General features: G+C 53.7%; 50 protein-coding genes, 4 pseudogenes and 1 other annotated feature (2 of these 55 cut by a window edge). Of the genes and pseudogenes, 26 read left to right on the top strand and 28 right to left on the bottom strand.

Features of this window, described 5'->3' with window-relative positions; genetic code table 11:
• Together DCH402_RS22725 and DCH402_RS09280 are read left to right on the top strand one after the other, a co-directional pair.
• Positions 1–36, top strand: the final stretch of a protein-coding gene (locus DCH402_RS22725; RefSeq protein WP_162531368.1) for a hypothetical protein. Its footprint begins 132 nt before the window's first position; 36 of the gene's 168 nt are visible here — the last part of the coding sequence; the start codon falls outside the window, past its left edge; it ends in the stop codon at positions 34–36.
• A gap of 206 nt (positions 37–242) precedes the next feature.
• Positions 243–434 (top strand): hypothetical protein, encoded by a 192-nt coding sequence (locus tag DCH402_RS09280; protein ID WP_226052254.1) that lies wholly within the window; start codon positions 243–245, stop codon positions 432–434.
• 68 nt (positions 435–502) lie between these two features.
• On the opposite strand, the gene DCH402_RS09275 is transcribed toward DCH402_RS09280, so the two are convergent.
• Positions 503–841, bottom strand: coding sequence for a DUF496 family protein (locus DCH402_RS09275; RefSeq protein ID WP_013317748.1), 339 nt, complete (start codon positions 839–841; stop codon positions 503–505).
• Between the two features lie 404 nt (positions 842–1,245).
• On the opposite strand from DCH402_RS09275, the gene sbcB reads away from it, so the two are divergent.
• The gene (sbcB, locus tag DCH402_RS09270) at positions 1,246–2,676 is read left to right on the top strand and encodes an exodeoxyribonuclease I (RefSeq protein ID WP_040000826.1); all 1,431 of its coding nucleotides are present in this window, start codon (positions 1,246–1,248) and stop codon (positions 2,674–2,676) included.
• A gap of 148 nt (positions 2,677–2,824) precedes the next feature.
• Here sbcB and DCH402_RS09265 read toward each other — a convergent pair whose 3' ends face one another.
• The 11 genes from DCH402_RS09265 to DCH402_RS09215 all read right to left on the bottom strand — a co-directional run bounded on the left by DCH402_RS09265 (position 2,825) and on the right by DCH402_RS09215 (position 13,347).
• Positions 2,825–4,186, bottom strand: coding sequence for an APC family permease (locus DCH402_RS09265; protein WP_040000825.1), 1,362 nt, complete (start codon positions 4,184–4,186; stop codon positions 2,825–2,827).
• On the bottom strand, positions 4,176–4,427 hold the full coding sequence (locus tag DCH402_RS09260) for a hypothetical protein (protein WP_040000824.1): 252 nt from the start codon (positions 4,425–4,427) through the stop codon (positions 4,176–4,178). Before DCH402_RS09260 ends, DCH402_RS09265 begins: the two co-directional genes overlap by 11 nt.
• A 235-nt stretch (positions 4,428–4,662) precedes the next feature.
• Complete coding sequence (locus DCH402_RS09255; protein WP_040000822.1) at positions 4,663–5,415, bottom strand: flagellar brake protein; 753 nt, start codon at positions 5,413–5,415, stop codon at positions 4,663–4,665.
• Between the two features lie 226 nt (positions 5,416–5,641).
• Positions 5,642–6,550 (bottom strand): triphosphoribosyl-dephospho-CoA synthase CitG, encoded by a 909-nt coding sequence (citG, locus tag DCH402_RS09250; RefSeq protein WP_040000821.1) that lies wholly within the window; start codon positions 6,548–6,550, stop codon positions 5,642–5,644.
• A complete protein-coding gene (gene citX / locus DCH402_RS09245) occupies positions 6,528–7,070 on the bottom strand; it encodes a citrate lyase holo-[acyl-carrier protein] synthase (protein ID WP_040000820.1) in 543 nt (180 codons plus the stop codon). Before citX ends, citG begins: the two co-directional genes overlap by 23 nt.
• On the bottom strand, positions 7,067–8,596 hold the full coding sequence (gene citF / locus DCH402_RS09240; protein WP_040000819.1) for a citrate lyase subunit alpha: 1,530 nt from the start codon (positions 8,594–8,596) through the stop codon (positions 7,067–7,069). The genes citX and citF overlap by 4 nt, the downstream gene beginning before the upstream one ends.
• Before the next feature lie 88 nt (positions 8,597–8,684).
• Complete coding sequence (gene citE / locus DCH402_RS09235; protein ID WP_012770027.1) at positions 8,685–9,590, bottom strand: citrate (pro-3S)-lyase subunit beta; 906 nt, start codon at positions 9,588–9,590, stop codon at positions 8,685–8,687.
• The gene (gene citD / locus DCH402_RS09230) at positions 9,590–9,880 is read right to left on the bottom strand and encodes a citrate lyase acyl carrier protein (RefSeq protein WP_040000818.1); all 291 of its coding nucleotides are present in this window, start codon (positions 9,878–9,880) and stop codon (positions 9,590–9,592) included. Before citD ends, citE begins: the two co-directional genes overlap by 1 nt.
• Positions 9,881–9,913: 33 nt before the next feature.
• Positions 9,914–10,957 carry a [citrate (pro-3S)-lyase] ligase gene (gene citC / locus DCH402_RS09225; protein WP_040000817.1) on the bottom strand — a complete coding sequence of 348 codons (1,044 nt, stop codon included), beginning with the start codon at positions 10,955–10,957 and terminating at the stop codon, positions 9,914–9,916.
• A 72-nt stretch (positions 10,958–11,029) separates the two neighbouring features.
• Positions 11,030–11,914 (bottom strand): fumarylacetoacetate hydrolase family protein, encoded by an 885-nt coding sequence (locus DCH402_RS09220; RefSeq protein WP_040000816.1) that lies wholly within the window; start codon positions 11,912–11,914, stop codon positions 11,030–11,032.
• Between the two features lie 65 nt (positions 11,915–11,979).
• On the bottom strand, positions 11,980–13,347 hold the full coding sequence (locus DCH402_RS09215) for a 2-hydroxycarboxylate transporter family protein (RefSeq protein WP_040000815.1): 1,368 nt from the start codon (positions 13,345–13,347) through the stop codon (positions 11,980–11,982).
• Between the two features lie 428 nt (positions 13,348–13,775).
• Between DCH402_RS09215 and DCH402_RS09210 the strand changes: the two are divergent.
• From DCH402_RS09210 to DCH402_RS09200, 3 genes and pseudogenes are all read left to right on the top strand, one after another.
• Positions 13,776–15,424: pseudogene (locus DCH402_RS09210) on the top strand (ATP-binding protein).
• The gene (locus DCH402_RS09205) at positions 15,396–16,121 is read left to right on the top strand and encodes a response regulator (protein ID WP_040000813.1); all 726 of its coding nucleotides are present in this window, start codon (positions 15,396–15,398) and stop codon (positions 16,119–16,121) included. Before DCH402_RS09210 ends, DCH402_RS09205 begins: the two are co-directional and overlap by 29 nt.
• A gap of 369 nt (positions 16,122–16,490) precedes the next feature.
• The gene (locus DCH402_RS09200) at positions 16,491–18,458 is read left to right on the top strand and encodes a methyl-accepting chemotaxis protein (RefSeq protein ID WP_040000812.1); all 1,968 of its coding nucleotides are present in this window, start codon (positions 16,491–16,493) and stop codon (positions 18,456–18,458) included.
• A 109-nt stretch (positions 18,459–18,567) separates the two neighbouring features.
• Here the strand turns inward: DCH402_RS09200 and DCH402_RS09195 are convergent, their stop codons facing one another.
• Positions 18,568–19,389, bottom strand: coding sequence for an SDR family oxidoreductase (locus DCH402_RS09195; protein ID WP_040003511.1), 822 nt, complete (start codon positions 19,387–19,389; stop codon positions 18,568–18,570).
• A gap of 197 nt (positions 19,390–19,586) precedes the next feature.
• On the opposite strand from DCH402_RS09195, the gene hisL reads away from it, so the two are divergent.
• The 10 genes from hisL to DCH402_RS09150 all read left to right on the top strand — a co-directional run bounded on the left by hisL (position 19,587) and on the right by DCH402_RS09150 (position 27,853).
• Positions 19,587–19,634, top strand: a complete 48-nt coding sequence (hisL, locus tag DCH402_RS22305) for a his operon leader peptide (protein WP_107768459.1) — start codon at positions 19,587–19,589, stop codon at positions 19,632–19,634.
• Positions 19,610–19,730 (top strand) — a sequence feature (His leader region). (Overlaps the previous gene by 25 nt.)
• A 63-nt stretch (positions 19,731–19,793) precedes the next feature.
• Entirely contained in the window at positions 19,794–20,693 is a 900-nt protein-coding gene (gene hisG, locus DCH402_RS09190) for an ATP phosphoribosyltransferase (RefSeq protein WP_040000810.1), read from the top strand.
• Between the two features lie 4 nt (positions 20,694–20,697).
• Entirely contained in the window at positions 20,698–22,008 is a 1,311-nt protein-coding gene (hisD, locus tag DCH402_RS09185) for a histidinol dehydrogenase (protein ID WP_040000809.1), read from the top strand.
• Entirely contained in the window at positions 22,005–23,075 is a 1,071-nt protein-coding gene (gene hisC / locus DCH402_RS09180; protein WP_040000808.1) for a histidinol-phosphate transaminase, read from the top strand. The genes hisD and hisC overlap by 4 nt, the downstream gene beginning before the upstream one ends.
• A gap of 14 nt (positions 23,076–23,089) precedes the next feature.
• Positions 23,090–24,157, top strand: coding sequence for a bifunctional histidinol-phosphatase/imidazoleglycerol-phosphate dehydratase HisB (gene hisB, locus DCH402_RS09175; RefSeq protein ID WP_033575635.1), 1,068 nt, complete (start codon positions 23,090–23,092; stop codon positions 24,155–24,157).
• Entirely contained in the window at positions 24,157–24,747 is a 591-nt protein-coding gene (gene hisH / locus DCH402_RS09170; RefSeq protein WP_040000807.1) for an imidazole glycerol phosphate synthase subunit HisH, read from the top strand. The genes hisB and hisH overlap by 1 nt, the downstream gene beginning before the upstream one ends.
• Before the next feature lie 6 nt (positions 24,748–24,753).
• A complete protein-coding gene (gene hisA / locus DCH402_RS09165) occupies positions 24,754–25,491 on the top strand; it encodes a 1-(5-phosphoribosyl)-5-[(5-phosphoribosylamino)methylideneamino]imidazole-4-carboxamide isomerase (RefSeq protein ID WP_040000806.1) in 738 nt (245 codons plus the stop codon).
• Entirely contained in the window at positions 25,473–26,249 is a 777-nt protein-coding gene (gene hisF, locus DCH402_RS09160; protein WP_040000805.1) for an imidazole glycerol phosphate synthase subunit HisF, read from the top strand. The genes hisA and hisF overlap by 19 nt, the downstream gene beginning before the upstream one ends.
• The gene (gene hisIE / locus DCH402_RS09155) at positions 26,243–26,857 is read left to right on the top strand and encodes a bifunctional phosphoribosyl-AMP cyclohydrolase/phosphoribosyl-ATP diphosphatase HisIE (protein WP_040000804.1); all 615 of its coding nucleotides are present in this window, start codon (positions 26,243–26,245) and stop codon (positions 26,855–26,857) included. Before hisF ends, hisIE begins: the two co-directional genes overlap by 7 nt.
• A gap of 345 nt (positions 26,858–27,202) precedes the next feature.
• On the top strand, positions 27,203–27,853 hold the full coding sequence (locus tag DCH402_RS09150) for a hypothetical protein (RefSeq protein WP_040000803.1): 651 nt from the start codon (positions 27,203–27,205) through the stop codon (positions 27,851–27,853).
• A 151-nt stretch (positions 27,854–28,004) separates the two neighbouring features.
• Here DCH402_RS09150 and ihfB read toward each other — a convergent pair whose 3' ends face one another.
• From ihfB to serC, 5 genes are all read right to left on the bottom strand, one after another.
• Positions 28,005–28,289, bottom strand: coding sequence for an integration host factor subunit beta (gene ihfB / locus DCH402_RS09145; protein WP_012770045.1), 285 nt, complete (start codon positions 28,287–28,289; stop codon positions 28,005–28,007).
• A 90-nt stretch (positions 28,290–28,379) separates the two neighbouring features.
• On the bottom strand, positions 28,380–30,053 hold the full coding sequence (gene rpsA / locus DCH402_RS09140) for a 30S ribosomal protein S1 (protein ID WP_027712234.1): 1,674 nt from the start codon (positions 30,051–30,053) through the stop codon (positions 28,380–28,382).
• Positions 30,054–30,164: 111 nt separating this feature from the next.
• Positions 30,165–30,854, bottom strand: a complete 690-nt coding sequence (gene cmk, locus DCH402_RS09135; protein WP_040000802.1) for a (d)CMP kinase — start codon at positions 30,852–30,854, stop codon at positions 30,165–30,167.
• 192 nt (positions 30,855–31,046) lie between these two features.
• Positions 31,047–32,336, bottom strand: a complete 1,290-nt coding sequence (aroA, locus tag DCH402_RS09130) for a 3-phosphoshikimate 1-carboxyvinyltransferase (protein ID WP_040003510.1) — start codon at positions 32,334–32,336, stop codon at positions 31,047–31,049.
• A 99-nt stretch (positions 32,337–32,435) separates the two neighbouring features.
• Entirely contained in the window at positions 32,436–33,521 is a 1,086-nt protein-coding gene (serC, locus tag DCH402_RS09125; protein ID WP_040000801.1) for a 3-phosphoserine/phosphohydroxythreonine transaminase, read from the bottom strand.
• Between the two features lie 266 nt (positions 33,522–33,787).
• On the opposite strand from serC, the gene ycaO reads away from it, so the two are divergent.
• The 4 genes from ycaO (at position 33,788) to pflA (ending at position 40,284) form a co-directional block, all read left to right on the top strand.
• Positions 33,788–35,551: a 30S ribosomal protein S12 methylthiotransferase accessory factor YcaO gene (gene ycaO / locus DCH402_RS09120; RefSeq protein WP_040000800.1), complete on the top strand. Its 1,764-nt coding sequence runs from the start codon at positions 33,788–33,790 to the stop codon at positions 35,549–35,551.
• A 487-nt stretch (positions 35,552–36,038) separates the two neighbouring features.
• Positions 36,039–36,896 carry a formate transporter FocA gene (gene focA / locus DCH402_RS09115; protein ID WP_040000799.1) on the top strand — a complete coding sequence of 286 codons (858 nt, stop codon included), beginning with the start codon at positions 36,039–36,041 and terminating at the stop codon, positions 36,894–36,896.
• Between the two features lie 56 nt (positions 36,897–36,952).
• Positions 36,953–39,235, top strand: a complete 2,283-nt coding sequence (pflB, locus tag DCH402_RS09110; protein ID WP_040000798.1) for a formate C-acetyltransferase — start codon at positions 36,953–36,955, stop codon at positions 39,233–39,235.
• A 308-nt stretch (positions 39,236–39,543) separates the two neighbouring features.
• Entirely contained in the window at positions 39,544–40,284 is a 741-nt protein-coding gene (pflA, locus tag DCH402_RS09105) for a pyruvate formate lyase 1-activating protein (protein WP_040000797.1), read from the top strand.
• Positions 40,285–40,344: 60 nt separating this feature from the next.
• Here the strand turns inward: pflA and DCH402_RS23285 are convergent, their stop codons facing one another.
• Positions 40,345–40,473 carry a hypothetical protein gene (locus DCH402_RS23285; RefSeq protein WP_267879514.1) on the bottom strand — a complete coding sequence of 43 codons (129 nt, stop codon included), beginning with the start codon at positions 40,471–40,473 and terminating at the stop codon, positions 40,345–40,347.
• 398 nt (positions 40,474–40,871) lie between these two features.
• On the opposite strand from DCH402_RS23285, the gene DCH402_RS09100 reads away from it, so the two are divergent.
• Positions 40,872–41,813 carry a LysR family transcriptional regulator gene (locus DCH402_RS09100; RefSeq protein WP_040000795.1) on the top strand — a complete coding sequence of 314 codons (942 nt, stop codon included), beginning with the start codon at positions 40,872–40,874 and terminating at the stop codon, positions 41,811–41,813.
• Positions 41,814–41,822: 9 nt separating this feature from the next.
• On the opposite strand, the gene DCH402_RS09095 is transcribed toward DCH402_RS09100, so the two are convergent.
• Both DCH402_RS09095 and DCH402_RS09090 read right to left on the bottom strand, forming a co-directional pair.
• Positions 41,823–42,971 (bottom strand): MFS transporter, encoded by a 1,149-nt coding sequence (locus DCH402_RS09095; protein ID WP_040000794.1) that lies wholly within the window; start codon positions 42,969–42,971, stop codon positions 41,823–41,825.
• Positions 42,972–43,101: 130 nt separating this feature from the next.
• Positions 43,102–44,010, bottom strand: coding sequence for a LysR family transcriptional regulator (locus DCH402_RS09090; RefSeq protein WP_040000793.1), 909 nt, complete (start codon positions 44,008–44,010; stop codon positions 43,102–43,104).
• 103 nt (positions 44,011–44,113) lie between these two features.
• Here DCH402_RS09090 and DCH402_RS09085 point away from each other — a divergent pair, with 103 nt between their 5' ends.
• From DCH402_RS09085 to DCH402_RS09075, 3 genes are all read left to right on the top strand, one after another.
• On the top strand, positions 44,114–44,989 hold the full coding sequence (locus DCH402_RS09085) for an MBL fold metallo-hydrolase (RefSeq protein WP_040000792.1): 876 nt from the start codon (positions 44,114–44,116) through the stop codon (positions 44,987–44,989).
• A 287-nt stretch (positions 44,990–45,276) separates the two neighbouring features.
• The gene (locus tag DCH402_RS09080) at positions 45,277–45,921 is read left to right on the top strand and encodes a DsbA family protein (protein ID WP_040000791.1); all 645 of its coding nucleotides are present in this window, start codon (positions 45,277–45,279) and stop codon (positions 45,919–45,921) included.
• 275 nt (positions 45,922–46,196) lie between these two features.
• Positions 46,197–46,802, top strand: coding sequence for a glutathione S-transferase family protein (locus DCH402_RS09075; protein WP_040000790.1), 606 nt, complete (start codon positions 46,197–46,199; stop codon positions 46,800–46,802).
• A gap of 120 nt (positions 46,803–46,922) precedes the next feature.
• Here the strand turns inward: DCH402_RS09075 and dmsD are convergent, their stop codons facing one another.
• From dmsD to lrp, 7 genes and pseudogenes are all read right to left on the bottom strand, one after another.
• Entirely contained in the window at positions 46,923–47,537 is a 615-nt protein-coding gene (dmsD, locus tag DCH402_RS09070; protein WP_040000789.1) for a Tat proofreading chaperone DmsD, read from the bottom strand.
• 284 nt (positions 47,538–47,821) lie between these two features.
• Positions 47,822–49,117: a serine--tRNA ligase gene (gene serS, locus DCH402_RS09065; RefSeq protein WP_040000788.1), complete on the bottom strand. Its 1,296-nt coding sequence runs from the start codon at positions 49,115–49,117 to the stop codon at positions 47,822–47,824.
• A 106-nt stretch (positions 49,118–49,223) separates the two neighbouring features.
• Positions 49,224–50,567, bottom strand: coding sequence for a replication-associated recombination protein A (locus tag DCH402_RS09060; protein ID WP_040000787.1), 1,344 nt, complete (start codon positions 50,565–50,567; stop codon positions 49,224–49,226).
• A 7-nt stretch (positions 50,568–50,574) separates the two neighbouring features.
• Positions 50,575–51,189, bottom strand: a complete 615-nt coding sequence (lolA, locus tag DCH402_RS09055; protein WP_152486908.1) for an outer membrane lipoprotein chaperone LolA — start codon at positions 51,187–51,189, stop codon at positions 50,575–50,577.
• A gap of 192 nt (positions 51,190–51,381) precedes the next feature.
• A pseudogene (locus DCH402_RS23385) lies at positions 51,382–53,394 on the bottom strand (DNA translocase FtsK); the annotation flags it as partial.
• A 1,059-nt stretch (positions 53,395–54,453) separates the two neighbouring features.
• A pseudogene (locus tag DCH402_RS23380) lies at positions 54,454–54,891 on the bottom strand (DNA translocase FtsK 4TM domain-containing protein); the annotation flags it as partial.
• Positions 54,892–55,083: 192 nt separating this feature from the next.
• Positions 55,084–55,577, bottom strand: a pseudogene (lrp, locus tag DCH402_RS09045) (leucine-responsive transcriptional regulator Lrp).
• Positions 55,578–56,078: 501 nt separating this feature from the next.
• On the opposite strand from lrp, the gene trxB reads away from it, so the two are divergent.
• Positions 56,079–57,035: a thioredoxin-disulfide reductase gene (gene trxB / locus DCH402_RS09040; protein ID WP_040000785.1), complete on the top strand. Its 957-nt coding sequence runs from the start codon at positions 56,079–56,081 to the stop codon at positions 57,033–57,035.
• Between the two features lie 231 nt (positions 57,036–57,266).
• A protein-coding gene (gene cydD, locus DCH402_RS09035; RefSeq protein ID WP_040000784.1) for a heme ABC transporter permease/ATP-binding protein CydD crosses the window boundary here: on the top strand, positions 57,267–57,671 show its start. It continues 1,362 nt past the right edge of the window; 405 of the gene's 1,767 nt are visible here — the first part of the coding sequence; its start codon is at positions 57,267–57,269; its stop codon lies beyond the right edge, outside the window.

The raw sequence follows: 57,671 nt of genomic DNA, 5'->3' as shown, positions 1-57,671 counted from the left end.
TTGCTGAGGCAGGTAAAGCATCTCGACCCAAAATAATTCGAGTTGCAGGAAGGCGGCGACGCAGCGAATCCCCGGGAGCTTACACAAGTAAGTGACCGGGGTGAGCGACAAATCTGCCGGGAGCAGATTTGAACGCAGCTGGCTGCAGCCCTGAAAGAGCGAGGCCCAGGGAGGGGCCGAGTAATAAAGCCAACACACCTGCAACTTGAAGTATGACGGGTATCGACGGGAAATATCACGTAATGACAAGGTATTACATCAAAAATCAGACTATCAACACCGCCGGCGGCGGCAAGATCATCGACACGCAGGTGCGGGCAATTCCCGCCATCAACGCAGACGCGCTGGATAAAGGCCAGACCGGCAGCGCCTGGCGCGACTGCATGATGCAGAAAAAGGCGCTGGTGCCGGAAATCGTGATGAGCCAGTCGTAGGCCGCTGGAATCATCAGCCCGCCCCAAAAAGCATCAGGGCCGGAAACCGACCCTGAACGTCAGTGAAATTATTTCGCCTCCACCGGCGGTTTGATTTCACCCATTTCTTTGATTTTGCGAGACAGCTCACGGCGTTCTTTCGACAGCTCCGCATTTTTGATGATGTATTCATCAACGCGGTCTTCATAATCGCTACGCATGTTGGCGATAATGTTCTGGATGTCTTCGATCGACATACCCGGTTTAATGTACTCGCTCAGGTTATCCAGCAGCAGTACACGCTTCTGGTTATCACGGATTTTCTTTTCGTTATCTGCAATTTCACGCTGCAGTTTGTTCTTACGACGGAACATACGCACGAATTCCAGCACATCCTGGAAACATGGCTTAGTGTTACCCTTCTCCATTTTTCTACCCTTACTTAACGATTAAGATTCATCCTGCGGAAACCGCCCTGTATTAACCATACAGGTTAGCCGCTATCGTCGACAAGGTGGTTTCCCCACATCGCCGATGCAATCGTTGCCTTTATGTGCACCCTATCACTCCCTTGCGCTGATTGCACCTGACTCGATTCAACACGCACATGACATCAACGATGTCGACTTTAGTCAGACGGCAGGATGGTTTACCATGACGGCCTTGTGTTGTCCGTCACCCTTTTTACTGAAAGACTGATAAGTTGCCTTTAGACTGGCGAGACGTTCCGCATAGCGCTGATGCCCGTTAACACTGACGGTGACAACCATGCGTCACGACAGTATGAGTGATATCCAGTACTTGCCGTCGTCAGGCTGAACAGAGAGAAACCGTGCAAAATCAACACACCGAACCCACTTTTTTCGTCCATGATTATGAAACTTTTGGCAAGCACCCGGCCAAAGACCGTCCGGCGCAGTTCGCCGGTGTCCGCACTGATTTGAATTTTAACGTGATTGGCGAGCCGGTCGTTATCTACTGTCAGCCAGCCGACGATTATTTGCCCGATCCGGAAGCGGTGATGATTACCGGCATTACGCCACAAATCGCACAAAGCCGGGGGATGCGCGAAACGGAATTCGCCCGCCATATCCATGAAGCATTCAGTGTGCCGGGCACCTGTATCATGGGCTACAACAATATTCGTTTTGACGATGAAGTTAGCCGTAATCTGTTTTACCGCAACTTCATCGACCCTTATGCCTACAGTTGGCAAAACGGTAACTCACGCTGGGATTTACTGGATATGTTGCGGGCGTGCTATGCCTTGCGCCCCGACGGCATTGTATGGCCTGAAAACGACGATGGTTTCCCAAGCTTCAGGCTCGAACATCTGACGCGCGCCAACGGCGTTGAACATACTCAGGCACACGATGCCATGTCTGATGTCTATGCCACTATTGCGATGGCGCGTCTGCTTAAACAGGCGCAACCCAAATTGTTCGATTATCTCTACGGGTTGCGCAACAAAAACAAAGTCAGCGCGTTAATCGATATCCCGCAAATGAAGCCGCTGGTGCATGTTTCCGGTATGTTTGGCGCAGCCCGTGGCAATACCAGTTGGATTGTTCCGCTGGCCTGGCACCCGGATAACCGTAACGCCGTCATTGTCTGCGATCTGGCGGGGGATATTCAGCCATTACTGTCGCTGGATGCAGATGAACTGCGCACACGGCTGTACACTCGCCGTGATTTGTTGGCGGAAGATGAATCCCCAGTGCCTATCAAACTGGTACATATCAATAAATGCCCGGTGCTGGCGCCGGCCAGTACGCTGCGTCCGGAAGATGCGGAACGACTGGGGATCGACCGCCAACATTGTCTGAACAATCTGCAATTATTGCGTCAAAATAGCAGCGTAAGAGAGAAAGTGGTGGCGCTGTTTGCCGATGCTCCGCCGTTTGAGGCGGCGAAAGATGTCGACCTGCAATTGTATGATGGTTTTTTCAGTGACGCCGACCGCGCCGCAATGGCGATTATCCGTAAAACCGATGCTCAGCACCTTCCTGCGCTGAATCTTCAGTTTGTCGACCGCCGGGTGGAGGAATTACTGTTTCGCTATCGCGCTCGCAATTTCCCTGGCACTCTGGATGAACAAGAGCAGCAACGCTGGCTGGCACATCGTCGGGCGGTGTTTACCACTGAGCGGGTACAAGATTACTTTGATACCTTGAATCAGCTTTATCAGCTTCACGATGGTGACGAAAAGAAAACGGCGTTGCTGAAAGCGCTGTTTGCCTATGCTCAGCAACTGCTGACTTGATATTCCCACCTGCGTGGCGGCGCGTTGCTATCGGGTAGGCAACTCCCGGATCGATAAACCGTTCGAGGGGTGCAAAAAAACAGGCTCTCATGGAATCATGGGAGCCTGTCAATAACGTTACGTTTATCGCGGTATATCGTCCGGTTAGTTACGCCAGATCTTCGTTGTACTGAGGCACGGGTTGCCTGAAACGACGCGTCACAATAGCCAGATAGAGCAAACCAATCGCCGCCCACACCAGCCCCAACGTCATGGACGTTTTTTCCAGATTTAACCACAGCGCGCCAACGGTCAGTGCGCCCATCACCGGCAGAATCAGATAATTCACCGTGTCTTTCAGCGTCTTGTTGCGGCGCTCACGAATATAGAACTGAGAAATCACCGACAGATTCACAAACGTGAACGCGACCAGCGCACCGAAGTTGATTAGCGCGGTTGCCGTTACCAGATCGAACGACACGGCAGAGAGCGCAATCACGCCAACCAGCAATACGTTCAACGCCGGTGTCCGCCAGCGCGGATGTACATAGCCGAAGAAACGCTCCGGGAATACCCCGTCTCGGCCCATCACGTACATCAGGCGGGATACGCCGGCATGCGCAGCCATGCCGGAAGCCAGCACAGTCACACAGGAGAAAATCAGAATGCCGAACTGAAACGCTTTACCGGCCACGTACAGCATGATTTCAGGCTGTGACGCATCCGGGTGTTGAAAACGCGAGATATCTGGAAAATAAAGTTGCAGGAAGTAAGACACCACCACGAAAATCACGCCACCGAGCAGTGCTGTCAGGAAAATCGCTTTCGGAATCACACGGCCGGCGTCTTTGGTTTCTTCAGACAACGAACTGATGCCATCGAATCCCAGGAATGAAAAGCACAAAATCGTCGCGCCGGTAATCATCGGCACCACTTGCGCATTATCAGACCAGAATGGGCGGCTACTCGCCAACGTACCGGCACCTTCATCGTGAGACACACCGTAAATCACCATGCCGGTAATCACCACCATCACGGCAACCTGCAACACCACGATCAGGCTGTTGAAATTAGCGACGGTTCTGATACCGCGCAAATTCGATAACGTCATGAATCCCACCAGCAGAACCACAAAGATCCATGATGGAATACCGGGGATCAACGTTTCAAAATAGATTTTCGCCAGCAGGATATTGATCATCGGCATAAACAGGTAGTCCAGCAACGATGACCAGCCCACCATGAAACCGACTGTCGGGCTGATGGCTTTCTGGGCATAGGTATAAGCTGACCCGGCGGACGGGAAGCGGCGCACCAACTTACCATAGCTGAGTGCAGTAAACAGAATGGCGATCAATGCAAACGCATAAGCCGTGGCGACATGCCCATCCGTCAGCCCGGAAACGATGCCGAATGTATCGAACAGCGTCATCGGTTGCATATACGCCAGCCCCATCATCACTACCGGGACCAACGTCAGGGTCTTACGCAGTTGCACACGTGATGTGGTCACCGTGGAATCAGTTGTCATGACGCAAACCTCCTTTATCGACAGTCGCCATCAACCATGAATGCACCGCCGACGACAACGTCATCGGTTGGTGTTTCAAGTAACGGGATGTGGACAAGCGCACAATGTCGCTGTAACCGAGGTAAGCGTGGCGAGCAGCCGACGTGCCGCTCATTACAAAGCCTGCCGAAGCGGCATCTGTGCCGCTGGATTGACAGCGCCAGCCGGCGGGCACCGGCTCCAAAACAACTGATTGCCCCATTGTCTCTCTCTATTCACTCTGCGCAGCCCGCGGCATGCGTATTGACTGATATCTATCCGGAGCCATAAACAGCGCCGGCCTCTTGATGAAATACAAAAAAATAACCGACGCGGTAACTGTGCGTCGGTTTTTCAGGGCGCGTATTTTGCCCCAGCCCGCAATCAGAGACAAGACCTGTGAAGCCGATCGCGTACGACTTGCACGACTGCTGCCGGCCTGGGGTCAATCAATCGATTCAACGCAGGCGTTTGCGCTTTTCGTTCTGGTCTAATTCCAGTTCGGTAATCACCTGCTGTAGCCCACGCTCCTGCGCAGCATTCAACTGCGGAAATTTAAAGCTCAAGCGTTCGATCTGTTTTACCCGACCTTTGCTGTCCACGACTTTTGTGGTGGCATGAGTAACGAACTCTAAATCCAGGCAGAACTGCCCATAGCTGGCAAGATCAACATCGACATTTTTCAGCGTCATCCCCGGCTCAAAAAGACCAACCCTGGATTGATCGTCGGTATACATGCATAAGCCGCCCAGCGATAAATCCTTCAGGTTAAATTCAAAATAGGTGTTATCAGGCAACTCGCCCCGGCAGATCATCGGGGGCCAGGCAGGAGAGTTAATACGGAAAAAATTACGACGCTGAATATAGTAAAGCACGTCGGGTACAGCCGCACAAAATGCCGGTAAATCGTCATGTTCGACCATGCGGATAATCGTGGACCGGAATTCAACCTTCGCACCAGCCGTTTCCGCCGCAAACGCAAGCTCGCCGGCAAACAACGCACGACTGTTCTCCCGCTCCAGTGCCCCAAGGTCAAACAGGAACTCGCCCTCGTCCGAATCAACCTCAAGGATCTTACTGATGAACTGACCGTGCGTGTGATACACCATCACTGCGGCGTCTTGTTTTTGCAGTCCGCGCAAGGTGGCGCAAATCGCCATTTTGTTCCGCCTGGCGTACTGCTCTTTCATATTGTCATCCACTACATCCATCCCCACCGTCAATTGAATGGTTAATCCGTTATTCAGTGTCCCAGAACCCTCTGGATACGACATGGCACTAATATCGACAGTGATGTCGCCAACTTTAGTGTTTTATCAATTCATTAGCTCATACGTTGTACATTCGGCACCGCCGACATACAGCAAGCCCCACCGGCGCGAGGCAAGTACTCATGAAAAAATAGCGAGGGGGCTGTCAGCCAATAATAGACGAGGTTCAGACGGCAGGATAGTGTGAAAGTAACCAGGTTAACGCCAGTAAGTCAGCGCTACCGCCGGGGCTGACGTTGCGCGCCACCAACGCACGGTTCATCTCCTGTAATCCCTGATGGGTCACCCCGTCGGAAAGTAATGTTCGTGCATACGTCTGCACGAACGTCAACCCATCTATACCGCCGCGAGAGACGACGTTGGTATCCGGGTTGTGAGCCATTAAAACGACCAACGCCTGCAACAAAGCAGATTCCTCGTCTTTCCCTTGCGCACGCGCGCTCAAGTAAACGGGCAACGCATACCGACGTACGGTAGCAAAGCCACTGGCGGCTTCGCCCCTTGCACCGGTCAGGCCGTGACGTCGAAACAGATGTTCTCCTGCCGTCGCAGTGTGCTGGCTATTTTCCAGCTCATTACGCACCAGATCGGCGCTCATTTGCGCCACGCATTCGCATAAGCTGTCTTGTGTCAGCCGCTGCCGACGCCCCGCCAGCCAGCCAGCCGCGCTGCACAGGAGTCCAAAGGCAAAAATACCGCCTTTATGGGTATTTACGCCCCCGGTCGCCGCCAACATGGATTGTTCAGCCGCAATGCCAATCGGCCGGACTTGCGGCAATAACTGCGTTATCGGCAACGCGCTATGTGCAACGCCGGCCTCGGTAAAACGGGCAAACCACGGCGTCAGCGCAGCGATACTGGCCTGAAACAACGGCACATCCATATCGCGATGCGCACCGTTGTTATCCCGATCCACCAGACCCGGTTTTGGCGTCAACATCACCTCGACCGTCAGCGCAGCGACAACCCATTGATGAATATTCGGCAGGGCCACCAGCGCACCGGTGGCATCAGGAAATAGCGTAGTCAGTAGTGGAGAAGGTGCCGCTGACTCAGTGTGCGTTAAACCAGGCATGGAGGATACTCTCGACTTTTTCAATCACGTCCGGTAACGCGTGACGGCGCGAACGCGCGCAGGCATGCGCCGATTCATCGCAAAGTATACACCGACGATGCTCGTGCGCCAGCAACGTTCGGCTGATCGACCCTTCCTGCGGGCAAAACACGTCGAAATCCCATAAACGCCCCAATGGATGTTGATCCTCCAGTGCAATGGCTGCCGCCTTGACACTCAAGGCATCCTTGGTCACGACCCAGAATGATTCCGCACCGGTATCCAGCCAATGTAACTGCTGCTCCAGCACATCCCAGCCGCGGGCCAGACACAGGTCGTTAAACGCCGCCACGGCATCCCTCATCGTCCGGCGATACAGCGGAGAATCTTTGACCGGTCCCGGTGTCACCAGCGTCAACGACACCAGCGTAGACTGGTGCTGCGCCAGCAATTGCTGCTGGCGTGCACAGCGGCGTTCCTTCGCCGCTAGCAGAGTATTCAGTGAGACGCCGGCCGGTGTATCCGTCGCAATATCGCTCACGCGTTATCCTCTTTCACCTGACGTACCACGTCGATCACACTGCCGTCGCGGTAGCGGATCACCCCCACGATACGGTCGTGAAATTCAATCGCCTTCGGTTCGCCCACCAGTTGGATCGCCCGCTGGTACAGTTCCTCGATCGACATGACGCTCAGGCCCGCCTGAGTCAGACGCTCCGCCACTTCCGGTCGCGACGGATTCACCGCGATACCGTGGTCGGTTACCAGCACGTCGATGGCGCTCCCCGGCGTCACGCAGGTCGTCACCTGACGCACCACCGTCGGGATACGGCTGCGGATCAGCGGCGCCACCACGATGGTCAGATTCGCCGCCGTCGCCACATCGCAGTGACCGCCCGACGCCCCGCGCATCACCCCGTCCGAGCCGGTGATCACGTTCACGTTGAACTGGGTGTCGATTTCCAGCGCACTCAGGATCACCACGTCCAGTTGGTCGCAACACGCCGCCTTTGAGCTCGGGTTGGCGTACACGTTGGTGGAAATTTCCACATGGTTCGGGTTTTTCGCCAGCGAGGCCGCCGCATTCGCGTCAAAACACTGGGTATCCAGCAGTTTCTCGATCAACCCTTTTTCATGCAGATCAACGATGCTGCCGGTGATGCCGCCGAGCGCGAAGCGCGCCGTCACCCCCTGTTTCTGCATCCGGTCTTCCAGAAAACGGGTACAGGCGGTCGATGCCGCACCGGATCCGGTCTGGATGGAAAAGCCCGGTTTGAAATACCCGGAATGCGCGATCACGTCCGCCGCCCGGCGTGCTATCAACAGCTCACGCGGGTTGCTGGTCACACGTGCCGCCCCCACGCTGATTTTCGCCGGGTCGCCCACTTCCTCCACCGGCACCACGAAGTCCACCTGGTCCTGCACGATGCTGGCTGGCACGTTCGGGAACGGCACCAGACTCTCCGTCAACAGCACCACCGTCTTCGCGTAGTGCGCGTCCACCATCGCGTAGCCCAGCGACCCGCAGCGGGATTTCCCCGACGTGCCGTTGGCATTGCCGAATTCATCGCTGCTCGGCACCCCGAGAAACGCCACGTCTATCTTCAGTTCGCCGCTCTGCAACAGGTGCACCCGGCCACCGTGCGAGTGAATCTGCACCGGCTCTTTCATCAGGCCATGCGAAATGGCGTCCGCCAGCTTGCCGCGCATACCGGAGGTGTAGATACGGCGGATAACGCCATTGCGGATGTGTTCTATCAGCGGCGCGTTGCAGGTCATCAGCGAGCTGGACGCCAGCGTCAGATCTTTAAATCCCAGCCGTGCCAGCGTGTCCACCACGTGGTTAATCACCTTGTCCCCTTCACGGAACGCGTGGTGGAACGAAATGGTCATGCCGTCCTGCAGCCCGCTCTTGCGAATGGCTTCCTCCAGATCGGCGCACAGCTTGCGCTGGTGCTTTTCGGTGACGTCATTCAGCCAGGGTGTGCAGTGGTTGGCGCTGACGAACGGCTGCAGATGGCTTTTTTCCGGATATTGCTGCTGCAGTGCTTCAATAAAATTACTCATGATCCAATCCTGTCATTGCGACGGCCCGCCGGCGCGACATCACGCCGCCGGCCGGCCCGTGCGGAAATATCGGTTAACCGGTCTGCGCCTACTGACGCACGCCGGACGCCAGCGCGCGCTCCACCACCCGGCGGGCGTGGTCGATAATCGGGCCATCGATCATTTTTCCGTTCAGCGAAATGACCCCAAGACCGGCGCGCTCGCCGTCTTCCGCCGCCTTGATCACCAGATGGGCGTAGTCCACCTCGTCCTGGGTCGGCGCGTAGGCGTTGTGCAACAGCTCTATCTGGCGCGGGTTGATCAGCGATTTGCCGTTGAAACCCAGCTTGCGGATCAGCTCCACTTCCTTCAGGAAGCCCGCCTCGTCGTTGACGTTGGAGTACACCACGTCAAAGGCGTCGATGCCGGCCGCGCGGGCCGCGTGCAGCACCGCACAGCGCGCATAGAATAGCTCGGTGCCGTCACCGCGCTCGGTCTGCATGTCCATCACATAGTCGAACGCCGCCAGCGCGATACCGATCATCCGTTCGGAAGATCGGGCGATGGACACCGCGTTGATCACCCCGACCGCGGACTCAATGGCCGCCATGATACGGGTGGAGCCGACTTCACGGCCGCACGCTTTTTCGATGCGGACCAGGTGATGTTCCAGCTCATCGACGTCGTCGGTGGAGTCGGTCTTCGGCAGTCGGATGACATCCACGCCGCCCCGTACCGCCGCTTCCAGGTCCTTCAGACCGAACGGCGTGTTGAGCTGGTTGATGCGCACCACGGTTTCAATGTCCTGATACATCGGGTGTTGCAGCGCATGGTAGACCAGCAGACGCGCGGTATCTTTCTCGCGCAGCGATACCGCATCCTCCAGATCGAACATGATGGAGTCGGGCCGGTAGATAAAGGCGTTGGACAGCATGGCGGCATTCGCACCCGGCAGGAACAGCATGCTGCGGCGCAGTTTTTTCGGCTGAGTGGCTTTCGTCTGAGTAGCGCTCATCACAGTCTCTCCCAATCGATCTCGTCAACGCCGGCGGCGCGCAGCACCGCACTCTGCACCCGGGCGCGGATCACGCAGTCCAGCGCGCCCTTGTCTTCCACTACCACGGTGCCGGCTTCCACCCCCAGCGTACGCAGGGTGTCGTTCACCACCTGCGTGATCTGGTCGCCGAACTGCTTGATGACCTCGCTGTTTATCACCACGGTCAGCGGGCCTTCCGCCGGGGACACCCTGACCAGCAGGTCGCTGGACTCGAAGGTGCCCGCCAGGGCTTCCTTGATAATTTTCATGTTGTTTTACCTGCTTGATACATTAAAGACGCGTCACGCGCAGGCGAGTTCGCCATGGCGTTGTAAATGCGCATACGTCGTCGCCGGGACAATCTCGCGAATGGCGTCGAACTGGCGCTGCTTCAGCAGCCGGCGCACTTCAGAGGCGGAAATCGCCAGGCCGGAGTGTTCGCGCGTACGTTCGATTTCCACCACGTCCAGCGCCGGGGCGGCTACCCGCCCGTCCTGCTCCAGCCAGTGGTGCATGTCCTGGTTGTACTGGTGCGTCACCGGGCAGAACGGCTCGGTGCCGACGAAACGCCGGGTGATGCCGAGCGCCGGGGCGATGTACTGACGAAAGATGATCAGGTCCAGTGCGGCGTGCGCCCGGGTGATCAGCTTCTCTTCCTTCAGGAAATACCCCGGAAAGGTGGCCTTGGAAATCAGGTAGGCCGACCCGGCGTGCACCGTCAGATTCGGGATATCCGCCACGCCCTGACGCACCATCTCCAGCCGTTCGGCGAACGGAAAGAAAGAGACATCCTCGCGCACCACGAAAATATGCAGCCAGTCGCAGGCGCGGGCGGCCTGCTCGGCCAGATAGCGGTGCCCCAACGTAAACGGGTTGGCGTTCATCACGATGGCGCCGATGTCCCGGCCCGGCTGAGACTGCGCCGACAGCGACCGGCAGTACTGCCGGATGCCGATGGGGGTGTTCTCCATCAGCACCGCCTGGTCGTCATAACGGGCGATCGGGTGGAAACCGCAGCCGCGGAACGCCGCAATGTTGCAGGGGCGGGTGTAGAGAAACAGGTGGAACAGGCCGCGCTCGGCCGCCAGTTGCACCACCTCGTTCACCACCTTCACGCCCAGACTGAGCTCGCGGTAGTCAGGGTCCACCGCCACACACTTGATGGTATTGCCGCACAGCCCGGCACAGGCTACCAGTCTGCCGTGATGCCGTCCCACCACAACGAACTCGAGATCCCGGTCCATGCCCAGCCGACAGGCGCCAAGAAATTGTGCGATGTCGGCCAGCTCGGGAGGCTGGGTGCGGACATCCAGTGTGGTAAACGTAATGCTCTCATCGGCATACATAACGGTCATCCTGCTTGTTGCTATACCCCGTCACGCCGGGGCCGACGCCGCCGGCATCCCGGCGGGAACGATTCAGTGCCCGGCCGCGACGGGTTCGGCGCGCGGGGTTTTCACCGTCTGGGCGACTTCACCAATGGTGTTGCGCAGGTGACCCACGTTCTCGATTTCCACTTCAATGCTGTCGCCCGGCTTCATGAACAACGGCGGGGTACGTTTCTTGCCGACGCCGCCCGGCGAGCCGGTGATGATGACGTCGCCGGCGCTCAGCGCGGTAAAGGTGCTGATGTACTCGATCAGGTCCGCCACCTTGTGGATCATGCTGGCGGTGTTGTCGTCCTGCACCATACGGCCGTTGAGATAGGTACGGATGGCCAGAGCGTGCGGATCGGGGATCTCGTCGCGGGTGGTGAGATACGGGCCGAAGGCACCGGTCTTCTGCCAGTTCTTGCCGGCGGTAAACCAGCTGTGCTGCCAGTCGCGGGCGGAGCCGTCCATGTAGCAGCTGTAGCCAGCGACAAACGACAACGCCTCGTCGCGACTGATGTTCTGACCGTTCTTGCCGATGATGACCGCCAGTTCGCCTTCATAGTCGAATTCGCTGGAGTAGTGCGGCTTGAGCACCTGCGTGCCGTGGCCGGTCTGGGAGTCGGCGAAACGCACAAATAGGGTCGGTGCGGGGTTCTGCTCGTTGAATTCTTTGCGCTTGTCGGCGTAGTTCATGCCGACGCAAAGGATTTTGGACGGCGCGACGATCACCGGCAGGAAGGTGACGTCGGCGACGGCGACATCAGGCGTCTCGGTCTGAAAGGCGGCGGCTTCGTGGAGCGCCTCGCCTGCCAGCAGGGCTTTCAGGTCCGGATAACGGTCGCCAAGGCGGCTGCCCAAATCAATCAGACCTGCCGGCGTGTGGATCCCGTAGCTGTTTTTGCCGTGATGGCGGTAACTTGCAAGTTTCATAATCTTTCCCGTTTAAATAAGGCCGCGAACTATCGCGGCGTTATTTGTTTTTTTGTCATACACCGTCACACCAGGAACTTGCCGAGTACCAGCAAGGCCACGGAGACGTTGATTGCCCCACCGATACGGGTAGCAATCTGAGCGAAAGGCATCAGTACCATACGGTTGCCGGCGGTGAGAATGGCCACGTCGCCGGTACCGCCCTGCCCGCTCTGGCAGCAGGAGATGATGGCGACATCAATCGGGTGCATACCGATTTTCTTGCCAACAAAGAAGCCGGTGGTCACCAGTGCCACAACAGTGGACACAATCACCATCAGATTGGTAATAGTGAAAGCGTGTACCAGCTCTTCCCAAGGGGTAATCGCCACGCCGACGGCGAACAGAATCGGGTAAGTCACAGAAGTCTGGAAGAATTTGTAAACGACCTGAGACCCTTCCAGCAGACGCGGAGATGCGCCATTAGCCAGCTTCACGATGACTGCGGCAAACAGCATACCCACCGGTGCCGGCAGACCAATCAGCTTATGGCCCAACATACCGATCATGTACAGCAGGATAGCCAGCAGAGCGCCCGCCGCCAGATTGGCCGGGTCCATTTTGCCGCTCAGCGTGCTGGTGAGTGTGGCCGGAGCCTGTTCGGTGCCGTTTGCTTTGTTCGGCATCAGTTCGCCTTCACCAGTCAGGTGCGGATAACGTTTACCCAGTTGGTTCAGCGTACCGGCCAGAACGATGGCAGTCAGGCTGCCCAGCATAACGATCGGCAGGATGCGGCCCAGCGCGACGCCTTGCTCCATGTGCAGCAAGGTGGCATAACCGATAGACAGAGGAATCGCCCCTTCACCCACACCGCCTGCCATAATCGGCAGCACCAGGAAGAAGAAGATCTGGAACGGATCCAGGCCCAGCATCATGCCGACACCCATACCAACCAGCATACCCACGACTTCACCGCACAACATGGGGAAGAAAATGCGCAGGAAGCCCTGAATCAGCGTCTGCCGATTCATGCTCATAATGCTGCCGACAATAATGCAGCAGATATAGAGATACAGAATATTGGTGGATTTGTAGAACTTGGTCGTGGCATCCACAACAACCGACGGCAGCAGACCGTAATAAACCAGCGCAGACGGAATAAACGTGGCGCAAATCGCGGCGGCCCCCATTTTGCCGATAAACGGCAAACGCTTGCCGAATTCACCGCAAGCAAAGCCAAAAAACGCCAGCGTAGCGACCATGACTACGATATCGCTGGGCAGTTTGCCTTCAAGACAATCCAGCGCAATTAATAGACCAGCCAGAATAAACAGCGGCACTGGAATAACACCAATTTTATAGTTATCCAGAACGTGCCACCATTTTTCTTTTAATGAAACCTTCCCAGAGGCTTCATCTTTTACAACGATATAAGAATCATCAGTGGTACTCATAACCTTCTCCCCTTGTTATTTTCCCGTGCATAGTAAAAGGTCAGCGCCCGTTATTATGTGATAATCCTCAAATTAAAAAATGAGTTTTAATGGTGCTTATGGTTTTTATGGTTTTTATTATTTTATTCATTAAAATCAAATAATTAAAAAATGATGGTGAGATGTTTTTGTCTGTAGTTTTTATGGTTTTTATGGCGCAAATGGTCACTATTACAATAAGAAAATAACATGTTGAAAAAAAGTAATTAAAATGTCCACTCTCGGTGACAGGCAATTTACGTCTTATTTAAAACAACTGAAACAAAAATACTATTTTCACAATTTGCGCGAAACGCTTCACAAGACTATTTTTTATCCCCTTTCTTTTACGCCTTTCATGATAAATTAGCCATCTTCGTTTGTTCGTTTTACCGGTGATTTAGCACATTATGACTGTCAGGCTACCGTTCCATCTCAAGCTGTTCATCTACCTGATGATCTTTTTTTCTCTGCTGCTCATCACCGCAGGGCTTTACTACTACCGTGCCGTAGACCAACAGCTTTATGATGAACTGGGCAGCCGGGCGCAGATTCAGGCACGTGAAATCGCGATTATTCCTTCGTTGGTCGAGGCAGTGAAACACAACGACACAGCAACCATCGACAATCTGGTTGATCAGATTAAGGCCCGCAGCGATGCCAGCTTCATCGTCATCGGCGATCGCAACGCCAACCATCTTTACCATTCTGAAGAACCGTCACTGCTCGGCACCGAAATGATCGGCGGCGATAATAAAGAAGTACTGGAGGGGCAAAGCACCATTACGTTGCGGCGCGGCGCTATCGGCATCTCGCTACGCAGCAAGGCGCCCATTATGGATGGCGACCGTGTTATCGGCATCGTGTCTGTCGGGTATCTGAAAAAACGCATCGACAACCTGACACTCAGTAAAGTGGCTCATGTCAGCCTGGCCATCGTCGCCATGCTGGTTGCGCTGTTCTTCTTTTCATGGTGGTTCTCGCGTAACCTGAAAAAACAGATGTTCGGGCTGGAACCCCTCGAAATTCGGCTGCTGGTCAGGCAACAAAAAGCGTTGCTGGAATCTATTTATGAAGGCGTGATCGCTATCGACAAACAGCGCAACATTGCCGTGATCAACCACGCAGCGAAAGATCTTCTCGGCCTGGCGATGCCTTCGTACCAATTGCGCGGTAAACCGATCGATGACGTGATAGCGCCGGTACCGTTCTTCTCTAATGGCGATATTTGGGTAACCGATACCCATGATGAGATCTGTCGTTTCAATCAGATCACGGTTATCGCCAGCCGCGTGCGCATTATGCTGGAAGATGAGTTGCAGGGTTGGGTGATCAGTTTTCGCGACAAGAACGATCTCCACACTCTGAGCATGCAACTCAGCCAGGTCAAACGCTACGCCAACAGTCTGCGTATTTTGCGGCACGAACAACTCAACTGGACCGCCACGCTGGCTGGGTTGCTGCATCTGCGTCGCTATGATGAAGCCATTCGTTACATTGAAGCACAGTCTGAAGGCGCACAGGTCGTGCTGGACTTCATCTCCAGCCGTTTCTGCTCTCCGGCGCTTTGCGGCCTGTTGCTGGGTAAATACGCCAGCGCCCGTGAAAAAGGCATAGAGCTGCATTTTGATCCACGTTGCCAGCTCAACAGTATCCCGGCTTCCCTGAGTGAAACAGAGTTGATGTCAATTATTGGGAATTTAATCGATAATGCCGTAGAAGCTACGCTGGTCAGTACCCCGGCTTACTCTCCTGTTGAAGTCTATATCCATGATGGTGAACAGGAATTAGTCATTGAAGTGGCGGATCAGGGCACAGGGATTGACCCCGCCATTGCGGATCGGGTATTTGAGATGGGCGTCACCAGTAAACAGGAAGGCGATCACGGGCTCGGCCTGCATCTGGTGGCCAGCTATGTCAGTCAGGCACAGGGTGTGATCGAAGTGTCTGACAATTCGCCTCACGGCGCTATTTTTTCCATCTTTATTCCAAAAACAACTATATAACCAAAAACAGGGAATACCAGTACCATGCCGATTGCGAACACCATGCCGACTGAACGAACGATTGAAAACTTCGACGTGCTGATCGTTGAAGATGAAAGAAAGCTGGCAAATATCCATGCGGAATTTATCGAAAAGAATTTCGCACTACGAGTCGTGGGCACGGCGTCAACCCTGAGCGAAGCCAAACGCATGTTGCAGCAGTATAAACCCCGGCTGATGCTGTTGGATAACTACCTGCCGGATGGTGAAGGCGTTCAGTTGCTCGAAAGCGATCTGATGCGCAGCATTAACTGCTCGGTCATCTTCATTACTGCCGCCAGCGACATGAATACCTGTGCGCAAGCCATTCGATGCGGCGCGTTTGATTACATTATCAAACCCGTCTCCTACCCCCGCTTACGCTCATCGCTTGAACGTTTCATTCAGTTTGTCAAAACGCAGCATACTTACAAAGTCGTCGATCAACAGAACGTGGACGTACTCTACCAGTTGCAAGCCTCTACCGTACCTAACGGGCCAGGCAGCAAAGGCATTGAAGAGAATACCCTCAGTCTGGTTAAGCAGATCTTTCAAAGCCAACCGGAAACCCTGTTTTCCGTAGACGAAGTGGTGGAAAAAACCGGATTAAGCAAAACCACAGCCCGGCGTTATCTGGAGTACGGACTTGAAAACCAGTTTCTTGATGTAGAAATGCGCTACGGCAAGATTGGGCATCCCCGGCGTCTCTACCGTAAAAAACACCTGGATTAACCTTCCCCCCGAGATCCCGTTTTCCCATCGAGGTATGACCCGCGTTTTGCGGGCCATATTCTTGCATCATCGATCAGTATTACTACTTTGATCAGCATTGCTACTTTCCTGCTCGGTCATTGCACTGAATAAAAACGCCGACATTGGTCAATTACACCAGTTCTTTTTAGATATTTCGCCAAATAAACCATCCTGCATCACAAAAACCATCACATAATACAAACGAAACTAAATCTCTACCCGACAAGCACCGATAACATACTGGCTGGCTACGGCCTGAAACCGACAACCTATGAATGCTGATGTTCGATAATATTCACGGCAGCAAACCAATAAACACTCGGGTAATTTCTTTTAAGGAGTACGGCAATGGGGTTCAGCAGCGCGATAAAAAACACCAAAATCTCTCATAAACTCTACCTGGGATTCGGCGTGGTGTTATTTCTGGTGGTAATAGCGTCCACACTCAGCGCCATGCGCTTTCGTGACATTCGTGATATCTACGAAAAAACCAACCTGATTTACAACATCAATATTGAAGTTTTTCAGGCCAAAATTAATCGCCTTAAATATTTCTATACTCCCGATGACAGCACTCAGACCGTATTAACGGGTTTCGTCAAACATGCGTCTGAATTGACTCAAAGCGCTCATACCTTGTCCTGGCATAGCGATGAATTGGGTTATATCAATGATCTGGATAAGATCATGGTGGATTTCCAGAAGTCAGTCGCCGATATGTCGGCATCCACGCAACAAGTTGTCGCACTGAGAAAACAAATCGCCGCGTTAAATACGCAAAATGCCGTCAAAACCTTCCGTGACGGCCTGCAAACCCAGCAACTAGACTACGCGTTACTCCACCGTATAGAAGAATTGGCATACGCCGCGGAATCACTGAAAAACCTCGCTTATGAGTTGCAGCTTGCAGGTACCGATGATGCCGTCAAAGCGTTTAATGGCCGTTATGCCGAAGCCCAAAAGATTTATCAGGACCTACAACCCATACTCTCCGGCGACAGCCAGAAACTCACAGAGACACTCTGGAAATACACCACACAATACGCCTCACTGAATCAGGACTATATCCGCGCCTGGGGCGAGCTGAAGAAAGCAGAAAATGCGGTAAAAACCGGCGGTGATAAAAGTAGTGCGGTGATCAAATCCTTAATTAGCGTGGTAAAAAATAAGAACGACGCGCTGGCGTACGGCTCAGCCAACGTAACGTTGCTGATTGGCGTCATCGCAGTCATCATCGGTATTTTGATCGCCGTCTACATCATTCGTCAGATAACTCGCCCGGTCATGCATAATCTGATGCTGGCTGAACGCATCGCCAGCGGTGACCTGACTGCCACCATCGAAGTGGACCGCCACGACGAACTGGGCAAGTTGACCGCCGCGATGGCATCCATGAACAATCGCCTACGGCAGATGATTTCCGATGTGCGCGACAGCGTAGCGCAAGTCACGCATTCGGCGGCCGACATTGCCGCCGGCAACAGCGATCTCGCCTCCCGCACCGAGCAGCAATCCGCCGCAGTGGTGCAAACCGCCGCCAGCATGGAAGAATTGACCTCAACGGTGAAAAACAACACCGAAAACGCCCGTCATGCCAGCCAGATTGCGTCCGATGCATCGAGAAATGCACATAAAGGCGGCGAAGTGGTACAGAACGTGGTGAAAACGATGGATGACATTGCCGCCAGTTCTCGCAAAATCGCCGATATCACCGCCGTCATCAATAGCATTGCTTTCCAAACCAATATTCTGGCGCTCAACGCGGCGGTGGAAGCCGCCCGTGCCGGTGAGCAAGGGCGTGGGTTTGCCGTGGTGGCTGGTGAAGTGCGTAGCCTTTCCCAACGCAGTTCACAGGCGGCAAAAGATATCGCAGCCTTGATCACCGAATCGGTAGAACGCACTAACGCAGGGAGTACACTGGTGGCCGAAGCAGGACAAACCATGGATAGCATCGTTAAATCGGTATCCCGCGTTAACGATATCATGGGTGAGATCTCCTCCGCGTCGGAAGAGCAAGGCCGGGGTATCGAACAGATTTCCCGTGCCATTACCGAATTGGATAGCACGACCCAACAAAACGCCACGCTGGTTTCGCAGTCATCGTCTGCCGCCAATACACTGGAAGAACAGGCTATGTTGCTGGAGAAACTGGTGGCGACCTTCCGGCTGTCGGACTCCCCGACCGCCTCGTCGCACACGGTTGCATCACTGAACACGCCGCGTCGTCCGGTGCAGGCTCTGCCCGCCGCCGGTAAGGCTAAAGCATTAGCGAAACCGGACGCCAAAGGTCATCAGGACGACTGGGCTTCTTTTTGAAAGACCTAACGTTATCCTGACGAACGGCCCGCAATTAGCGGGCCGTTTTTATATCCACGGATTTAAGAACTGAGATAACGGATAAACCGGTGGACAACACAAGCCCAACCTAAAACACCATCGTCATCGGGTCGGGATGGTGATATTCAAACCCCAGTTCACTGCAGATTCGTTGCCCGTCGATCAACCTGGCTTGCGACGGATCGCCAGGCAAGAATTGCGGTGGCTCCAGTCCCATCTGGCGCGCCTGTTCCGGATAAAAATCCTGTTTGGCCGGATGCAACGGCGCACATAAATTATAAAGATGCCCGCCGTGCGGGCGCTGCAACAACAGCATGATAGCCTCAATCACATCCTCCAGATGGACCAGATTCACACCATGACTGCCATCCGGCAGATCCCGACGCCCGGCAAGAAAATGCCCTGGATGACGATGATTTCCCACCAGCCCGGCCAGCCGTAAGATATCGACTTCGGTATGCGGCAGCGCATGCAGCCATTGTTCCAGTTCCAGTAAGACTTTACCGACGCCGGTTTCCGGCTGCGGCGAATAATTTTCTTTCACCCGACCGCTCACCGGGCCATAAACCGAAATGGAATTGGTATACAAGATGCGTGGTATACCATGCGCCAGCGCACTGTTGACCACGCGCTGTACCGCCGGCAAATAAGCGCCGCCCTCGCGCTCAAGGCGCCCTGGCGGCAACGTGATAATCAGCGCATCCACATTCAGCAGGATATCCAGCTCATCCGGCTCGCACTCCAGCTCCGGCGTCAGATTCAGGCGATAACATTCCACGCCGGATAAGCGCGCCGCCGTTACGCCATCATCGGTGCTTTTACTGCCCACCACACGATACCCTCGGCTCTGTAACGCCAGCGCCAGCGGCATACCCAACCAGCCAAGCCCAATTATCGCTACCTTTTTCATCGTCATTCTCCCGACATTCCGGCAATTCAGTTCCCCGGATAAACACTCTGCACATGTCATTATGTACTCTTATCATCCATCCGGCGGCAATGTGATTTATACACTGCAGGTAAAAAAATGTTGCGCTATCACATCAACATGGTTTAGGTTAACCGACAGACAACATCACTCTGTTTTTACGAAAAAGAGACGAATTTATGTTACGCGTTAACTTCAACCACCATCATCACCATCACCCTGATTAGTCTTTCAGGCGATAGGTGCTGGAAGACGTTCAGATCTTCCAGTGGCGGTAAACGCGTAAAAAGCCCCCGGAAGATCGATTCCGGGGGCTTTTTTTTGGCCGGAATTTTTTAAAAAAGCCTGCTTAACAGGCATCACAGACAGGATAAATTGAGGTTCACATGCTGGATAAAACACGTTTACGTATCGCGATGCAGAAATCAGGCCGCCTGAGCGATGATTCCCGAGAATTACTGGCCCGTTGCGGCATTAAAATCAACCTGCACCAGCAACGCCTGATCGCGTTTGCCGAAAACATGCCTATCGATATTCTGCGCGTACGCGATGACGATATTCCCGGGCTGGTGATGGATGGTGTGGTTGATTTGGGGATTATCGGCGAAAACGTGCTGGAAGAAGAGTTGCTCAATCGCCGCGCACAGGGAGAAGACCCTCGCTACTTCACGCTGCGCCGTCTGGATTTCGGCGGTTGCCGCCTGTCGCTGGCGATGCCGCTGGATGAGGAGTACACCGGCCCGCAATGTCTGCACAATAAACGCATCGCCACCTCCTATCCGCACCTGCTCAAGCAGTATCTTGATAAGCAGGGCGTCAATTTTAAATCCTGTCTGCTCAACGGTTCGGTCGAAGTCGCGCCGCGCGCCGGTCTGGCCGACGCTATCTGCGATCTGGTGTCCACCGGTGCGACGCTGGAAGCCAATGGCCTGCGCGAAGTCGAAGTGATTTACCGCTCTAAAGCTTGTCTTATCCAACGTGACGGTGAGATGCCCGCCGATAAACAGCAGTTGATCGACAAACTGTTGACCCGTATGCAGGGTGTGATCCAGGCGCGCGAATCCAAATACATCATGCTGCACGCACCCAGCGAGCGCCTGGATGAGATCATCGCACTATTACCGGGTGCCGAACGCCCAACCATTCTGCCGCTGGCGGGCGATCAAAACCGCGTCGCTATGCACATGGTCAGCAGCGAAACCCTGTTCTGGGAAACCATGGAAAAACTGAAAGTACTGGGCGCCAGCTCTATTCTGGTACTGCCGATTGAGAAGATGATGGAGTAATGCCATGAGCAACCGCTTCAACACCCTGATTAACTGGCAGACCTGCACTGAAGAGGAACAACGCCGGTTACTGACTCGCCCGGCTATTTCCGCTTCCGATCGTATCAGTACCATCGTGAGCGAAATTCTGGCAAAGGTGCGTGACGACGGCGATACCGCGCTACGTAAGTACAGCGCCCGCTTTGACAAGGTGCAAGTCGACAACCTGCGCGTATCTGCCGAAGCGATTGACGCCGCCGTTGCACGGCTGGATGACGATATCAAACAGGCGATGGCGACCGCCGTGCGCAACATCGAAACCTTTCATAACGCGCAAAAACTCCCGCCGATCAGCGTAGAAACCCAGCCGGGTGTGCGTTGCCAGCAGGTAACCCGGCCGATCGCCAACGTGGGGTTATATATTCCGGGCGGTTCCGCCCCGTTGCTCTCCACCGTGTTGATGCTGGCGACCCCGGCGCGAATTGCCGGATGCCAGCGCGTGATTCTGTGTTCACCGCCGCCGATCGCCGCCGAGATTTTGTACGCGGCAAAACTGTGTGGTGTGCAGGAAGTGTTCCAACTGGGTGGCGCACAAGCGATCGCAGCAATGGCTTTCGGCACCGATAGCGTGCCGAAAGTCGATAAAATTTTCGGCCCCGGCAATGCTTATGTTACCGAAGCCAAACGCCAGGTTAGTCAGTTACTCGACGGGGCGGCTATCGACATGCCGGCCGGGCCGTCCGAAGTGTTGGTGATTGCCGACAGCGGCGCCACGCCGGATTTCGTCGCTTCCGACCTGCTGTCCCAGGCTGAGCACGGCCCGGATTCGCAGGTTATCCTGCTGACGCCGGATGCCGACATGGCACAAGCCGTGATCGCTGCGGTGGAACGTCAGTTGACTACGTTATCCCGTGCGGATATCGCTCGTCAGGCGCTGGCCAGCAGCCGGGTGATCGTCGCGCGCGATCTGGACCAGTGCATCGACATCAGCAATCAGTACGGCCCGGAGCACCTGATTATTCAGACGCGTAACGCCGAAGCGTTGGTTGACCGCATCACCAGCGCCGGTTCGGTGTTTTTGGGTGACTGGTCACCGGAATCCGCCGGCGATTATGCCTCCGGCACCAATCATGTGTTGCCGACTTACGGTTACACCGCCACCTATTCCAGTTTGGGGCTGGCGGATTTCCAGAAACGCATGACGGTACAACAGCTGTCGCCGCAAGGTTTGCTGGGACTGGCGTCAACGATTGAGATCATGGCGCAGGCCGAGCAATTGACCGCCCACAAAAACGCCGTCACCCTGCGCGTCAACGCCCTCAAGGAGCAAGCATGAGTATTGAAAATCTGGCTCGCGACAATGTCCGCCGTCTGACCCCGTATCAGTCCGCTCGCCGCCTGGGGGGAAAAGGCGACGTGTGGTTAAATGCCAACGAATACCCGCAGGCACCGCAGTACCAACTGACCTTGCAGACGCTTAACCGTTATCCGGAATGCCAGCCTGCGCAGGTTATTGAACGTTATGCCGCTTACGCCGGCGTCACACCGGAGCAGGTACTGGTGAGTCGCGGTGCAGACGAAGGCATTGAGTTGTTAATCCGCGCATTTTGCGAACCGGGTAAAGATGCCATTTTGTTCTGTCCGCCGACTTACGGCATGTACGCCGTCAGCGCCGAAACGTTCGGCGTAGAGCGCCGTGTGGTGCCGGCAACCGCCGACTGGCAACTGGATCTGGCGGCTATCGAAGGTGCACTGGACAACGTCAAGGTGATTTACGTTTGCTCGCCCAACAACCCCACCGGCAACCTGATCAACCCAGAGCATTTGCGCCGTCTGCTGGAGCTGGCGCGCGGTCGCGCTATCGTCGCTATCGACGAAGCCTATATTGAGTTTTGTCCACAGGCGACCACGGTCGGCTGGCTGGCGCAATATCCGCATCAGGTCGTACTGCGTACCCTGTCTAAAGCCTTTGCCTTGGCCGGGCTGCGCTGCGGATTCACTCTCGCCAGCACAGACGTGATCCAACTGCTGCTGAAAGTGATCGCCCCCTACCCGTTGGCGCTGCCGGTGGCGGATATCGCCGCCCAGGCGCTCAGTGAAGACGGTATCGCTACCATGCGACGCAATGTGGCCGAACTCAGCGAAAATCGCCGCTGGCTAAGCGACTCGTTAAAAACGCTGCCGAACGTGGAAACGGTGTACGCCAGTGAAAGCAACTACCTGCTGGTGCGTTTCGCTGATTCACCCGCAGTCTTCAAATCCTTATGGGATCAGGGCATTATCTTACGCGATCAGAATAAACAGCCGGGGCTGGGGGGATGTCTGCGTATTACTATCGGCACCCGCTACGAATGCGAACGTGTCATCAGCGCATTGCAGGCATTGTCAGGCAAAACAGCATAACTTGAGGAATCACCGTGGGATTAAAGTATCTTTTCATCGACCGTGACGGCACGCTGATTGCCGAACCGCCCGAAGACTATCAGGTTGATCGGCTGGATAAGCTGGCACTGGAGCCGGATGTCATTCCGTCGCTGCTTACCCTGCAAAAGGCCGGTTTCAAACTGGTGATGATCACCAATCAGGATGGGTTAGGCACCAGCAGCTTCCCACAGGAAGATTTCGACCCGCCGCACAACCTGATGATGCAGATTTTTACTTCGCAAGGGATTCGTTTTGAACGGGTATTGATTTGCCCACACTTCCCTGGCGATAACTGTGATTGCCGCAAACCCAAAACCGCACTGGTGGATGCCTTCCTGAAAGACAACGTGATGGATAGCGCCAACAGTTTTGTGATTGGCGACCGCGAGACGGATGTTCAACTGGCGCAAAACATGGGGATCACGGGACTGCGCTATCAGCGTGACGGCCTGAACTGGCAGGCGATCACCGCACAATTGACGAAGCGCGACCGCCACGCACATGTTAACCGCGTCACGCGTGAAACCGCTATCGACGTCAACGTCTGGCTGGATCGCGAAGGCGGCAGCAAGATCCATACCGGTGTCGGCTTTTTCGACCACATGCTGGACCAGATTGCCACCCACGGCGGTTTTCGTCTGAATATCGACGTAAAAGGCGACTTGTATATCGACGATCACCACACGGTGGAAGATACCGGGCTGGCGCTGGGTGAGGCGCTGAACAAGGCGTTGGGTGATAAGCGGGGAATTGGCCGTTTCGGTTTTGTATTGCCGATGGATGAATGCCTGGCACGTTGCGCACTCGATATTTCCGGTCGTCCGCATCTGGAATACAAGGCTGAGTTTAACTATCAACGTGTCGGCGATCTCAGCACCGAAATGGTCGAGCACTTTTTCCGCTCGCTCTCTTACGCCATGGGCTGCACCCTGCACCTGAAAACCAAAGGCCGTAACGATCACCACCGCGTCGAAAGCCTGTTCAAGGTATTTGGCCGTGCACTGCGCCAGGCGATTCGGGTGGAAGGCGACACGCTGCCCAGCTCCAAAGGAGTGCTGTGATGAACGTGGTGATTCTGGATACCGGCTGCGCCAATCTGTCGTCCGTGATGTATGCCGTCAGGCGTCTGGGTTATGAGCCGCAGGTCAGTCGCGAACCGGAGGTGGTATTACGCGCCGATAAACTGTTTCTGCCGGGCGTCGGCACCGCGCAAGCAGCCATGGACCAACTGGCTGAACGCCAATTGATTGCGCTGATTAAAGCCTGCACCCAGCCGGTGCTGGGCATCTGTCTGGGGATGCAGTTATTGGGTAGCCGCAGCGACGAAAACGGCGGCATCGACACGCTGGGCATCATCGACACGCCCGTCGTGCAAATGGCCGACCGCGGTCTGCCTTTGCCGCATATGGGCTGGAATCAGGTGACGTCGCAGGCGGGTCATCGCCTGTTCCGTGATATCCCGGATGGCTCGTACTTTTATTTCGTCCACAGCTATGCCATGCCGGTTTGCGCCAATACCATTGCTCAATCTCATTATGGCGACACCTTCACCGCGGCAGTACAGAAGGATAACTTCTACGGCGTTCAATTCCACCCGGAACGCTCCGGTGCCGCCGGCGCTCAGCTACTGAAGAACTTTCTGGAGATGTAAACGGACATGATTATTCCCGCATTAGACCTGATTGATGGACAGGTGGTCCGTTTGCATCAGGGTGATTATGGTCAGCAGCGCCAGTACGGCAGCGACCCGCTACCCCGCCTGCAAGACTATCAACAGCAAGGCGCGCAGGTGTTGCATCTGGTAGATTTGACCGGTGCCAAAGATCCGACGGCGCGCCAGATTCCATTGCTAAAAACGCTGCTGTCTGGAGTTTCCGTACCCGTGCAAGTCGGTGGCGGCATCCGTACCGAGCAGGATGTCGAAGCTCTGCTGGCGGCAGGAGCCAGTCGGGTGGTGATTGGCTCCACCGCGGTAAAACAGCCGGAGCAAGTGCAACAATGGTTCACCCGCTACGGTGCGGATGCGCTGGTGTTGGCGCTGGATGTACGTATTGACGCAGACGGGGTGAAAAACATCGCTATCAGCGGTTGGCAGGAAAACTCCGGTATCACGCTGGAGCAAACCGTAGAGCGTTACCTGCCCTTTGGTCTGAAACATGTGCTCTGCACCGATATCTCCCGCGACGGCACGTTGCAGGGGTCTAACGTCGAGCTGTACCGTGAAATCAGCGCCCGCTATCCGCAGGTGGCATTTCAGGCGTCCGGCGGCATTGGCTCGCTGGCGGATATCGCCGCCCTGCGCAGCAGCGGCGTACAGGGCGTGATTGTCGGCCGGGCCTTGCTGGAAGGCAAATTCAACGTGACGGAGGCGATTTCATGCTGGCAAAACGGATAATCCCATGTCTGGACGTTCGCGACGGCCAGGTAGTGAAAGGTGTGCAGTTCCGTAATCACGAAATCATCGGCGATATCGTACCGCTGGCTCAGCGTTACGCGCAGGAAGGCGCCGATGAGTTGGTGTTCTACGATATCACCGCGTCATCTGACGGCCGGGTGGTCGATAAAAGCTGGGTCTCCCGTGTGGCGGAAGTGATCGACATTCCATTCTGCGTCGCCGGCGGTATCAAAAGCGTAGAAGACGCTGGGCAGATCCTGTCTTTCGGCGCGGATAAAATCTCCATCAACTCGCCGGCCCTGGCAGACCCGGACCTGATCTCGCGTCTGGCAGATCGCTACGGCGTGCAGTGTATCGTCGTTGGTATCGATACCTGGCACGATACCGAAACCGGCCGTTATCATGTCAATCAATACACCGGTGATGAAAAGCGTACCCGCGTTACACAGTGGGAAACGCTCGACTGGGTGCAAGAAGTGCAAAAACGCGGTGCCGGTGAAATCGTGCTCAACATGATGAATCAGGACGGCGTACGTAACGGTTATGACCTGGCACAACTCAAACGGGTACGCAACGTGTGCCAGGTTCCGCTGATTGCCTCCGGCGGGGCCGGCACCATGCAGCACTTCCTTGACGCGTTTCAGGATGTCGGTGTGGACGGCGCACTGGCGGCATCGGTATTCCATAAACAGATTATCAATATTGGCGAACTCAAACAGTTCCTTAAGCAACAAGGCGTGGAGATCCGGCTGTGTTAACCGAACAACAACGAAGCCAGCTCGACTGGCAAAAAACCGATGGCATGATGCCCGCTATCGTGCAACATGCGGTTTCCGGCGAAGTGCTGATGCTAGGCTACATGAATCAGGACGCGTTACAGGTCACGGAAGAGAGCGGTAAGGTCACGTTCTATTCCCGCACCAAGCAACGGTTATGGACCAAAGGCGAATCTTCCGGCCACTTTCTCAACGTGGTATCGATTACGCCGGATTGCGACAACGACACGCTGCTGATTCTGGTTAATCCAATCGGCCCGACTTGTCATCTCGGCAACAACAGCTGTTTCCACCCGGCAGAAACGCAGTGGCAATTCTTATATCAGTTGGAGCAACTTCTGGCAGAGCGTAAGCAGGCAGACCCGGCCAGTTCCTACACCGCCAAGTTGTACGCCAGCGGTACTAAACGTATCGCCCAGAAGGTCGGTGAAGAAGGATTGGAAACCGCTCTGGCCGCTACTGTGCACGACCGCGAAGAATTGACCAATGAAGCCTCTGATTTGGTCTATCACTTGCTGGTGCTATTGCAGGATCAAGAGCTGGATTTAGGGACCATCATCCAGCATTTAAAATCGCGTCATACCCAATAATCTTCCCGGAGCCTGTTTTATACCCTAAATAATTCGAGTTGCAGGGCAAAATGTTAGTGCTGAACGCCGCTCGCTGCGGCCCTGAAAGAACGAGCCCCAAGGATGGGCCGGATGATGAAGCCAACACACCTGCAACTCGATGTCTGATGGGTATATACGGGCTTTTCCCCCAGACTCCCGGCCTTACGGCCTTTAACAGTATCTATCCGTATTCCGGCCGAGTGTCATCCAGCTTACTTTATTTACCCTGCCCTTACCTTGGTGCATCACAACGCAAAGCTATAGCAACACGCCCTGTACTGTGGGGATTTTGCTATTTACATCACTGTTCAATAAGGGCAAACCATGAAATTCAACAACAGAGAATTTAGGCTGGCGAGTATTCTGGCGACGGCAACGGTACTTTTCGCTCATCCGTCACAGGCCGCCTCAACCGAGGTAGAAAACGTACTTAAGCGCAACGGTTTAGACAACACACAAATTATGACGCTTTACCGTAACGGTGAGTTAGTCGTGAAAGAGGATACACAGGATCACTCGCTGGTACTGGTCAATCCGGCGGCTATCAAAATGCCGGAGAGTACAATTCGCAATGCCAAATATTGGTATCAAACTATGCCGGTAGCAGAATACCGCACCTTTGATGCTAACGGCCACACCACCTTACCCTGCACACAGCAATATACAGATTGCAAACTGACGCTTGAGTACAGCTATACCCAAAAATTACTGTATAAAGAAAAAACAGGTATTTTGGTGCAATTTGTTACGCCACTAGAGGGATGGCTCTATGAGGACTTTGTTACGCGGCACCATTGCCCAATCAAACAAGAAGGGGGCGGCAGCTTTATTTTGGGTGAAAAAGGTAAGGCAGCCGTAGCCAGTGGTGAATGCGACAAGGAATACCGTACTACGGGGTTGGGTAACGTATTTAATACTCTTCTGAAACAGAACAAGATAACGCCCGTCATCGCTTATGTATTGCTGATGAAATAACGCCCCTGTTTCGGCTGCCTGCCTCGTATCAACCTTCATCTGAAAATATCGGGGCATATCACATCAGAACAACGCGATAACCGCTGATTATATTCAAAAAAATAGCACCCGGTTGGGTGCTATCTGTAAATCAGGCGCTATAGCTGACTAATCAGCCATAGATATTAGCGCGATCACGTAATTCTTTACCTGGTTTGAAATGAGGAACATATTTGCCTTCCAGTTCCACTTTCTCGCCAGTTTTCGGATTACGCCCCACACGCGGTGCACGGTAGTGGAGTGAAAAACTGCCAAACCCACGGATTTCGATACGATCACCGCTGGCCAGCGTTGTGGCCATCTGCTCCAGCATCTCCTTCACGGCATCCTCAACCACCTTGGCCGGGATATGAGAGTGCTGTCCAGCAAGTCTTTCGATAAGTTCAGACTTGGTCATGGTTCCTCCAAGTATGTGGTCAGTCAATGCCACGTTAACTTACTACCGTTTGAGGTCAGGCGGCAAGCCGCACCGCCTAACCCACCGTCATTACTCGCCTTTTGCAGCTTTGAAAGCTTCCGCCATAGCGTTAGAGAAATTGCTTTCTTCCTGTTTGTTGTTAACAGAAGCAATAGCATCTTTCTCGTCAGCTTCATCCTTAGCACGGATGGACAGGCTAACAACGCGGTTCTTACGATCAACGCCGGTGTATTTGGCTTCGATCTCATCACCTACGTTCAGAACCAGGGTAGCGTCTTCGATACGGTCGCGAGAAGCTTCAGAAGCACGCAGGTAACCTTCAACGCCATCAGCTAATTCAACTGTAGCACCTTTAGCGTCAACTGCAGTGACTTTACCTGTAACAATCGCACCTTTCTTGTTAACAGACAGGTAGTTGTTGAACGGGTCTTCAGCCAGTTGTTTCACGCCCAGAGAGATGCGCTCGCGCTCTGCGTCAACCTGCAGTACGACAGCGGCGATTTCGTCACCTTTCTTGTATTCGCGAACGGCTTCTTCGCCAGCCACGTTCCAAGAGATGTCGGACAGGTGCACCAGACCATCAATGCCGCCATCCAGACCGATGAAGATACCGAAGTCAGTAATAGACTTGATCTTACCTTCTACACGGTCACCCTTGTTGTGGGTTTCAGCGAACTGCTGCCACGGATTGGCTTTGCACTGCTTCAGGCCCAGGGAGATACGACGACGTTCTTCATCGATATCCAGAACCATAACTTCAACCACGTCGCCCACGTTAACCACTTTGGACGGATGGATGTTCTTGTTGGTCCAATCCATTTCGGATACGTGTACCAGACCTTCAACGCCTTCTTCGATTTCTACGAAGCAGCCGTAATCAGTCAAGTTGGTTACACGGCCAGTCAGCTTGGTGCCTTCCGGGTAACGCTTAGCAATAGCGACCCACGGATCTTCGCCCAGCTGTTTCAGACCCAGGGAAACACGAGTACGCTCGCGGTCGAATTTCAGCACTTTAACAGTGATTTCGTCGCCCACATTGACGATTTCGCTCGGATGCTTAACGCGTTTCCAGGCCATATCGGTGATGTGCAGCAGACCGTCAACGCCACCCAGGTCAACGAACGCACCGTAGTCAGTGAGGTTCTTAACGATACCTTTGACTTCCATGCCTTCCTGCAGGTTTTCCAGCAGTTGATCGCGCTCGGCACTGTTTTCAGACTCGATAACAGCACGACGGGAAACAACGACGTTATTACGTTTCTGGTCCAGCTTGATCACTTTGAACTCAAGCTCTTTGCCTTCCAGATGCAGGGTGTCACGTACCGGACGAACATCAACCAGAGAACCTGGCAGGAACGCACGAATACCGTTCAGCTCAACGGTGAAACCGCCTTTCACTTTACCATTGATAACACCGGTAACAGTGGCAGCTTCTTCGTAAGCTTTTTCCAGCATCAGCCATGCTTCGTGACGTTTAGCTTTTTCACGGGACAGCAGGGTTTCACCGAAGCCGTCTTCTACCGCATCCAGAGCTACGTCAACTTCATCACCAACCTGGATTTCAATTTCACCCTGCGCGTTTTTAAACTGTTCTACCGGAATGGCAGATTCAGATTTCAGGCCGGCATCAACCAGGACTACGTCCTTATCAATGGCAACCACAACGCCGCGAACGATGGAACCCGGACGGGTTTCGATTTCTTTCAGGGATTCTTCAAAGAGTTGAGCAAAAGATTCAGTCATGTTGATAATCTTTGGGTTTTCAAATTTAACGTCCACCTGGCATCCTGCCCGATGGGGTTGTTTCACATCCCCGAGGCATCCTTGCGGCGGGGTAAAAAGGCATAAGCATAATCAGGCCAACTGAGGCAATACCTGGCGTACATACGCCAGCGCCCGTTCGACCACTTCGTCCAACGACATGTGCGTGGAATCAAGCACCAGTGCATCAGGTGCCGGCACCAACGGCGCAACCGAACGATTACGGTCACGATCATCACGCTCTTTAATCTCGGACAAAAGACGTTCAAAGTTAACATTAAAGCCTTTCGCCTGCAACTGGAGCATGCGGCGTTTAGCGCGTTCTTCTGCACTGGCATCCAGAAATATCTTCACCGGCGCGTCGGGAAATACGACGGTTCCCATGTCGCGACCATCGGCAATCAGCCCTGGCGCATCGCGAAACGCCCGTTGACGGCGCAACAGCGCTTCACGAACGCGCGGAAATACCGCAGCCTGAGACGCCGTATTGCCGACTTCCTGGGTTCGGATTTCATTGCTGACATCTTCGCCCTCCAGAATCACTTTCAGTTGCCCATCGTCTTCCGGCACAAATCGCACATCCAGATGCGACGCTATCGGCACCAACGCTTCTTCAGACGAAATATCTACCTGATGGTGCAAAGCCGCCAATGCCAGTACGCGATAAATCGCGCCAGAATCCAACAGATTCCACTGCAGCGCCTTCGCCAACGCTTTGCATAAGGTCCCCTTGCCTGCGCCACCGGGCCCGTCAACCGTAATTACCGGTGCAGTCACCGCCATTTCTCACTCCTTCAAAACCGGAAAATCGCATGTCATTGCAGACAATATACCGGGCTATTATACCCTGCTGAGGCAGTAAGCGTGAGATTAAAGGCTTATTACTGCAGAAAATCGCGCAAATATTGTCATCCCCAGAGCATAACGCTAAACAATTGCGCACAGAGCTATCGCGTTTAGCCTGTGCGCAAAGTATTAATTATGCTGACTCAGGCGCTCCAGTTGCTGGAAATAATCCGGAAATGTTTTGGCGGTGCATTTGGGATCGAGGATTGTAACCGGCGTATCAGACAGCGCCACCAGGGAGAAGCACATCGCCATGCGGTGATCATTATACGTTCCGATTTCAGCCGCTTTCAGTTGTGTCGGCGGCGTAATGCGGATGTAGTCATGCCCTTCTTCTACCTCAGCACCAACCTTACGCAGTTCCGTCGCCATAGCAGCCAGACGATCGGTTTCTTTTACACGCCAGTTGTAGATATTGCGCAGCGTCGTCGTTCCGCCTTCGGCAAATAACGCCGCCGTAGCGATGGTCATCGCCGCATCGGGGATATGGTTCATATCCATATCAATCGCGTGAAGCTCCCCGTGCTGACATTCAATATAGTCGTCGCCCCAGCCAATCCGGGCTCCCATTTTCTCCAACACATCGGCAAAACGGATATCGCCTTGTACGCTGTTACGACCGACGCCGGTCACACGTACCGTCCCTCCCCGGATAGCGGCGGCCGCCAAAAAGTAGGAGGCGGACGACGCATCGCCTTCCACCAGATAATGCCCTGGTGACTGGTACTGCTGATTACCTGCAACCACAAAGGTCTGGTAATCATCATTGAGCACCGTGATGCCAAAGGCCTCCATCATATGCAGGGTAATATCGATGTAGGGCTTGGAAACCAGCTCGCCCTTGATGCTGATACGCGTATCCTGTACCGCCAACGGCGCCGCCATTAACAATGCGGTAAGGAACTGACTTGATACCGAACCGTCGACACTGATCTCTCCGCCCTGAAAACCGCCTGATAAGCGCAGCGGCGGGTAGTTTTCCTGTTCCAGATAGTCGATACGAGCGCCTCCCTGACGCAATGCATCCACCAGATGGCCGATCGGGCGTTCTTTCATGCGCGGCTCACCGGTCAATACGATATCGCCATCTGTCAGGCATAACGCCGCGGCCAACGGGCGCATGGCCGTCCCGGCATTCCCCAGAAACAGCTCCAGCGGAGCAGATGCGGTTAATGGAGCACCTAAACCAACAATTTCGCACTCGGTACGATTGGCAGACAGGCGATATTCCACACCTAACGCACTCAGCGCATTGAGCATGTGGCGAATATCATCGCTATCCAGCAAATTAGTCAGGTGCGTAGTGCCTTTAGCCAACGCAGCCAACAGCAAAGCGCGATTCGAAACGCTTTTGGAACCAGGCAGATTGATCGTACCGTTAATTAATGAGATCGGTTGTAGGGTCAGGGATTCCTGCATGTGAAACATGTTCTCCAAAAGTTTACATAAAAACCCCGGCCAGATAACCGGGGTTAAAAATCAGCAACAGCACGTTATCGCGCTATATTTATCAAGTTATCAGCCGTGACGACGTTCGAAATCGGCCATAAACTCCGTCAGCGCTTTTACGCCATCCAGCGGCATGGCATTGTAGATGGACGCGCGCATACCGCCGACAACACGGTGCCCTTTCAACGCATGCAACCCGGCAGCCTGCGCGTCCTGCAGGAAGAGCGGATCCAGCGCGGCATCCGCTAACTGGAACGGCACATTCATGCGGGAACGGCTGGCGGGCACAACGTCATTGCGATAAAAATCGCTGCCGTCAATAGCGGCATACAGCAGATCAGCTTTAGCCTGATTGCGTTTTTCCATCTCCAGCAAGCCGCCCTGTTCTTTCAACCACTTGAACACCAAACCAGACAGATACCAGGCAAATGTCGGAGGTGTGTTAAACATAGAGTCGTTCTCAAACAGAATCTTATAATCCAAAATAGACGGCAGTTCGCGACGCGCTTTGCCAAGCAGATCATCGCGCACAATGACCAGCGTCAGGCCGGCAGGCCCCACGTTTTTCTGCGCACCGGCATAGATCACGCCATAACGGCTGACATCCAGTGGACGAGACAAGATACTGGAGGAATAATCCGCCACGACGATTTTGTCGCCAAAGTCAGGCTCTTCTTCGATCGCCAGTCCATCTATCGTTTCGTTCGGGCAGTAATGCACATACGCCGCATCATCCGACAACGCCCACTCACGCATCGGTTTAATGCCGCGCAGGCCATCAATACGGGTTTTCACGTCAATCACATTAGGCGTGAGATATTTCTCAGCTTCCTTCACTGCGCTATGCGCCCAATAACCGCCATCAATATAATCTGCCGTAGTGCTTTCACCCAGCAAATTAAGCGGAACCGCAGCAAACTGCGCGCGGGCGCCGCCATGACAGAATAACACTTTGTAATTTGAGGGGATTTTTAATAAATCACGCAAATCCTGCTCAGACTCGCCGGCTACCTGCATGAACTCTTTGCTACGGTGGCTGATTTCCATCACCGATGTGCCTAGTCCATGCCAGTTACAAAGTTCTTGTTCCGCACGACGCAACACTTCCACCGGTAACATGGCCGGACCCGCACTAAAATTAAAAACCTGAGTCATTTCCCCTCACCACATATTCAATAGCGACCTGTCTGTGTCGCATCAGTTTACCCTGCTATCGGTTTTATCACTCGTCTTTCATACCTGCAACGCTTATTACCCTGCCGCCTGAAAAGTTGCGCACTCGTCCGCCTGTTATTGTGTCTGTCAACATATCGGTTACAACATGGTCTGGAGGCGCCGCGCAATATGCAACATGCGGGATAGAGTCGATACACAAAACCACGTATGATGCAGCCTCCTCATAACATATTCAGGTTCGAACCATGACCCAAACGTTTATCCCAGGCAAAGACGCCGCCCTGGAAGATTCCATCGCCCGTTTTCAACAACAGCTCCTCGACCTGGGGTTCAACATCGAAGAAGCATCCTGGCTGAACCCGGTGCCCAATGTCTGGTCGGTACATATCCGCGACCGCGACTGTGCGCTGTGTTTCACCAATGGTAAAGGCGCGACCCGAAAAGCGGCGCTGGCTTCCGCGTTGGGTGAATACTTCGAACGTCTGTCCACCAACTATTTTTTCGCCGATTTCTATCTGGGTCGGCAGATTGCCGAAGGCGAATTCGTTCATTATCCTGATGAGAAGTGGTTCCCGCTTCCTGAGGACGACAGCCTGCCGGAAGGCATTCTTGACGCCCGTCTGCACGCCTTCTATGACCCGGACCAACAGCTTGTCGCCAGTGATCTCGTCGATCTGCAGTCCGGCAATCACAGCCGGGGCATCTGCGCGTTGCCGTTTACCCGCCAGTCTGATCAGCAAACGATCTATATTCCGATGAATATCATCGGAAATTTGTACGTGTCTAACGGCATGTCTGCGGGGAATACCCGCAATGAAGCCCGCGTGCAAGGGCTGTCGGAAGTATTTGAACGCTATGTGAAGAACCGGATTATCGCCGAAGCCATCAGCCTGCCAGCAATTCCGGCGGAGGTTCTGTCACGCTATCCCGGTGTGGTGGAAGCCATCGCCACGCTGGAACAGGAAGGCTTCCCGATCTTCGCCTATGACGCATCGCTGGGCGGCCAGTATCCGGTGATCTGCGTCGTACTGTTCAACCCGGCCAATGGTACCTGTTTTGCATCGTTTGGCGCACACCCGGATTTCGGTGTAGCGTTGGAGCGTACCGTCACCGAATTGCTTCAGGGCCGGGGACTGAAAGATCTGGACGTGTTCACACCGCCGACGTTCGACAATGAAGAAGTGGCCGAACACACCAATCTGGAAACCCATTTTATCGACTCCAGCGGCTTGATTTCCTGGGATCTGTTTAAAACACAGCCAGATTATACCTTCGTCGACTGGGATTTCAGCGGTACCACGGAGCAGGAATTCGCAACACTGATGGCCATCTTCAATAAAGAAGATAAAGAAGTGTATATCGCGGATTACGAGCATCTGTCGGTATACGCCTGCCGCATTCTGGTGCCAGGCATGTCGGACATCTATCCGGCAGAAGACCTGTTACTGGCGAACAACAGCATGGGAGCACATCTGCGCGAAACGCTGCTGTCCTTACCGGACAGCCAATGGGAAAAGGCGGATTATCTGGCGTTGCTGCAACAGTTGGATGATGAGGGTCTGGATGATTTTACGCGTGTCCGCGAGCTGCTGGGTATCGCCACCGGTAAAGATAACGGATGGTTTACGTTACGCATTGGCGAACTGAAATCCATGCTGGCATTGGCTGGTGGCGATCTGGAGCAAGCGTTGAGCTGGGCTGAATGGTCACTGGATTTCAACCAATCCGTCTTTGCACCGGAACGCCGTAATTATTACCGTTGCCTGCAAACATTACTGCAACTGGCACTGGAGCCTGAGCGCGACCCGGCTCAGTACTACGATGCTTTCGTACGCATGTACGGCCAGGATGCCGTGGATGCTGCGAGCGCCGCTATCGCCGGTGAACAGTGCTTCTACGGCCTGTTTGCAGTAGATGCTGATCTGAAGGCTCTGCCGGCCCATCAGTCTCTGCTGGCGGCTTATGAAAAATTGCAACGCGCTAAACGCGCACATTGGCAAACGAAATAAGCCTTGCTCCACTTGACCGGATGGCGCAACGCGCCATCCGGTATACTGCCTCGCATGAATACCACTATAATTTTTATTTTTATGCTGCCTCGGCCCAATCCGGCAGCGTAGTGTTGCCCAAAACCCATCGTATTCCTTTATTTTTGTATGGATATATTAAGTCGAGACGGGATATTTATTTTTATAAATGCATTATTGTTATCGGATGGTAAAAAATAAATTAAACACCATAAATTTGAGGCATGAAATGACTACAAAGTCTTATTTTTTTTAACGTCAAATACGTTAATTTTTCCTCCCAATTCAACTGTTTTTATAATTTTTAAAAAATATTTTTTAAATAAAAATCAGTATGTTAATAGTTAAAATAGCTATAGAATGGCTCCTGATCAGCCTAATAAATTCCTGTGGTATGATCCACGTCAAATTATGGCGAATAACCCTTTGTTAGTATCTCACCGTAGATAAATTTTAAGAGAGAGTTAGTGTGAAAGCTGACAACCCCTTCACCCTGTTATTACCATCGGCAATGGCGAAAGTCGCTGAAGATGCCGGCGTTTATAAAGCAACAAAACAACCGCTTACTGCATTTTTTCTGGCAATTACTGCCGGTGTGTTTATATCCATTGCGTTCGTTTTCTATATCACGGCTACCACCGGATCTTCATCCATGCCGTATGGTATGGCTAAACTGATAGGGGGTATCTGTTTCTCCATGGGGTTGATGCTGGTCGTCGTCTGTGGCGCGGATTTGTTCACGTCTACCGTACTGACCGTCATTGCCAAAGCCAGCGGGCGCATTACCTGGAAACAACTGTGGTTAAACTGGCTCAACGTTTATTTAGGCAATTTGATTGGCGCGTTATTTTTCGTCGCACTCATCTGGTTTTCCGGTGAGCACATGGTGGCGAATGGCGCCTGGGGCCTGAATGTGTTGCAGACGGCTAATCACAAGCTGGAGCATACTTTTGTCGAGGCTTTATGCCTTGGGATACTGGCAAACCTGATGGTCTGTCTGGCTGTCTGGATGAGTTATTCCGGCCGTACGCTGACTGACAAAATGCTGGCCATGATTCTGCCTGTCGCTATGTTCGTCGCCAGCGGCTTCGAACACAGTATCGCCAACATGTTCATGATCCCGATGGGGATTGTAGTTAAGAATTTTGCTCCAGAGACATTCTGGCACGCCATCAGCATGACGCCGAGCCAGTTTGAGCACTTAACCATCAGCAATTTTATTGTCGACAACCTGATCCCCGTCACGCTCGGCAACATCATTGGTGGTGGACTGCTGGTAGGGTTAACTTACTGGGTCATTTATTTGCGCGGTGGAGATCAGCACTAAGCTGCTGTCGGCCGCAACGTCGGGTTATAAAAATCCAAATCAAAGGTAGGTGTAATATGACCGAACTTAATCAGAAACTCGCCCAGGCTTGGGAAGGTTTTAGCAAAGGCGAATGGCAGAATGGCGTCAACGTGCGTGACTTCATTCAGAAAAACTACACGCCGTATGAAGGTGACGAAACCTTCCTGGCCGGTGCTACTCAGGCAACCAGTTCCCTGTGGGACAAGGTGATGGAAGGCATCAAACAGGAAAACCGCACCCATGCACCGGTTGATTTCGATACCGACGTTGCCGCCACCATCACTTCCCACGATGCCGGTTACATCAGCAAAGGCTTGGAAAAAATCGTCGGTCTGCAGACTGATGCCCCGCTGAAACGTGCAATCATCCCGTTCGGCGGTATCAAAATGGTCGAAGGTTCCTGCGAAGTTTACGGCCGTAAACTAGATCCGCAGCTGAAAAAAATCTTCACCGACTACCGTAAAACCCACAACCAGGGCGTGTTCGATGTTTATACTCCGGACATCCTGCGTTGCCGTAAATCCGGCGTGCTGACCGGCCTGCCTGACGCGTACGGTCGTGGTCGTATCATCGGTGACTACCGCCGTGTCGCTCTGTACGGTATCGACTACCTGATGGCGGACAAATTCGCCCAGTTCACTTCCCTGCAATCCAAACTGGAAAACGGTGAAGACCTGGAAGCGACTATCCGTCTGCGCGAAGAAATTGCTGATCAGCACCGCGCACTGGGTCAAATTAAAGAAATGGCGGCCAAATACGGTTGCGACATTTCCGGCCCGGCAACAACCGCTCAGGAAGCCGTGCAGTGGACTTACTTCGGTTATCTGGCTGCCGTTAAATCTCAGAATGGTGCGGCGATGTCCTTTGGTCGCGTATCCACATTCCTGGATGTCTACATCGAGCGCGATCTGAAAGCAGGTAAAATCACCGAACAGGACGCCCAGGAACTGGTCGACCACCTGGTGATGAAACTGCGCATGGTACGTTTCCTGCGTACCCCGGAATACGATGAACTGTTCTCCGGCGACCCGATCTGGGCAACCGAATCACTGGCCGGTATGGGTATCGACGGCCGTACGCTGGTTACCAAAAACAGCTTCCGTTTCCTGAACACCCTGTACACCATGGGGCCGTCTCCGGAACCGAACATGACCATTCTGTGGTCTGAAAAACTGCCGCTGAACTTCAAAAAATTCGCTGCTAAAGTGTCTATCGACACTTCTTCTCTGCAGTACGAGAACGATGACCTGATGCGTCCGGACTTCAACAACGACGATTACGCTATCGCTTGTTGTGTAAGCCCGATGGTTGTGGGTAAACAAATGCAGTTCTTCGGCGCCCGCGCTAACCTGGCGAAAACCATGCTGTACGCGATCAACGGCGGCGTGGACGAAAAACTGAAAATGCAGGTCGGCCCGAAATCCGAACCGATCAAAGGCGATGTGCTGAACTTTGATGAAGTGATGGAGCGTATGGATCACTTCATGGATTGGCTGGCTAAACAGTACGTCACCGCACTGAATATCATCCACTACATGCACGACAAGTACAGCTATGAAGCATCTCTGATGGCGCTGCATGACCGTGACGTGTTCCGTACTATGGCGTGTGGTATCGCGGGTCTGTCTGTAGCGGCTGACTCCCTGTCTGCCATCAAGTATGCCAAAGTGAAACCAGTACGTGATGAAAACGGTCTGGCGGTCGACTTTGACATCGAAGGCGAATACCCGCAGTTCGGTAACAACGATTCACGCGTTGATGACCTGGCTTGTGATCTGGTTGAACGTTTCATGAAGAAAATTCAGAAACTGAATACCTACCGTGGTGCGACCCCGACTCAGTCCGTACTGACCATTACGTCCAACGTGGTATACGGTAAGAAAACCGGTAACACCCCGGATGGCCGTCGCGCTGGTGCGCCGTTCGGACCGGGTGCCAACCCGATGCACGGTCGTGACCAGAAAGGCGCTGTCGCTTCTCTGACTTCCGTGGCTAAACTGCCGTTCGCTTACGCAAAAGACGGTATCTCCTATACCTTCTCTATCGTGCCGAACGCGCTGGGTAAAGATGACGACGTGCGTAAAGCCAACCTGGCAGGCCTGATGGATGGTTACTTCCACCACGAAGCCAGCATCGAAGGCGGCCAGCACCTGAACGTCAACGTGATGAACCGTGAAATGCTGCTCGACGCAATGGAAAACCCGGAAAAATATCCGCAGTTGACCATTCGTGTGTCTGGTTATGCCGTTCGCTTTAACTCGCTGACCAAAGAACAGCAGCAGGATGTTATTACCCGTACTTTCACACAGTCCATGTAATTACATGTCTGTCTGAAAAGGCGTAAACTAAAGGCTCCACATCGGTGGGGCCTTTTTATAATGGGTTTTTCGCCTGTCTCCTTTGTGGGCTGCTTAAGCAGCACTAAAAATTTCCCCAGTGAAATTTTTTCACCACTCCCGCCGAATAACTCAGAACCTGTTTTGTCAGCCGGCTATCGATTCCTGACTGGCGGGCTGACAAAACAGATTCGACGCAGAACAACAGCGTTGTAGCCCTGCGTGCTACTTTGTTGTTACTGCGCTCATTGCAGGCCGCTATTTCCCGGCCCAACCTGGAGAAACCTCGCATGTCAGTTATTGGTCGCATTCACTCTTTCGAATCCTGTGGCACCGTTGACGGCCCCGGCATCCGCTTCATCACCTTCTTTCAGGGATGCCTGATGCGTTGTCTCTACTGCCACAACCGCGACACCTGGGACACTCATGGCGGCAAGGAAGTGACGGTAGAAGAGTTAATGAAGGAAGTGGTGACCTATCGCCATTTTATGAATGCATCCGGCGGCGGCGTGACGGCATCCGGCGGCGAGGCCATTCTGCAAGCCGAGTTCGTCCGTGACTGGTTCCGTGCCTGTCATGAGCAAGGGATTAATACCTGTCTGGATACCAACGGTTTTGTGCGGCGCTACGACCCGGTCATTGACGAACTGTTGGACGCCACCGACCTGGTCATGCTGGATCTCAAACAACTCAACGACGAGGTGCATCAGAATTTGGTGGGAGTATCCAACCACCGCACGCTGGAATTTGCCCGTTATCTCGCCAAACGCAATCAACGCACCTGGATCCGCTATGTTGTCGTCCCTGACTGGAGCGATGACGATGCCTCCGCACATTTGTTGGGTGAATTTACCAAAGAGATGAGCAATATCGAGAAAATCGAACTCTTGCCTTATCACGAGTTGGGTAAACACAAATGGACAGCCATGGGCGAGGAATACAAGCTGGATGGCATCAAGCCGCCTAAGGCTGATACTATGGACCGCATTAAGTCTATTCTGACCAGTTACGGTCACAAAGTTGTGTACTAGGATTACGCCGCTCCGTCGGCCAGCGTTACACATCACCTGGCTGGCGTTGACTATAATTGATTAACGCAGTAATCCGGCTGCCGCCACCAACAAGAAAACGCCAGTCAATACCCACAGATACGACATGACTGGCCGATTCATGCCAACACGCTCGTCATCATCGCCCTGCTTTCCATACTTTTGCTCCATCACAATCCAGAGCAAGCCAGCACGATAAAAACACATCATGATGGGCATTATGTGACACAAAACAGTAACGTTATTTGATGCGGCGTACTGGAGAAGCGAAGGGAGTCATGCATAATCACGCCCTGGCGTGGTAACTGCTTCAAACGAGGCGAAATATACGAACTACAGGGAAAACACATTGAATAAAATAGATTTATTTCAATGTTAATTGCAACAGCCATACCCGACATAATCCAGGTTACCGGCCAGTTCGCTCGCATTTTGAGCAATTAACCGTTTTTGCCCGGCGAGACTGCATCCGTCGCCTTATCCGCGGCTTGCCGCCGTCTCCACAAGGCAATGCCTACGCATCTGTAACCTGATGATTGGCGGGTGGTATATGTGTTCAGAGGCACATCATGCGGCTCGATAAACTGGAAATTCGCTGGCTAAAGTTATTTTGTAAAATTGTTGAAAACAAAGGCATAACCAATGCACAAGACGCTACCGGATTGAGCCAGCCAGTTCTCAGTCATTACCTTTCCCGGCTGGAAGACACATTAGGGTTGATTTTGTGCGAACGGGGCCGGGGTGGCTTTGCGCTGACGACCGAAGGTGAATTGGTCTATCAGGAGGCACGTTCGGTGATTGCCACACTGGATGATTTTGCCAATCGATTGGCGCGCATCAAGCATGAACTTATCGGTGAGGTACGGCTTGGCTGCCTGGATAATATTGTCTCCCATCCGGATCAAGCGGTTGCGCTGGCAATACGTCGCTTGCTGGAGTTAAGCCCCGATGCATCGATGAATCTGCACATCAGCGACCATCAATCGCTGATGACGCGGTTACGCAGCGGTGATTTGGATATCGTGCTCACCGTCCTGTCGAATGATGTTCCACCCGATATCTTCTTCCAGCCCGCTTTCATTGAATACAGTGCATTTTACGCGGCAACCGAACAGGCAGAACGTATTGAGCAAGCGTGGCATGACGGTACCCTAAACCCGAAACGACTGCTGATTGGCGGTTACGATATCAATGAAATTTGTAAGCAATTAGGGCCTATCGCCAAACAAGGGCAGCAAGGCATCGCCTACAGTGAGGAAGGATGTATGCTGTTAATTCTGGCGGGTACCCATGTGGGCTTCCTGCCGAACCATTATGCCTCACGCTGGGTACAGGAAGGAAAACTGGTGGCAATCGCCCCAGAGCAGTTGCAACTCAGCAGCATCTTTTACCTGGTTCGCAATGCCAAACAGCGACTGAGCCCGGTTGCCGAAGTCCTGTGGAATAACATCGTCGAAATCGGGCGCCTCTCTCCCGGCAACCACCAACACCGACGATGCGACAAACAATAATGGGCCGGCTCACACGGCCAGCGGCCGGGGATGATGATCCGCTTTTTTCAACAGGATAACCAGATATCCAAGGGACACGGCAGCAATCAAAACAAACAATAATTGATCGGAATAGGTCTGCATCAGCATCGCGGCCAGACTTGGCCCGCAGAGACTACCAATGGTGTAGCTAAGCAGTAATGCCTGATTCATGGCGACCAGCTCATTAGGCGCCACCCTCTCACACGCCCATGACATCGCAACCGGATAGAGCGTAAACCCGGCGGCACCGAGCAAAAACAACGACGGCGCCATGCTATATCGCCCTGGAAGCCACATGGCCAGTGAGCCAAGAATCACCGCAAAAACCAGTACACGCAGCACCAACAATCGGCCATAACGATCCGCCAGCCGCCCGACCGGCCATTGACCCAGAATACCCGCGCTGATTAATAACGCCATCCAATAGCCTACACTGGCATCGCTCATACCTTGATGCGCAAGATACAACGGCATCAACCCATACAGTGAACCAAGAATAACCCCGGAAATGACGCAACCCTGAATACCCAAACGGGCGGAGCGATAGTGTAGCATCCGCCAGACGTTAACGCGTTGCGTCACAGGCTGCGGCGGCGGAATACGTGCAAATAGCAGAGGTAACGCCGCCAGTAATACCAGCGCCACCAGCCAGGGCAAAATACTGAACAATGCCGTAGGCACTATTCCCAGCAGCAATTGCCCCATTACGCTGCCCAGATAGTACGCCATCATATACGCCGCCAGCAGTTGCCCGCGATTAAGTGCATTGCCGCTGCAAAGGAGAGCACTTTCTACAACCACCCAAATCAGCGCACAGGCAATACCGGCGACAAAACGCCACAGAATCCAGTTCCCGATATCCGAAGACAACGCCAGCGCCGCCGTCGCCAGCCCAAACAGCAGCACAGCCAGATAATAGCTACGGTTAAAACCATAACGTCGGATCAACCCGCCCGCCGCCAACGTACCGACCAAATTCCCGCTGAAATAGGCCGAACCGACCACGCCAACCTGCCAAACCGGCAATTGACGATCATTAAGCCACAATGGTACCAGCGTATTGAGAACAGCTAGACAAACGGTAAGCAGCAACAGCCCGCAGAGCAGCAGCAAAACCGGGCGCGTATAGGTTGACATGGAGAGACAAACCAGAAAGAAAGGATGATTTGCGCGCATCATGCCACTGGTAATAGCAAAGTCAATTCTCTTATCACCAGCAGCCGCACAATTTGCTCATACACCACGATGCCGGCAGCCCGGCGCAGTATCAGCGACGTGAAACCCGTTTCCACTCCAGGTTGCCGTCGAACCAGTCGGCAAGAAAATCCACCAGTGCTCGCAATGCCGGCGACATCCGCTCACGTGAATGGTACACCGCGTAAATATCCAGTTCTTGTGGTTGCACCTCGGGAAACAACGCGATAAGCCGTTTACTGGCGATCAGGTCCGTGACGGAATAAACCGGCTGCAAACTTATGCCGGCGCCATTCAGCGCCGCCTCCAGTAGAGTCAGCGAATCATTGGCGCTGAAACTGCCACTAACCGGTACGGCTATCGTTTCCCCCTTCCGGATGAATTGCCACAGGCTTTTGCCGAAAAATGAATAAGTCAGGCAATCATGTACGGCAAGCTCTTCCACCCGTTGCGGCGTCCCCTGAGCGGCCAGGTAAGACGGCGCCGCGCACACCACTGATGGGCAACCGCCCAATCGACGGGCAATTAACCCTGAATCCAACTGACTGGTGATCCGGATCGCCAGATCAATACGCTCCTCAATCAGGTTCAGAGTATGACTTGCCACCTGCAGGTCGACCGCTGTTTTGGGGTAACGCCGAAGGTAAGCCGTGATCGCCTCGACTAATGTTGTCTGTGCCAACGAAGGGGAGCAGGTTAACCGCATTAATCCAGCCGGTTCCATCCTCCCACGGGCGGGCCTATCCAGCTTTTGCGATACCGTCAGCAATTCGCGGCAGTATTGCAATACCGTTTCCCCTTCGGTGGTCAGACTCAGTTGACGGGTACTGCGATGCAATAATCGCGCGTCAGCCCAGCGTTCCATTTCAGCCAGATACCGGGTCACCATCGCGCGGGACATCTCCAGAACATCAGCGGCACCCGTCAGGCTCCCCTGTTCGGTGATGGCGACAAATACCTGAGCGGCGGTAATTCTATCCATTATATGTCCGTTTTTTGCAACAAACCTGCTCGAAAGACAGGGTTTTTCTTTATAAAAATGAAATTTACCATGACGCCATCTCATTCAGAAAGGAGTATTCCCTATGTTAAAGCACACCCTACTCGCCACCCTCTTCGCTTCTATGGCGTTTTCAGCGTCCGCTGCGCTGAAGATAGACGTATATAACCCTGGAGAAAAATCCGTCTTCCCGGTGTCATCTGAAATCATCACCGGTGAGCACGATGCGTTGCTTATTGATGCCCAGTTTCAGCGCAATGATGCAGAAAAACTGGTAGAAAAAATCCGGGCTACCGGCAAGAACCTGAAAACGATCTATATCAGTCACCATGATCCGGATTTCTACTTTGGTCTGGATGTGTTGAAAGCCGCTTTCCCTAATGCGCAAATTGTCGCCACACCACAAACTATCGCCGCCATTAACGCTAGCAAAGAAAAGAAAGTGGCTTACTGGGGACCAATTCTAAAAGACAATGCGCCGAAGCAGGTGGTGGTCCCTCAGGCGCTGGATGCCGACCATCTCACACTTGAAGGCAACAATATTGATATCATTGGCCTGAAAGGGGCGACGCCGGATCGTACGTTTGTCTGGATTCCATCACTGAAAACGGTGGTTGGCGGCGTGCATACCGCGGCCAATATCCATGTATGGGTTGCCGACACGCAGACTGCAACCGCTCGCCAACACTGGCTGAAGGATCTGGATGCTATCGACAAGCTCAAGCCAACCACGGTGGTACCGAGCCACTATCTGCCGAATAAAGACGGCTCTGCGCCCTGGTCGCCACAAAATATCACCTTCACACGTAATTATCTGAAAACTTTTGAGAAGAATGTTCCATTATCAGCCAATAGCACCGCACTGGTTAATGCAATGAAGCAGGCTTATCCGAATCTCGGTGAAGAAGGCTCACTAGAGCTGAGCGCCAAAGTCATTAAAGGCGAGATGCAGTGGCCCTGAGATAACACGGCTAATATCCGCGGCGGCCGCAAGGCGGCTTGCCCCGGCTATTGCACTGTGACTACTTTTCTTTCAGGTTTGCGATCTGTGATCGCAGAACAGGGAGGATAAAATTACGCCATCCCCTGCTAACTCTCAGGAAATAGACAATAATTAAGATAGAGCGTCACACAGGTAGTTAGCGGTTGCCATTCTGGCACACGCCCGGGAAGGTTTGTGGCGCGATAACCAGTCTCTTTCCCTTTGCTGATGTGCCCCACCTATCGGGCAACATACGGAGCGTATGAATGAACAGGCTACACTACATCTTCGATCCCCTGTGCGGTTGGTGCTATGCCGCAGCGCCGTTAATCCATGCAGCGCGCAAAATTGAAGGGCTGCCAGTCGTGCTGCATGCCGGCGGCATGATGACCGGGCCGAACCGCCGCCGTATCACGCCCGAATGGCGGGACTACGTTCAACCACACGATCGCCGCATTGCCCAGATGAGCGGCCAGCCCTTCGGCGATGGCTATTTCAATGGCTTACTGTGGGACGTCACCGCGACACTGGATTCGGAACCGCCCACAACGGCTATTCTGGCGGCCGAAGAATTAGGCGGCCGCGGGCTTGATTTACTTGAGCGTCTGCAACGCGCTCATTATGTTGAAGGATTCAGCATCTCTGAAGTATCGGTATTAATGAAAATGGCGGTGGAAATCGGCCTGTCATTAGATGATTTTGAAAATACCTATACGCGCTGGCGCGGTTTACCAACCCGGAAGCATATCGAGGAAAGCCGCCAATGGTTGACTCAATCAGGCGGTGCCGGTTTCCCGACGATAGTCTTTGCGGTAGATGATATCTTTACCACATTGAATATCGCACCCTGGCTAGGTCGGCCAGACGACTGGTTCAACTACCTGGTAAAACTGGTAAAAGAAAACCAGTAGGCTATTGTTCACCCTATCGCTCCAACCCGCTTTTTCACGACCGATGCGATGCACCGTAGGAAATCGCGGGTTAACTCAATCATGTTGATGCCGGGCGTGCATCTCATCATTGACGCCTGCGCCATATCCAGGCTCGTCAGCCGACACTTGCGTTCAGGTATATTCTCCCGGCACTGATTTTATTATTATTTCTTCTGCCGTCTGGTTTTTCTTTTTTCGCACTGAGCGATATGGGATGGCACCTACCTTATCTACCAGAAAACAGGATGATCCCCATGATTCGAGTTCATCACCTGAATACTTCCCGATCGCAGCGGATTTTATGGCTCCTGGAAGAGTTGGATGTGCCATATGAAGTGATCAATTATCAGCGTAATAAAGCTACGATGCGTGCTCCTGCGACCTTACGTGACATTCATCCCTTGGGAAAAGCACCGGTCATTGAGCATGATGGCAAAGTACTGGCGGAAACCGGTCTGATACTGGAATATCTGGTCGCCACCTTCGGCCCGCATCTGGCTCCGGCAGCGGACAGCCCCGACTTTTGGCGTTATCGTTACTGGATGCATTACGCCGAAGGTTCGCTGATGTCGGCCATGTTGCTAAAGCTGGTGGCTTATAAAATGGGACCTTTCGGCTGGCCGATTCGCAACATGGTTAATACCCAGCTCAATCTGCATTATGATTTTCTGGAGCAGGAAGCAGAAAAAACGCGCTGGCTGGCTGGCGAGGCATTTTCAGCAGCGGACATCATGATGGGATTCCCACTGGATATTGCTGCACAACGCGATTGGCTCTCCTCTTCTCGCCCCCATCTCTGGCGCTTGCTGGAAGCGATGCGGGCACGCCCGGCCTGGCAACGTGCGGCCCGATACGGTTAACGGCATCCCACACATCGCAAGCCAGGTGTGATACGGCAGGCATGACAAACGCCCTGATTCGATGATCATATTCTGAGGCAGTGTCAATCCACATCCCCAGCTTTCTGCCAGGAAGACTGGCTAATAGAACAACGCTTTTTCTTTCTGAATCAACTGGAAACGCATTTGCCAATCCCGCAATGTGATGCGGGTTAACCGCGCAACTCCCTGATAAAACGGATGACGGCAGTGATACTCCAGCAAATCCAGATAACGCATCGCCCAAGGCAGTAAATGTTCGCTCAACAGCTCCGGCAGACTGTCCGGTTGGTTTTCCGCACACCAGGCAGCCAGCATCAACATCAGACCGATGTGATCCTCGGGCTCATGACGATCGCACCGTGGTTCAATACCCAGATCACGCAACCAGCGTCGTAGCGCCAGAGTCGAATCACCAAACAAGACATTGTGCCGATCAAGGTATACCGACCCCCAAGGCGGCGCGGGAATGCCCTCATCACCACGGAGAAATCGCCGCCAGGCGAGCGATACCCGTTCATCGTAACCGGGTTGCAACCCCAGTTGGATCTGCCGGGCCGCCATGACGATCTCGTCCCGCTTGCCGCAAGGCCATGTCCGTTGCCATGCCGACTGTCGCAGCCGTTCGATTAACCTCGCATTCTGTTCATCATCGGGTGCGTAATAGAGTAAAGCCCCCAGTAACCGCCCTGTCAGGCTGACAATATGTTGTGGCATAATCACCTCGTTGGCTCTGTTCGCAGGAGTTATCTCCTTGTTCTCATCTTGCTGACATTTGCCTTCTCTTTGTCAAAATGGCGTTGGTCAGTGCAACGACAAAAACTTAGAACCCTATGCTTCAGTGCTCCATAAGAGGATGTCCGAATCCTCTTATCAAGACCGATATCAGGCAGGAATCAGACAATTCCACACCTCACCGCAATAGCGAATGTGTGATTTTTCAACGATAAAAAAGCGCCCCACAGGGCGCTTGATGAAAGGCGTCATTCTTGCGAAGAGGCTTAGCCGATAAATTGCAAACCATTCATGTATGGTCGCAGCACCTCTGGGACTTCGATCCGGCCATCGGCTTGCTGGTAGTTTTCCAACACGGCGACCAGTGCACGCCCCACCGCCAGGCCAGAACCGTTTAGTGTATGCACCAGACGGGTTTTCTTATCGCTCTTGCTGCGGCAACGCGCTAGCATACGGCGGGCCTGAAAATCCCCACAGTTGGAACAGGAGGAAATTTCACGGTAAGTATTCTGCGCAGGCAGCCACACTTCCAGATCGTAGGTTTTGCAGGAACCAAATCCCATATCACCGCTGCACAGCAGTACCTTACGATACGGTAATTTCAACAACTGCAAGACTTTTTCGGCATGGCCTGTTAATTCTTCCAGTGCCTGCATCGACTCTTCCGGTCGAACAATCTGCACCATTTCAACTTTGTCGAACTGATGAACACGGATCAGGCCACGGGTATCACGACCGTAAGAGCCTGCTTCAGAGCGGAAGCACGGCGTATGCGCGGTCAGTTTGATCGGCAGTGCATCCTCATCGAGGATTTCGTCCCGCACCAGGTTGGTCAGCGGCACCTCCGCCGTCGGGATCAGCGCGTAATTACTGGTTTCCGATTCTTCGCTCAACGGCTTGGTATGGAACAGATCTTCACCAAATTTCGGCAATTGCCCGGTGCCGTACAGGGTATTTTGATTCACCAGATAAGGCACGTAGGCCTCCTGATAACCATGCTCGCCGGTATGCAGATCCAGCATGAACTGCGCCAACGCACGGTGTAAGCGAGCCACCTGACCTTTCATCACCGAGAAACGCGCCCCGGTCAGCTTTACCCCAAGCGCCATGCTCAAGCCACCGGTCAATTCACCCAGGTCTACGTGGTCACGCACCGGGAAATCAAACTGACGCGGCTCTCCCCAACGCATAACCTCCTGATTTTCGGTGTCGTCTTTACCCAGCGGCACACAATCATCAGGCATATTGGGAATCGTCAGTGCAATGGTTTCGATATCATTTTGCACTTGCTGTAATTCAGCCTTAGCGGCATCCAGTTTCTCACCCAATTCGTTTACAGCACTGCGCAGTGGTTCAATGTCTTCCCCACGCGATTTAGCCGCCCCAATCTCTTTCGATCGCGAGTTACGTTCTGCCTGTAAACTTTCCGTTTCCACCTGAAGCACTTTACGGCGTTCTTCCAGATTGCGCAGCGCTTCTACATCCAGTTTAAAATTTCGGCGAGCCAGTAATTTTTCGGCGACTGCGTCTAGCTCATTACGCAGTAAATTGGGATCGAGCATGCTAGTCCTGTGCTTGTATTATTAAGGGGATATCGATAATTACAGGGTACTGATAGCAGTACCGTGCAGCAGAAAATCTCGGAATAACCTTACCGCAACGTGAATGCTAGCGGTAGCGTTTTGTCGGGCTATTTTGATCCTGAGCAGCGAGCCAGGCCAGCTTTTCGCCAATCTTGGCCTCTAAACCTCGCGAAGTCGGCTGATAGTAGTGTGTTTCCGCCATCTCAGGCGGGAAATACACTTCACCGGCAGCGTAAGCGTTAACTTCATCATGCGCGTACCGATATTCGGCCCCCAATCCCATCTCTTTCATCAGACGGGTTGGCGCATTACGCAGATGCTCCGGTACATCGTAATCCGGTTTCTCACGAGCATCGCGCATCGCTAATTTAAATGCGGTATACACCGCATTACTCTTCGGCGCACACGCCAGATAAACAATCGCCTGAGCAATAGCGCGTTCACCTTCCGCCGGGCCAACACGCGTAAAACAATCCCAGGCGGCGATCGCCACTTGCATCGATCTCGGGTCGGCATTCCCCACATCTTCAGAAGCGATAGCCAGGAGACGTCGTGCGACGTACAGAGGGTCACCGCCAGCGGTAATAATGCGGGCATACCAGTACAACGCCGCATCCGGCGCTGAGCCGCGAACCGATTTATGCAATGCGGATATCAGGTCGTAATAGCGGTCGCCTTTATTGTCAAAACGCGCACTGCGCTCGCCGGAAACTTCCTTCAGTAATTCGAGCGTCAATACACGCTGACCGTCGGCATCCGCTTCCGCCATGTCGGCCATCATTTCCAGCAGATTGAGGGAGCGTCGGGCATCGCCGTTGACCAGTTCAGCCAGCAGGCGACGGGTTTCATCCGGCAAAATAATCTGCTGCCCACCCAGCCCCCTCTCTTTGTCCTGCAACGCCTGTTCCAGCACCTGCTCGATATCTTCCACGCTCAATGCTTTCAGCAGATAAACACGCGCTCGGGATAGCAACGCCGAATTCAGTTCAAACGAGGGGTTTTCGGTGGTGGCACCAATAAACGTAATGGTGCCGTCTTCGATATGCGGCAGAAAAGCATCCTGCTGGCTTTTGTTAAAACGATGCACTTCGTCCACAAACAGAATCGTACGACGCCCGGCATCGCGGTTCTGACGCGCACGTTCAATCGCCTCGCGGATCTCTTTGATGCCGGACGTCACCGCCGAGAGGCGCTCCACATCAGCATGACCATAATGACCAATCAACTCAGCCAACGTCGTCTTTCCCGTCCCCGGCGGCCCCCACAGAATCATGGAGTGGAGTTGCCCGGCCTCAATGGCACGCGGAAACGGCTTCCCAAGCCCCAGCAGGTGTTGCTGGCCAATGTACTGTGCCAGCCTGGTCGGCCGCATCCGCGCTGCCAGCGGCTGGAACTGATTACTGGAGAAATCGAGTGACAGGTTGCTCACATACGCCTCACTGACGCTGGTCGTCCACCGCGACGCCTTTCGGCGGAGTAAAACGAAACTTCGCGGCATCTATCTCGCCATTTTGCTGATTTTTCAGCGTATAGGCGCTGCGCTGCCCATCCTGTTCAGTGGCGGTAAATCCATGAATCGTACCATCGCTGGTGACATTAATGGAAAAACGCTTCAGATTGCCATTGGCTGCACGGGGCGTTAGATCAAAATCATCCCCTTTCTGGCTTACGTTATATTTACCCCAGTCTTTCGGGTCGTTACGGGTGATCAAAATAAACGGCGTATTACCGGTGGCATCTTTTACCCAGGTTGCCGTGACCTGTTCAACGAAGGGATTGTAAAACCATAAGGTTTTACCATCAGACACCAGCGTACTTTCATCCGGCGATGTGGTTTTCCAGTTGAACAGATTCGGGCGTTTCACCCACAATTCTCCCGCCCCTTCCTGCACCGCAGCACCGTCATTGGTCGTGACTTTCTGCGTGAAACCGGCATGGAAGCTGTTCACCTTGCTCAGGCGACTTTGCAAATCGCTGGCGGCATCGGCATAAACCGCACCGGATACCAGACTGGTGAGCAAACACCCCGTTATCAACCCTATTTTTATCATACAAAAAATCCTTTGCGTGTTCTTACCGTCACCGCCGCCTCCACAGAGGCCGCATCTTGTTGGACGCGCCTATCAGGCGGACGCTACTGTAGCCCAGCAGGGCACGGCATGACAGGCGAATTATCTGTTATCTACCACATTTACGCTTCTTTGCAGGACGAAACATCACCACCGAAACATCACCACCAAGAGTTATTCCATCGGTGGCGGCGCCAGCACTTCACGGTTACCGTTATGACCGGGACTGCTGACAATCCCCTGCATTTCCATCTGCTCAACAATACGGGCGGCGCGGTTATAGCCAATGCGGAACTGGCGCTGTACCCCGGAAATCGAAGCCCGACGTTTTTCCACGACAAAGGCCACCGCCTGATCAAACAACGGATCCAGATCTTCGTCTCCGTCAAAACCCAGGCTACCGCCTTCACCATCGTCATCACCGCTGATGATGCTGTCGATATATTCAGGGCGTCCTCGCGCCTTCCAATCCTGCACCACGGCATGAACTTCCTGATCACGCACGAATGCGCCATGAACACGCACTGGAATCGAAGAGTTAGGCGCCATGTACAGCATATCGCCCATCCCCAATAACGACTCCGCACCGCCCTGATCGAGAATAGTGCGGGAATCAATCTTGCTCGATACCGTAAACGCGATGCGCGTCGGGATATTGGCCTTGATCAGGCCGGTAATAACATCAACCGACGGGCGCTGCGTCGCCAAAACCAAATGTATGCCGGCGGCTCGCGCCTTCTGGGCCAAGCGCGCGATCAGCTCTTCTACTTTTTTACCCACCGCCATCATCAGGTCGGCAAACTCATCCACCATCACTACGATGTAGGGTAGTTTTTCCAGCACGGGCGGTTGAGTATCCATACTGTCGCCGGGTTTCCAGAACGGGTCCGGGATGGGGCGGCCCATCGATTCAGCCTGTAACACCCGTTCGTTATAACCGCTGAGATTACGTACCCCCAGCGCCGACATCAGCTTATAGCGGCGCTCCATCTCACCGACGCACCAGCGCAGCGCATTAGCGGCATCTTTCATGTCGGTGACGACTTCGGTTAGCAGATGCGGAATGCCTTCATATACCGACAACTCCAGCATTTTCGGGTCAATCATGATAAAGCGCACGTCTGCAGGCGTCGCTTTATACAGCATGCTGATGATCATGGCGTTAACGCCGACCGACTTCCCGGAGCCGGTAGTACCCGCCACCAGTAAATGCGGCATTTTCGCCAGATCCGCCACCACTGGCTGGCCGGAAATATCTTTCCCCAGTACCACGGCAAGCGGCGAAGCGTTATCGCGGAACCGGTCGCAATCCAGCACTTCTCGCAGGAAAACCGTTTGGCGATGGCGATTCGGCAGCTCAAGACCGACATAAGGTTTGCCGGGGATAACCTCAACAATACGTACCGCGACCACCGACAGCGAACGCGCCAGATCACGAGCCAAATTGGAGATACGGGCTGCCTTGACGCCCGGTGCCAAATCCAGTTCAAAACGGGTGATCACCGGCCCCGGATGATAATCCACCACTGTAGCCTTGACGCGGTAATCCGCCAATCGGGTTTCAATCAGTCGCGCCATATCGTCCAGCGCGTCCCGATCAACCGGCGCATCATTCATGGATGGCGGCGTTAGCAGATCCAGCGACGGCAATGGCGTGGTCGGTTTCTGCAGCGGTTGATCATTACGCATCAGGAACGGGTGGATCAGGCTGTCCATAATCGACGGCGAAGACTCTGTCACGACAGGTTCGGCCGACGCCGCAACCGGGGATACACTTACCGGCACGGCCGCCTGCTCCGGCGGCGTATCCGCCAATGACTCCTGCGGCGGAAGCGTAAATAACGGCTCTGACGGGCCATCATCAACCAGATCGGCAAACGGCGAAATGGCAAAAACGCTCTCCAGCGGCGCCTCGGCTTGCGGCGTTACACCAGTTAATCGGTTGTCTGTAGCCACCGACCCCGCATTGGCGTGCTCGGCAGTAAACGCCGTGGGTGCATCCGCTTCCACTTCCTGCTCCTCGCCATAACGAGAGCGCTGCATGGCGGCAAAATCGCGCGCCAGTTGTGCCTGCAGCAAGGCATCTTCCGCCTCTTCATGGTCAGGATAGGTTTCACCGTAACGTTCGCGTTGCTGCTCGGCAAAGGCTTGGCGCAACGCGGCTGCTTGCGCCAGCGCATCCTGAGCGTCGTCAGACAAGTCGGCCGATATCGGCTCGACAGGATGTTGATAGGCTTCCTCGGTAGAAATGACCGCATCGCTTGCCGGCGTCGCCGACACTGCCGTATCCGGTGCCATGGCAACGTCATCGACGGCCTGAGCTCGTTGCTCTGCTTCGCGAGCTTGCTGTTCAGCCAGCCGCTGCGAAGGCAGCTTGATGCCATACGATGCCAGCTCGCGACGGGTGGGAATGCGCACCGGGTTCGGTCGCGGCAATTCCGGCCCCATGCCGCGTTTGACTTGCGGGTTATTCTCTTCGTCCGCAGTAAACGCAGGCATGAACGGCACCGCTTTTTTCGGTTCCGCTTCCGTTGTTGCCGCCGACAGTGAAACGACCGTTGCTGTTGGTCGGGCGATACGATCGTCAACCTGCACACTCAGCGGCTGCCACTCAGGTATCGGTTCCGACGGTAAAGCTGATGGGCTTAGAGACGATGGCGCTATCCCCTCCCCTGGCGTTGACATAGATGACGACGTTGGTGCGCCGAGCGACACCTCAACATGCTGGGGCATTTCAGACGCGACTGTTGGAGCGACGGAATATTCCCGTTCTGGCAACGGCGGCGTCACGATCGGTTCAGGATGCAGTTTTAACACCGGCTCACCGTCAGTCGTCATCCTCGACGTCAAGGCACGATTATTCGCGATATCGAGCGTCTCCGCGACATCGGATACCGGCGCATCAGCAAGCGCCGATACCGTCGGCGCAGTAGCCGCCGTTGACGACAGCGCGGTTACCGCTGGTGCGGAAAACAGTACGTCATCATCATCAATCGCCGTTGCCGACGACATAACGCTCTCGTCTTTATGGGTATGCTCTGCCTCATCGACGCGCTCTGCATTGGACGTGTCTTTACGGGATGATGCGGGTTTTACTTCTGCCGGTTGTTCATCGATATCATCGTACAGGTAGTCTTCGTCACGACGACGACCGGAAAACAGCGTCAGGCATGCCATCACGCCGGCACCGATCTTTTCTGCAATCGTCAGCCAGGACCAACCGGTAAACAGCGTTAATCCGGCAGCCCAAACACACAGCAGGATCATCGTCGCGCCGATGTTATTGAAACGCGGGATCATCGAGCTACTGAGCAAACTGCCCAGTACGCCGCCGGAGGCAAAATAGTAAATATCGTCTACGTTGAGCGCCGCCAACCCGCAAGAGGTCAGGATCAGGGCCAAGGTGCCAATCAGGCGCAGAGAAAGGGTAAAATAATCCGGCGTGGCGCGCTGACCGCGCTGTTGATAAATCACCCAGCACAGCGATACCATCACCACAGGAATGGCATACGCCAGTACGCCAAAGACGAAAAACAGGGTATCCGCCAGCCAGGCGCCTACCCCGCCCCCCAGATTGTGAATCGGTTCGTGCCAGGCAGTCTGTGACCAACTGGGGTCCGAAGGGCTAAAACTCAGTAGCGCTACCGCCAGATAAATGGCAAAAAGCACTACCACGACTAACATCGCTTCCAGTAAACGTCGACCCGCACTGAGTTTTTTCAGTGCGACATCTTTATCTTCTGTATATTCCTGGCTCAAGCGTCTCTCCAGGTTCCCTGTAAATGTTTCATGATAAAACGCCGAGCATTACCCGGCGCCATACTGTACAGATCCACAGGAGTGTAGCTGAATTTATCGGGTTATGCACCCTTACCGTCAACGGGTCTTGATGACCAGTCGGTTGCTTTGCTTCACTTCTTCCATCACCACATAGGGCGGGTATCGTTTACGCCTGGCAGACGCAACAGCGTTTCACCCAGCAACTTACGGTATGCCGACATATCCGGTACGCGGGTTTTGAGCAGATAGTCAAAATCACCGGAAACCAAATGACACTCCTGAATTTCCTCAAGCTTCTGCACGGCTGCATTGAACTGTTCAAACACATCGGGCGCGCCGCGATTAAGAGTAATCTCAACGAACACCAACAGTGACGCATCCAGATAATGCGGATTCAGCAGTGCGGTATAGCCATTAATAAACCCTTGTCGTTCCAGACGACGAACGCGCTCCAGACACGGGGTTGGCGAAAGACCGACCCGCTTGGAAAGCTCCACATTGGAGATACGCCCGTCTTTTTGCAATTCGTTCAGGATATTGCGATCGATACGATCAAGATCTTTTCCCGGACGTTTTTTCGTGTCTACCATTCTTATTGTCTCTCTTCACCCTTCCCTGTTTAAACGCTGTCTCTGACCAATCTCAATGTACCAGAGCCACCCCTAAAGAAGACCCCTGCCTTTTGTAATGTGCGCATCCCTTGTTCCGACTGCGTTTCCGGCAACGTTGCAAAATACCGATTACCGACCAGCAGGCAGATTGTCGCTGATATGGACCTAAACGCATAAAAACCGGAGCATTCAACTATTCACATACAAAATATTTCCTCTTCCAAGGATGTTTTCGCAAAAGCACAGCCGATTGTCAAAGTAAAACAATTAAAATCAGAAGAAAGTGCCAGATTCAGCGCCAACGCCCCATCTGGACAACGTTTTCACTCACCGCTGAAGGCCCATCAGCGCATTTATCGTTTTCCCGCAATATTTCGTAACGATTGAACCAATAGCCAACAACATTTTTCCACACTTTTTTTACGCAAGTAATTTCCTTACAATCGGATACATCGTCCGTTCGAGTGAAATGAGGAACTCATGAGCACAGCTAAACATCGTAAACTATTAATTCTGGGTTCAGGCCCGGCAGGCTATACCGCCGCGGTCTATGCTGCACGGGCAAACCTAAATCCACTGCTGATCACCGGGATGGAAAAAGGCGGTCAGTTGACCACCACCACCGAAGTAGAAAACTGGCCCGGCGACCCGGATGACTTGACCGGCCCGCTGCTGATGGAGCGCATGCACGCCCATGCCGCCAAGTTCAATACCGAAATCGTTTTTGATCATATTACCCGCGTCGACCTGCAAACCCGCCCGTTCCGCCTGTTCGGCGACAGCGATGAATACACGTGCGACGCTTTAATCATCGCCACCGGCGCATCCGCCCGTTATCTGGGGCTGCCGTCTGAAGACGCTTTCAAAGGGAAAGGCGTCTCCGCCTGTGCCACCTGTGACGGTTTCTTTTATCGCAATCAAAAAGTGGCGGTCGTCGGAGGCGGCAACACCGCCGTCGAAGAAGCGTTATACCTGTCCAATATTGCTGCTGAGGTGCATCTGATTCACCGCCGCGATAGCTTCCGCGCAGAAAAAATTCTGATCGACCGCCTGATGGCGAAAGTCAGCAGCGGCAATATCGTGCTGCACACCAATCGTACGCTGGATGAAGTCGTGGGCGACGAGATGGGCGTTACCGGCGTACGCCTGCGCGAAGCGGCTGGCGAGGCCACCGAACAACTGGATGTCGCAGGGGTCTTTATCGCTATCGGCCACAGCCCGAACACCGCCATTTTTGGTGATCAGTTGGTGCTGGAAAACGGCTATATCAAGGTGCAATCCGGTATTCACGGCAACGCAACACAAACCAGTATTCCCGGCGTGTTCGCTGCCGGTGATGTGATGGACCATATCTATCGCCAGGCCATCACCTCTGCCGGCACCGGTTGTATGGCGGCGCTGGACGCCGAACGTTATCTGGACGCACTCGCCGGATAACCGCCGAAGGAGTGCAAATCTCAACCCGGTCGTGATCGCGCCCGGGTTTTTTTATTCTTTTCCCGCGATACAAAAATTGATCGCCGCCCCTTCTCCGCCTCTGCTTTTCGTTTGCACAACCCCACTACCGAGGTAACATGGCGCCATCACGGCCATTACCGGCACAACCTTGTTAAGTGACGGTTGTGTAAGCGTTATTTTCATGTAGCAACTGGAAGCGATCGGCACCTGATGAAAGATACCCGACAACGACAACTGATCAACTGGCTGAAACAACAAAGCCGCCTGGCACACCGCTGGTTACGACTATCGCTCATGCTGGGCATGGTTAGCGGCCTGTTGATTATGGCGCAGGCATGGTTATTGGCTTCATTACTGCACGCACTGATTATCGTCCACACGCCGAGAACCCAACTCATCACCCTGTTTCTGCTACTGGCGGCGACATTCCTGTTGCGCGCAATCGTGAGTTGGATACGGGAGCGGGTCGGTTTCCGCTGTGGCCAGGCGATTCGCCAGCATATTCGCCGCCAGGTGTTGGACAGGCTGCAACAACTCGGGCCGGCCTGGATTCAAGGAAAACCGGCCGGCAGTTGGGCGACGTTGATTCTGGAACAAGTCGACGATATGCACGAT

The sequence above is a fragment of the Dickeya chrysanthemi NCPPB 402 genome (assembly GCF_000406105.1).
Lineage (GTDB): Bacteria > Pseudomonadota > Gammaproteobacteria > Enterobacterales > Enterobacteriaceae > Dickeya > Dickeya chrysanthemi.
Note: the sequence above shows the minus strand (reverse complement) of the source record. Positions and strands in the feature narration are given on the sequence as shown.

What these genes read in the sequence shown, in the direction of transcription:
- DCH402_RS09280 (WP_226052254.1), top strand. Translation starts at nt 243, where the DNA reads ATGACAAGGTATTACATCAAAAATCAGACTATCAACACCGCCGGCGGC.
- DCH402_RS09275 (WP_013317748.1), bottom strand. Translation starts at nt 841, where the DNA reads ATGGAGAAGGGTAACACTAAGCCATGTTTCCAGGATGTGCTGGAATTC.
- DCH402_RS09265 (WP_040000825.1), bottom strand. Translation starts at nt 4,186, where the DNA reads ATGACAACTGATTCCACGGTGACCACATCACGTGTGCAACTGCGTAAG.
- DCH402_RS09260 (WP_040000824.1), bottom strand. Translation starts at nt 4,427, where the DNA reads ATGGGGCAATCAGTTGTTTTGGAGCCGGTGCCCGCCGGCTGGCGCTGT.
- DCH402_RS09255 (WP_040000822.1), bottom strand. Translation starts at nt 5,415, where the DNA reads ATGGATGTAGTGGATGACAATATGAAAGAGCAGTACGCCAGGCGGAAC.
- citG (WP_040000821.1), bottom strand. Translation starts at nt 6,550, where the DNA reads ATGCCTGGTTTAACGCACACTGAGTCAGCGGCACCTTCTCCACTACTG.
- citF (WP_040000819.1), bottom strand. Translation starts at nt 8,596, where the DNA reads ATGAGTAATTTTATTGAAGCACTGCAGCAGCAATATCCGGAAAAAAGC.
- citE (WP_012770027.1), bottom strand. Translation starts at nt 9,590, where the DNA reads ATGAGCGCTACTCAGACGAAAGCCACTCAGCCGAAAAAACTGCGCCGC.
- citD (WP_040000818.1), bottom strand. Translation starts at nt 9,880, where the DNA reads ATGAAAATTATCAAGGAAGCCCTGGCGGGCACCTTCGAGTCCAGCGAC.
- citC (WP_040000817.1), bottom strand. Translation starts at nt 10,957, where the DNA reads ATGTATGCCGATGAGAGCATTACGTTTACCACACTGGATGTCCGCACC.
- DCH402_RS09220 (WP_040000816.1), bottom strand. Translation starts at nt 11,914, where the DNA reads ATGAAACTTGCAAGTTACCGCCATCACGGCAAAAACAGCTACGGGATC.
- DCH402_RS09215 (WP_040000815.1), bottom strand. Translation starts at nt 13,347, where the DNA reads ATGAGTACCACTGATGATTCTTATATCGTTGTAAAAGATGAAGCCTCT.
- DCH402_RS09205 (WP_040000813.1), top strand. Translation starts at nt 15,396, where the DNA reads ATGCCGATTGCGAACACCATGCCGACTGAACGAACGATTGAAAACTTC.
- DCH402_RS09200 (WP_040000812.1), top strand. Translation starts at nt 16,491, where the DNA reads ATGGGGTTCAGCAGCGCGATAAAAAACACCAAAATCTCTCATAAACTC.
- DCH402_RS09195 (WP_040003511.1), bottom strand. Translation starts at nt 19,389, where the DNA reads ATGAAAAAGGTAGCGATAATTGGGCTTGGCTGGTTGGGTATGCCGCTG.
- hisG (WP_040000810.1), top strand. Translation starts at nt 19,794, where the DNA reads ATGCTGGATAAAACACGTTTACGTATCGCGATGCAGAAATCAGGCCGC.
- hisD (WP_040000809.1), top strand. Translation starts at nt 20,698, where the DNA reads ATGAGCAACCGCTTCAACACCCTGATTAACTGGCAGACCTGCACTGAA.
- hisC (WP_040000808.1), top strand. Translation starts at nt 22,005, where the DNA reads ATGAGTATTGAAAATCTGGCTCGCGACAATGTCCGCCGTCTGACCCCG.
- hisH (WP_040000807.1), top strand. Translation starts at nt 24,157, where the DNA reads ATGAACGTGGTGATTCTGGATACCGGCTGCGCCAATCTGTCGTCCGTG.
- hisA (WP_040000806.1), top strand. Translation starts at nt 24,754, where the DNA reads ATGATTATTCCCGCATTAGACCTGATTGATGGACAGGTGGTCCGTTTG.
- hisF (WP_040000805.1), top strand. Translation starts at nt 25,473, where the DNA reads ATGCTGGCAAAACGGATAATCCCATGTCTGGACGTTCGCGACGGCCAG.
- DCH402_RS09150 (WP_040000803.1), top strand. Translation starts at nt 27,203, where the DNA reads ATGAAATTCAACAACAGAGAATTTAGGCTGGCGAGTATTCTGGCGACG.
- ihfB (WP_012770045.1), bottom strand. Translation starts at nt 28,289, where the DNA reads ATGACCAAGTCTGAACTTATCGAAAGACTTGCTGGACAGCACTCTCAT.
- rpsA (WP_027712234.1), bottom strand. Translation starts at nt 30,053, where the DNA reads ATGACTGAATCTTTTGCTCAACTCTTTGAAGAATCCCTGAAAGAAATC.
- cmk (WP_040000802.1), bottom strand. Translation starts at nt 30,854, where the DNA reads ATGGCGGTGACTGCACCGGTAATTACGGTTGACGGGCCCGGTGGCGCA.
- aroA (WP_040003510.1), bottom strand. Translation starts at nt 32,336, where the DNA reads ATGCAGGAATCCCTGACCCTACAACCGATCTCATTAATTAACGGTACG.
- serC (WP_040000801.1), bottom strand. Translation starts at nt 33,521, where the DNA reads ATGACTCAGGTTTTTAATTTTAGTGCGGGTCCGGCCATGTTACCGGTG.
- ycaO (WP_040000800.1), top strand. Translation starts at nt 33,788, where the DNA reads ATGACCCAAACGTTTATCCCAGGCAAAGACGCCGCCCTGGAAGATTCC.
- pflB (WP_040000798.1), top strand. Translation starts at nt 36,953, where the DNA reads ATGACCGAACTTAATCAGAAACTCGCCCAGGCTTGGGAAGGTTTTAGC.
- pflA (WP_040000797.1), top strand. Translation starts at nt 39,544, where the DNA reads ATGTCAGTTATTGGTCGCATTCACTCTTTCGAATCCTGTGGCACCGTT.
- DCH402_RS23285 (WP_267879514.1), bottom strand. Translation starts at nt 40,473, where the DNA reads ATGGAGCAAAAGTATGGAAAGCAGGGCGATGATGACGAGCGTGTTGGC.
- DCH402_RS09100 (WP_040000795.1), top strand. Translation starts at nt 40,872, where the DNA reads ATGCGGCTCGATAAACTGGAAATTCGCTGGCTAAAGTTATTTTGTAAA.
- DCH402_RS09095 (WP_040000794.1), bottom strand. Translation starts at nt 42,971, where the DNA reads ATGTCAACCTATACGCGCCCGGTTTTGCTGCTGCTCTGCGGGCTGTTG.
- DCH402_RS09090 (WP_040000793.1), bottom strand. Translation starts at nt 44,010, where the DNA reads ATGGATAGAATTACCGCCGCTCAGGTATTTGTCGCCATCACCGAACAG.
- DCH402_RS09085 (WP_040000792.1), top strand. Translation starts at nt 44,114, where the DNA reads ATGTTAAAGCACACCCTACTCGCCACCCTCTTCGCTTCTATGGCGTTT.
- DCH402_RS09080 (WP_040000791.1), top strand. Translation starts at nt 45,277, where the DNA reads ATGAACAGGCTACACTACATCTTCGATCCCCTGTGCGGTTGGTGCTAT.
- DCH402_RS09075 (WP_040000790.1), top strand. Translation starts at nt 46,197, where the DNA reads ATGATTCGAGTTCATCACCTGAATACTTCCCGATCGCAGCGGATTTTA.
- dmsD (WP_040000789.1), bottom strand. Translation starts at nt 47,537, where the DNA reads ATGCCACAACATATTGTCAGCCTGACAGGGCGGTTACTGGGGGCTTTA.
- serS (WP_040000788.1), bottom strand. Translation starts at nt 49,117, where the DNA reads ATGCTCGATCCCAATTTACTGCGTAATGAGCTAGACGCAGTCGCCGAA.
- lolA (WP_152486908.1), bottom strand. Translation starts at nt 51,189, where the DNA reads ATGATAAAAATAGGGTTGATAACGGGGTGTTTGCTCACCAGTCTGGTA.
- trxB (WP_040000785.1), top strand. Translation starts at nt 56,079, where the DNA reads ATGAGCACAGCTAAACATCGTAAACTATTAATTCTGGGTTCAGGCCCG.